This is a genomic window from Pyxidicoccus sp. M15 (genome assembly GCF_056858435.1).
This window is the reverse complement of record NZ_CM166495.1, coordinates 7,221,219-7,277,932: the sequence shown is the minus strand read 5'-3', so window position 1 is coordinate 7,277,932 and position 56,714 is coordinate 7,221,219. Positions and strand designations below refer to the sequence as shown.

At 71.0% G+C, this 56,714-nt stretch carries 47 protein-coding genes (2 of these 47 cut by a window edge); 20 read left to right on the top strand and 27 right to left on the bottom strand.

What is annotated here, in order from left to right:
* The 3 genes from ACX9TP_RS26915 to ACX9TP_RS26905 all read left to right on the top strand — a co-directional run.
* Positions 1 to 33, top strand: partial view of a DNA polymerase III subunit gamma/tau domain-containing protein gene (locus tag ACX9TP_RS26915; RefSeq protein WP_482973482.1) — the 3' end only. It extends 1,860 nt beyond the left edge of the window; 33 of the gene's 1,893 nt are visible here — the last part of the coding sequence; its start codon lies beyond the left edge, outside the window; its stop codon occupies positions 31 to 33.
* Between the two features lie 442 nt (positions 34 to 475).
* Complete coding sequence (locus ACX9TP_RS26910; protein ID WP_482973481.1) at positions 476 to 1,198, top strand: hypothetical protein; 723 nt, start codon at positions 476 to 478, stop codon at positions 1,196 to 1,198.
* A gap of 34 nt (positions 1,199 to 1,232) precedes the next feature.
* A complete protein-coding gene (locus ACX9TP_RS26905) occupies positions 1,233 to 1,727 on the top strand; it encodes a hypothetical protein (protein WP_482973480.1) in 495 nt (164 codons plus the stop codon).
* A 15-nt stretch (positions 1,728 to 1,742) separates the two neighbouring features.
* Here ACX9TP_RS26905 and ACX9TP_RS26900 read toward each other — a convergent pair whose 3' ends face one another.
* Both ACX9TP_RS26900 and ACX9TP_RS26895 read right to left on the bottom strand, forming a co-directional pair.
* Positions 1,743 to 7,136 carry a Tc toxin subunit A-related protein gene (locus ACX9TP_RS26900; protein WP_482973479.1) on the bottom strand — a complete coding sequence of 1,798 codons (5,394 nt, stop codon included), beginning with the start codon at positions 7,134 to 7,136 and terminating at the stop codon, positions 1,743 to 1,745.
* 165 nt (positions 7,137 to 7,301) lie between these two features.
* Positions 7,302 to 14,570: a SpvB/TcaC N-terminal domain-containing protein gene (locus tag ACX9TP_RS26895; protein ID WP_482973478.1), complete on the bottom strand. Its 7,269-nt coding sequence runs from the start codon at positions 14,568 to 14,570 to the stop codon at positions 7,302 to 7,304.
* 153 nt (positions 14,571 to 14,723) lie between these two features.
* Here ACX9TP_RS26895 and ACX9TP_RS26890 point away from each other — a divergent pair, with 153 nt between their 5' ends.
* Positions 14,724 to 15,161 carry a hypothetical protein gene (locus ACX9TP_RS26890; protein ID WP_482973477.1) on the top strand — a complete coding sequence of 146 codons (438 nt, stop codon included), beginning with the start codon at positions 14,724 to 14,726 and terminating at the stop codon, positions 15,159 to 15,161.
* 10 nt (positions 15,162 to 15,171) lie between these two features.
* Here ACX9TP_RS26890 and ACX9TP_RS26885 read toward each other — a convergent pair whose 3' ends face one another.
* The 4 genes from ACX9TP_RS26885 to gcvA all read right to left on the bottom strand — a co-directional run bounded on the left by ACX9TP_RS26885 (position 15,172) and on the right by gcvA (position 20,244).
* The gene (locus tag ACX9TP_RS26885; RefSeq protein ID WP_482973476.1) at positions 15,172 to 15,963 is read right to left on the bottom strand and encodes a hypothetical protein; all 792 of its coding nucleotides are present in this window, start codon (positions 15,961 to 15,963) and stop codon (positions 15,172 to 15,174) included.
* 345 nt (positions 15,964 to 16,308) lie between these two features.
* Positions 16,309 to 18,969, bottom strand: a complete 2,661-nt coding sequence (locus ACX9TP_RS26880; protein ID WP_482973475.1) for an ADOP family duplicated permease — start codon at positions 18,967 to 18,969, stop codon at positions 16,309 to 16,311.
* An 8-nt stretch (positions 18,970 to 18,977) separates the two neighbouring features.
* Entirely contained in the window at positions 18,978 to 19,310 is a 333-nt protein-coding gene (locus ACX9TP_RS26875; protein ID WP_163992570.1) for a PadR family transcriptional regulator, read from the bottom strand.
* 49 nt (positions 19,311 to 19,359) lie between these two features.
* Positions 19,360 to 20,244 (bottom strand): transcriptional regulator GcvA, encoded by an 885-nt coding sequence (gene gcvA / locus ACX9TP_RS26870; RefSeq protein WP_482973474.1) that lies wholly within the window; start codon positions 20,242 to 20,244, stop codon positions 19,360 to 19,362.
* Positions 20,245 to 20,359: 115 nt separating this feature from the next.
* Here gcvA and ACX9TP_RS26865 point away from each other — a divergent pair, with 115 nt between their 5' ends.
* On the top strand, positions 20,360 to 20,974 hold the full coding sequence (locus tag ACX9TP_RS26865; protein WP_482973473.1) for a LysE family translocator: 615 nt from the start codon (positions 20,360 to 20,362) through the stop codon (positions 20,972 to 20,974).
* Here ACX9TP_RS26865 and ACX9TP_RS26860 read toward each other — a convergent pair.
* From ACX9TP_RS26860 to ACX9TP_RS26840, 5 genes are all read right to left on the bottom strand, one after another.
* On the bottom strand, positions 20,958 to 24,140 hold the full coding sequence (locus tag ACX9TP_RS26860; protein WP_482973472.1) for a serine/threonine-protein kinase: 3,183 nt from the start codon (positions 24,138 to 24,140) through the stop codon (positions 20,958 to 20,960). The two genes, ACX9TP_RS26865 and ACX9TP_RS26860, sit on opposite strands and share 17 nt — an antisense overlap.
* Positions 24,141 to 24,147: 7 nt before the next feature.
* Positions 24,148 to 24,831: a sigma-70 family RNA polymerase sigma factor gene (locus ACX9TP_RS26855; RefSeq protein ID WP_482973471.1), complete on the bottom strand. Its 684-nt coding sequence runs from the start codon at positions 24,829 to 24,831 to the stop codon at positions 24,148 to 24,150.
* Between the two features lie 106 nt (positions 24,832 to 24,937).
* On the bottom strand, positions 24,938 to 25,741 hold the full coding sequence (locus ACX9TP_RS26850) for a nucleotidyl transferase AbiEii/AbiGii toxin family protein (RefSeq protein WP_482973470.1): 804 nt from the start codon (positions 25,739 to 25,741) through the stop codon (positions 24,938 to 24,940).
* Positions 25,738 to 26,919 carry a non-canonical purine NTP pyrophosphatase gene (locus ACX9TP_RS26845; protein ID WP_482973469.1) on the bottom strand — a complete coding sequence of 394 codons (1,182 nt, stop codon included), beginning with the start codon at positions 26,917 to 26,919 and terminating at the stop codon, positions 25,738 to 25,740. The genes ACX9TP_RS26850 and ACX9TP_RS26845 overlap by 4 nt, the downstream gene beginning before the upstream one ends.
* Positions 26,920 to 26,930: 11 nt before the next feature.
* Positions 26,931 to 27,683, bottom strand: a complete 753-nt coding sequence (locus ACX9TP_RS26840; protein WP_482973468.1) for an RNA ligase family protein — start codon at positions 27,681 to 27,683, stop codon at positions 26,931 to 26,933.
* A gap of 181 nt (positions 27,684 to 27,864) precedes the next feature.
* Between ACX9TP_RS26840 and ACX9TP_RS26835 the strand changes: the two genes are divergently transcribed.
* The gene (locus ACX9TP_RS26835) at positions 27,865 to 29,586 is read left to right on the top strand and encodes a lamin tail domain-containing protein (protein ID WP_482973467.1); all 1,722 of its coding nucleotides are present in this window, start codon (positions 27,865 to 27,867) and stop codon (positions 29,584 to 29,586) included.
* Between the two features lie 226 nt (positions 29,587 to 29,812).
* Positions 29,813 to 30,358 (top strand): DUF2378 family protein, encoded by a 546-nt coding sequence (locus ACX9TP_RS26830; RefSeq protein ID WP_482973466.1) that lies wholly within the window; start codon positions 29,813 to 29,815, stop codon positions 30,356 to 30,358.
* 18 nt (positions 30,359 to 30,376) lie between these two features.
* Here ACX9TP_RS26830 and ACX9TP_RS26825 read toward each other — a convergent pair whose 3' ends face one another.
* Positions 30,377 to 31,567: an MXAN_6577-like cysteine-rich protein gene (locus ACX9TP_RS26825; RefSeq protein ID WP_482973465.1), complete on the bottom strand. Its 1,191-nt coding sequence runs from the start codon at positions 31,565 to 31,567 to the stop codon at positions 30,377 to 30,379.
* A 227-nt stretch (positions 31,568 to 31,794) separates the two neighbouring features.
* Complete coding sequence (locus ACX9TP_RS26820) at positions 31,795 to 32,859, bottom strand: hypothetical protein (protein WP_482973464.1); 1,065 nt, start codon at positions 32,857 to 32,859, stop codon at positions 31,795 to 31,797.
* Between the two features lie 383 nt (positions 32,860 to 33,242).
* Between ACX9TP_RS26820 and ACX9TP_RS26815 the strand changes: the two genes are divergently transcribed.
* Positions 33,243 to 33,944 (top strand): endonuclease/exonuclease/phosphatase family protein, encoded by a 702-nt coding sequence (locus ACX9TP_RS26815; protein WP_482973463.1) that lies wholly within the window; start codon positions 33,243 to 33,245, stop codon positions 33,942 to 33,944.
* 242 nt (positions 33,945 to 34,186) lie between these two features.
* Positions 34,187 to 34,750, top strand: coding sequence for a DUF4136 domain-containing protein (locus ACX9TP_RS26810; RefSeq protein WP_482973462.1), 564 nt, complete (start codon positions 34,187 to 34,189; stop codon positions 34,748 to 34,750).
* A gap of 225 nt (positions 34,751 to 34,975) precedes the next feature.
* On the opposite strand, the gene ACX9TP_RS26805 is transcribed toward ACX9TP_RS26810, so the two are convergent.
* The 7 genes from ACX9TP_RS26805 to ACX9TP_RS26775 form a co-directional block, all read right to left on the bottom strand.
* The gene (locus ACX9TP_RS26805; protein WP_482973461.1) at positions 34,976 to 35,614 is read right to left on the bottom strand and encodes a hypothetical protein; all 639 of its coding nucleotides are present in this window, start codon (positions 35,612 to 35,614) and stop codon (positions 34,976 to 34,978) included.
* Between the two features lie 105 nt (positions 35,615 to 35,719).
* Positions 35,720 to 38,659, bottom strand: a complete 2,940-nt coding sequence (locus ACX9TP_RS26800; protein ID WP_482973460.1) for a serine/threonine-protein kinase — start codon at positions 38,657 to 38,659, stop codon at positions 35,720 to 35,722.
* An 83-nt stretch (positions 38,660 to 38,742) separates the two neighbouring features.
* Positions 38,743 to 39,192, bottom strand: a complete 450-nt coding sequence (locus ACX9TP_RS26795) for a hypothetical protein (protein ID WP_482973459.1) — start codon at positions 39,190 to 39,192, stop codon at positions 38,743 to 38,745.
* 77 nt (positions 39,193 to 39,269) lie between these two features.
* The gene (locus ACX9TP_RS26790; RefSeq protein ID WP_482973458.1) at positions 39,270 to 39,605 is read right to left on the bottom strand and encodes a Carotenogenesis protein CarS; all 336 of its coding nucleotides are present in this window, start codon (positions 39,603 to 39,605) and stop codon (positions 39,270 to 39,272) included.
* Complete coding sequence (locus tag ACX9TP_RS26785; RefSeq protein WP_482973457.1) at positions 39,602 to 40,267, bottom strand: DUF1109 domain-containing protein; 666 nt, start codon at positions 40,265 to 40,267, stop codon at positions 39,602 to 39,604. The genes ACX9TP_RS26790 and ACX9TP_RS26785 overlap by 4 nt, the downstream gene beginning before the upstream one ends.
* Positions 40,264 to 40,809: an RNA polymerase sigma factor gene (locus ACX9TP_RS26780; RefSeq protein WP_482973456.1), complete on the bottom strand. Its 546-nt coding sequence runs from the start codon at positions 40,807 to 40,809 to the stop codon at positions 40,264 to 40,266. Before ACX9TP_RS26780 ends, ACX9TP_RS26785 begins: the two co-directional genes overlap by 4 nt.
* 153 nt (positions 40,810 to 40,962) lie before the next feature.
* Entirely contained in the window at positions 40,963 to 42,156 is a 1,194-nt protein-coding gene (locus tag ACX9TP_RS26775; RefSeq protein WP_482973455.1) for a metallophosphoesterase, read from the bottom strand.
* A gap of 155 nt (positions 42,157 to 42,311) precedes the next feature.
* Here ACX9TP_RS26775 and ACX9TP_RS26770 point away from each other — a divergent pair, with 155 nt between their 5' ends.
* The 6 genes from ACX9TP_RS26770 (at position 42,312) to ACX9TP_RS26745 (ending at position 48,395) form a co-directional block, all read left to right on the top strand.
* Positions 42,312 to 42,782, top strand: coding sequence for an FKBP-type peptidyl-prolyl cis-trans isomerase (locus tag ACX9TP_RS26770; RefSeq protein ID WP_482973454.1), 471 nt, complete (start codon positions 42,312 to 42,314; stop codon positions 42,780 to 42,782).
* 178 nt (positions 42,783 to 42,960) lie between these two features.
* A complete protein-coding gene (locus ACX9TP_RS26765; protein WP_482973453.1) occupies positions 42,961 to 44,163 on the top strand; it encodes a cyclic nucleotide-binding domain-containing protein in 1,203 nt (400 codons plus the stop codon).
* 419 nt (positions 44,164 to 44,582) lie between these two features.
* Entirely contained in the window at positions 44,583 to 46,685 is a 2,103-nt protein-coding gene (fusA, locus tag ACX9TP_RS26760; protein ID WP_482973452.1) for an elongation factor G, read from the top strand.
* A 177-nt stretch (positions 46,686 to 46,862) separates the two neighbouring features.
* Positions 46,863 to 47,264, top strand: a complete 402-nt coding sequence (locus tag ACX9TP_RS26755; RefSeq protein ID WP_482973451.1) for a hypothetical protein — start codon at positions 46,863 to 46,865, stop codon at positions 47,262 to 47,264.
* A gap of 66 nt (positions 47,265 to 47,330) precedes the next feature.
* Positions 47,331 to 47,846 carry a hypothetical protein gene (locus ACX9TP_RS26750; protein ID WP_482973450.1) on the top strand — a complete coding sequence of 172 codons (516 nt, stop codon included), beginning with the start codon at positions 47,331 to 47,333 and terminating at the stop codon, positions 47,844 to 47,846.
* 141 nt (positions 47,847 to 47,987) lie between these two features.
* A complete protein-coding gene (locus ACX9TP_RS26745) occupies positions 47,988 to 48,395 on the top strand; it encodes a hypothetical protein (RefSeq protein ID WP_482973449.1) in 408 nt (135 codons plus the stop codon).
* Between the two features lie 74 nt (positions 48,396 to 48,469).
* Here ACX9TP_RS26745 and ACX9TP_RS26740 read toward each other — a convergent pair whose 3' ends face one another.
* Positions 48,470 to 49,189 (bottom strand): DUF2652 domain-containing protein, encoded by a 720-nt coding sequence (locus ACX9TP_RS26740; protein WP_482973448.1) that lies wholly within the window; start codon positions 49,187 to 49,189, stop codon positions 48,470 to 48,472.
* Positions 49,190 to 49,416: 227 nt separating this feature from the next.
* On the opposite strand from ACX9TP_RS26740, the gene ACX9TP_RS26735 reads away from it, so the two are divergent.
* The 3 genes from ACX9TP_RS26735 to ACX9TP_RS26725 all read left to right on the top strand — a co-directional run bounded on the left by ACX9TP_RS26735 (position 49,417) and on the right by ACX9TP_RS26725 (position 50,711).
* A complete protein-coding gene (locus ACX9TP_RS26735) occupies positions 49,417 to 49,761 on the top strand; it encodes an ArsR/SmtB family transcription factor (protein ID WP_482973447.1) in 345 nt (114 codons plus the stop codon).
* The gene (locus tag ACX9TP_RS26730; RefSeq protein ID WP_482973446.1) at positions 49,758 to 50,240 is read left to right on the top strand and encodes an SRPBCC domain-containing protein; all 483 of its coding nucleotides are present in this window, start codon (positions 49,758 to 49,760) and stop codon (positions 50,238 to 50,240) included. The genes ACX9TP_RS26735 and ACX9TP_RS26730 overlap by 4 nt, the downstream gene beginning before the upstream one ends.
* Positions 50,241 to 50,387: 147 nt before the next feature.
* Complete coding sequence (locus ACX9TP_RS26725; RefSeq protein ID WP_482973445.1) at positions 50,388 to 50,711, top strand: hypothetical protein; 324 nt, start codon at positions 50,388 to 50,390, stop codon at positions 50,709 to 50,711.
* 41 nt (positions 50,712 to 50,752) lie between these two features.
* Here the strand turns inward: ACX9TP_RS26725 and ACX9TP_RS26720 are convergent, their stop codons facing one another.
* Entirely contained in the window at positions 50,753 to 51,529 is a 777-nt protein-coding gene (locus tag ACX9TP_RS26720) for a spermidine synthase (RefSeq protein WP_482973444.1), read from the bottom strand.
* A 344-nt stretch (positions 51,530 to 51,873) separates the two neighbouring features.
* On the opposite strand from ACX9TP_RS26720, the gene ACX9TP_RS26715 reads away from it, so the two are divergent.
* Entirely contained in the window at positions 51,874 to 53,394 is a 1,521-nt protein-coding gene (locus ACX9TP_RS26715) for a DEAD/DEAH box helicase (RefSeq protein WP_482973443.1), read from the top strand.
* A 139-nt stretch (positions 53,395 to 53,533) separates the two neighbouring features.
* Here ACX9TP_RS26715 and ACX9TP_RS26710 read toward each other — a convergent pair whose 3' ends face one another.
* The gene (locus ACX9TP_RS26710; RefSeq protein ID WP_482973442.1) at positions 53,534 to 53,719 is read right to left on the bottom strand and encodes a hypothetical protein; all 186 of its coding nucleotides are present in this window, start codon (positions 53,717 to 53,719) and stop codon (positions 53,534 to 53,536) included.
* On the opposite strand from ACX9TP_RS26710, the gene ACX9TP_RS26705 reads away from it, so the two are divergent.
* On the top strand, positions 53,718 to 55,091 hold the full coding sequence (locus tag ACX9TP_RS26705) for a hydroxysqualene dehydroxylase (RefSeq protein ID WP_482973441.1): 1,374 nt from the start codon (positions 53,718 to 53,720) through the stop codon (positions 55,089 to 55,091). The two genes, ACX9TP_RS26710 and ACX9TP_RS26705, sit on opposite strands and share 2 nt — an antisense overlap.
* Before the next feature lie 49 nt (positions 55,092 to 55,140).
* Here the strand turns inward: ACX9TP_RS26705 and ACX9TP_RS26700 are convergent, their stop codons facing one another.
* The 4 genes from ACX9TP_RS26700 to ACX9TP_RS26685 all read right to left on the bottom strand — a co-directional run.
* Positions 55,141 to 55,323, bottom strand: a complete 183-nt coding sequence (locus ACX9TP_RS26700; RefSeq protein ID WP_482973440.1) for a hypothetical protein — start codon at positions 55,321 to 55,323, stop codon at positions 55,141 to 55,143.
* Positions 55,324 to 55,524: 201 nt separating this feature from the next.
* A complete protein-coding gene (locus ACX9TP_RS26695) occupies positions 55,525 to 55,845 on the bottom strand; it encodes a hypothetical protein (protein ID WP_482973439.1) in 321 nt (106 codons plus the stop codon).
* Positions 55,846 to 56,056: 211 nt separating this feature from the next.
* On the bottom strand, positions 56,057 to 56,665 hold the full coding sequence (locus tag ACX9TP_RS26690) for an iron-containing redox enzyme family protein (protein ID WP_482973438.1): 609 nt from the start codon (positions 56,663 to 56,665) through the stop codon (positions 56,057 to 56,059).
* 1 nt (position 56,666) lies between these two features.
* Positions 56,667 to 56,714 carry the end of a CapA family protein gene (locus tag ACX9TP_RS26685; protein ID WP_482973437.1) on the bottom strand. The gene runs 1,182 nt beyond the window's last position, so the window shows 48 of its 1,230 coding nt (coding positions 1,183–1,230); its start codon lies off the right edge, out of view; the stop codon is at positions 56,667 to 56,669.

Below are 56,714 nucleotides of genomic sequence, written 5' to 3'. Positions count from 1 at the left end.
AGTCTGCACTGGGGACTCACCGCGTCGTACTGAGCCCGCCGCTGAACGTATAAAGCGCGTAAACTGTTAAATCGTCTTACCCCGTCAATCAGGAAATCATGTAGGAGTCCGCCTGAAAGGGAGGACCCTCATGGTCTCCATTGGTCGTCACGTTCGTGGTGCCCTCGCGCGCGCTGTCGTCCCCGCCGCGCTGATGTTGCTCACCGCCTGCGGTCCGGAGTCGCTGGACGAGGACTTCCTCGGTGAGGCCGGGCTGGGGCTCGCGGGCGGCCCCACGTCCACCGCGTTCCGGGCCGCGCTGGCGAAGCGCTGGGCGCCCATCCACTACCAGGACGTGGACGTGACGGGCTCGCACTCGCTTAGCGGCAAGGCGGACTACATCACCCGCGTCGACTTCGACGGGGACTGGAGCGGGACGAACAACTGGGACAACACCGGCTCCCGGGCGCTGACGGCGCACGCGTACCACTCGCTGGTGGAGACGAGCTCGCACTGGTACCTCGTCTACACGTTCTTCCACCCGCGCGACTGGGCCGACAACATCTTCGACACGGAGCACGAGAACGACGCCGAGGGCGTGATGCTCATCGTGGAGCGCAACGGCACCGAGTACGGGGCGCTCATCGGCGCGGTGACGGTGGCGCACAAGGACTTCTTCTCCTTCGTGCCCGACGGCAGCCCCATCGGCTCGGGGGTGGAGTCCGTGGACGGCAAGCTGTCGTCCCTGTCCTTCGAGGGCGTGCTCCATCCCATCACCGCGCAGGAGGCCAAGGGCCACGGGCTCAAGGCCTGGCCGGCGTATGACATCGTCGGAGACGGCGTGAAGTACTTCCCCTCGCTGACCACGGCGGAGGAGCCCTCGTCGGCCTCGGACTCGGATGTGCGCTACAAGCTCGTGGACATCTACGGCTCGGAAGGGCTGTGGCAACGCAGGAGCCTCAGCACGCTCTTCTCGTCCGAGGGCACGTTCCGGGGCGACACGGGCGGCGGCTGCGGCTCGGTGGCGGGGCAGTGCACGTCGAACTCGGCGAACGCGCCGTGGGGCTGGGACGACCAGAACGACGGCTCCATCCTGCGCGGGGAGCTGGCCAGCGACCCGGCGAAGCTGGCGGCGTACTACTTCAGCCCGTCGTCGCGCTTCTCGACGACGTACACGTTCAATCCGTTCAAGGGCATCGGCGACCCGAACCAGCCCTGAGCACGGCGCGCGGCTGGGGCCTAGAGTGCGGGGCATGAGCACGCACCCGAGTCCCCAGGAGTTGCGAAGGAAGTGGAAGGCGGCGAACGCGGAGCCGGTGGAGGGCGCTCGCCGGCTCGACGCGTACCGTGCACTGGCGGAGGGCTGTCCCGCCTTCGTACCCAACCTGCTCGCGTTGAGCCGCACCTGCCTGCTCCAGCGCGACGAGGCCCACCTCGACGAGGCCGAGCGGGCCCTGCGCACCGCGGCGGATGTCTCGGCCGGGGCGCCGGAGCCGCTCATCGAGCTGGGGCGCTTTCTCGCCACCGCCCGGAATGCGCCCGAGCACGCGGAGGCCGCCTTCGCCTCCGCCGCCAGCGCGGCGCTGTCCCTGCTGGAAGAGGCGTGGGCCGGGTGGATTCACGCGCTGGGACAGCAGGACAAGCTGGACGCGGCCATGGAAGTGGCGGAGCAGGCGAAGCGCATCGTCCCGGACTCCGCCGCCATCGCCCGGGCCGTGGAAGAGGTCCAGCGCCGCGCCTCGCGCTGAGCGGCGGCCCCCCGCTCAGGTCGATGCGACGTCGTATTCCATGGAAAGGACGACGTCGTCGAAGACCTCCACCATGAGCCGGGCGACGTCATCCTCGGTGACGCCGCGCAGGAACGTGTTGTCCGCGATGGGGACGGCCACGGTCCACCGGTCAAGCGGTGAGATGGGTCCCTTGCCGAAGAGGTGCAGTGCCAGGGCATTGCGACCCGCCACGTTGGTCTCCGTGCCGTTGGCGTCGAAGGTCCGGTTCGTGGAGATCATCCCGCTGTCCACCGTGAGCCGGGTGTTGGGCAGCCAGCGCTGGGCTCCGTAGAACCCCACCTTCAGCGTCCGCATGGCGGTGAAGACGAGCGTGTAGCGCCCCGGAGCAAGGTCCGGGGTTGCGGCCGTGCCGCGCCACGTCTGTGACGTCCCGACCAGCCTCCACAGGTACGTCACCGCCGGCATGCCCGCGGGCAGCCAGGCCGTCGCCGAAAGCTGGGCGCGTCCGTTCGCCGTGCCCGTCACCGTCAGCGGCATCGGCGCGGCCGTCACCGGCGCGGTGAGGGTCTGCGTCCGCGACACGGTGATGGCGTAGCGGTAGGCGGAGAGCCGCTCACCCACCACCACGCGGAGCTCGGCGGTATACGTCCCGGGACGGGGATACGCATGCGCCACGGCGACGTCCGTGGTGACCGACTGCCACGTGGCTCCATCCCCCCAGTTCCACTGCAGCGACGTCGCGCCCGCCATGCTGGCCGTCACGTTCGCCGTCAGGCCGCTGAGCGTCACGGTGATGCGCGGCACGGCGCCACGCGTCTCGAGCGTCAGGGCGCTCGTCACCGTGAAGTCCATGGCGTAGCTGGCAATCAGCGGCCCCGCGTGCACGCCGCTCGCCGAGGGCAGGAAGTAGAGCGCCGCATTGCGCAGCGCCTGGACCGGCGCATCGGCCGTCAGCACCTCCGCGGGAACGGGCATCTCCAGCACGCCCGACTCGCCGAACCGGTAGAACGCGTCGGGGAACAGCTGGCGCGAGGAGAGGTTCTGCGTCAGCACGGGCTGCGAGGAAGGTGCCGAGGTCTCCACGGCGGACCTCAAGCCCGCATCGTGGTAGCCGCCGAGGGTGAGCGTGATGAGCACGTCGGCGATGGACCGGGGCACCACGTGGTTCTCCCGCATCGACATGTCCAGATACCACGAGGCGGCGGCTCCCACGCCTTCGAAGGCATTGCGCTGGGTGGCCGTGGTGAAGGGGAAGGCTTCCTGGACCTCCGCCCGGCTGAGTCCGCTGAAGACGAACGACTCGGGGTTGCCCATGCGCGTCCGCACCGGCCAGCGCGCGTCCACGGCGGGCAGCCAGCTGGAAGCGGGCCGGCCCGGAAGCGTCGACGACGGAGCCGCCATGCGCACCTGGCTCATTCCCGCGTACGTCAGCTCCACGCTGAAGCGCGTGGGGTCCATCAGCGCCACGGGCAACACGTCCACCGACGCGATGCGCAGGTTGAACAACCCCGGGAAGCGCTGCTCCAGCTGCTTCAGCGTCACCGAGAACGCCGTCGCGCCGGTCTCCTGGAGCTGCTGGAGCGCCATCGGGTACTCGCGGGCCAGGGAGATGACGTACTTCACCCGCTGCTGCCGCTGCTGCTGCGCGGTGATGAGGTCGTGCTCGATGGTGTTCAGGTCGTTCAGCAGCAGGTCCCCGCCCATGAACTCGCCCTGCTCCCGGATGTCGTAGTCGAAGCGGATGACGTTGATCTGCCGGTCCGCCTCGAACTCGTACGCCTGCTCCGCCAGGAAGGCGATCTCCGTTGCGTACCGCAGATAGGTGCGGCTCACGCCTCGCACCAGCTGCGCCAGCCGGTACCACAACTCCGAGTTCAGCGTCCGGTCCCGCAGGAAGGTGAGGTTCTGGACGGCGAAGTCATGACGCATGAGCGCCGCGGCCTCCTGCAGCGTCGCTACCTGCAGCGCCGCCTTGGCGACGTCCTGCTGCGCGCGTGCGACCTCCGCGGACTTGTTGGCCTCATCCAGTGCGAGCCCCAGGTTGTCGAACTCGTACGTGCGCTGCGCGGCCGCGAGCGCGTACTGGTTGGACTTCTCCTTCTCGGCATCTTGACTCCCGAAGAACGAGCTGAGCCCTCCGAGGAGCGCGCCCGCCGCGGCGCCAATCAGGACGCCCGGGGGACCGAAGAGCGCGCCCGCCGCCGCCCCACCCATGACGCCCGTGACGGCTTTGTTCAGCGGGTCGGACCCCACGATGGACAGACCCGTGGACGCACCTCCGAGCGTCCCCATGACTGTCGCGGACGCAATGCGCAGGCCCGAACCCGCCAGCACTTCGTTGGCGAGCGTGTCCGCCCTCGCGGAGAAGTTCTTGTAGTTCGTCCGCCGCTGCGACGCGTTGCGCGCGACCAGGTCCGCGAGCCCCTTGGCCTTGTTGGAGACCTCGGCCTCGCTCTTCGACTGCTCGACGCGCGCACTCTCGACGCGCATGTTGCTCCGCTCGACGACGACGGCCTGACTGGCCCCCAGCTCGCGGAACTCCTCGTTCTCGGCGCTGTTGAGGAAGGACAGGTAGTCACGCTGTGCAACGCGGGCGTGCTCGGCGAAGTAGCGGGCCCGCTCCAGCAGGTACGAGAAGCGCCAGGGCGGCGCGTAGTCATTGCGGTAGCCGAGGAAGTTGAGCCCTCGCTCGATCTGGACCTGCCGCGCGCGCGCCTCGCAGAGCAGGGCCCAGATGGCGGGGTTGGTCTCCTTGCCCGTCGGTGACGTGAAGCTCAGCAGGCAGTCATTGGGCGCGAACCGGTCCTCCTCGCCCACCAGGCCTCCGTTCCTCAGTGACACGTAGGGCAGGGGAATCCGCCGTCCCAGCTCCGCGAGCGCCACCCGGTCCGCCAGGGTGGGCAGGGGCGCCACCGTGGCACCCGAGGCCTCGCGGACGGCCAGGGGATGGAGCGACAGTCCCTGGAGGACGAGCTTCCCCGAGGTGTCGGGGACGATCTTCCCCAGCAGGCGGTCCGTCTCCGCCCCGAGCGAGGCCATGCCCGTGTCGAGCTGCTGGACATAGCCGATGTGCTGCGCGTCGCGGAAGACGTCGATGACCGCCGCGTAGGTGAGCGCGGCCTTCAGGTTCTGCGCCGCCGTCTGCCCCGCGGGCGCGGGGACGGCGGCCTTGAACTCGGCGTCCGCGCGCTCCATCCGCGCCCGGCCGAGCATCATCCTGACGTAGGGCACCTCGATGACGTTGCTGAGCAGCTGCAGCTCGGTGTGACGGTTCAGCAGCGCCTCCAGGCTGCTCTCCGCGAGCGCGTAGTCCCCCCGGAGCCGGTAGGTGTCCGCGAGCGCCATCGGGATGAACACGAAGGCAAGGGCCAGCAGGGGGGCGTCCACCTTCTCCGAAATCTTGTCGCGCGTCGTGGTGGCGAACGCGTCCACGAAGTTGCCTCCGGAGCTGTAGACCCGGAGGTTGGCGGACGCGACGGTGGGGCTCACCCAGTCGTAGTCTCGCAGGGAGCTCAGCGCGATCTGCGCCACGCGCGTGTTGAAGTGCGTGCGGATGATGGCGTTGTTGGTGAGCAGGGTCCGCGCCAGCTCGACCAGCCGGCTGTAGACGCCCTCCTGCGTGGTGGGCGACGCACGGCCGTTGGCAATCGTGGGGTAGCGCCCGACGAAGTAGGTGAGGGCCGCCATCTGGCACTCGATGAGGTTGCCCGTGGCGCGCTGGAAGCGGCCCAGCCGGATGTCCGCGAGCGACTGGTCCCACAGCAGCAACGCGTCGATGGCGCTGCGCCCGACGGTGGCGTAGTCCCTCAGTGCCGCGAAGCCCCGCTGCGCGGCCACGCGCGCCGTGGCGGCCTGGGCCTCGGCCTCGATACGGCGCTGCTCCGCCGCCGCCACACCGCCCGCGCGCTGTCCCGAGGCGCGGGCACGCCGCACGGCGCGGTGGTTCTTGCGGACCCGGGGTTTTCCGTACTCGTCCTCGAACTTGTACGAGCCCCGGCGGTCTTCGATGAGCTCGCGCTGCGTGTCGGCGATGTCGGCCTCGTACTCGGCCGCGGCGATGGCCGCCGCCGCCGCCGCCGCCGCTTCCGCCGCGGCGTCCTTCGCGGCCTGGTCCAGCCGGGCCGCCGTCGCGCTCCCGGCCATGGCGCCGTTGGCGATGGCATCCAGCTCGTCGCCCACCTGCTCCAGCTGCGCCGCGCCCACGAAGACGTTGCCATAGGAGTAGAAGTTGGCGGGGTGGACCTGCTGGGGCGGCGCGTCCACCACCGTCGTCAGCGCCAGGCTCGTCAGGGCGGCCTCGCTCGTGATCGCCGGCTCCGACGTGACGGGTGCTCCCGCGCGGCGGGCCGTGGGCCGGCGGGGCACGCGGAGCCCGACGAGGGGGGCAATCTCGTTGGCGATCTTCGGGTCATGGAGCATCCCCGCGATGGCCTGCCGGGCGCCCTCGAAGTCACCGGCCATCACGTGGTAGCGCGCCGACCAGTAGCTGAGCCCGGGCGACTCGGGCGCCTCGCGCCGCGCGTTCTCCAGCTCCGCCCGGAGCACGGGCGTATTGCCCCCCAGCATGAACCGCGCGTACGCGCGCTGGAGGTGGAGCCGGGGCTCCATCAGCAGCCGCTCCCCGAGCAGCCGCGGGGCCGTCTCGTCGCGAATCACCAGCGCCTCGTGGGCCGCGTCGCTCGCCGCCTGCCAGTTGCGGCGGTTGGCCTCCAGCATGCCCAGCTCGCCCAGGTTGTTGGACATCGCCTCCAGGACCCGTGAGACGGAGAGCCGGTGCCGGCGCGCCGCGGTGTCCTCCCCGGCGGAAGGGGGCTTTCCCCGCATGGCGGCACCCTGCGGCGTGTCGTCCAGCGTCTTCAGCATCGCCGCCGCCTCGGCCTGCCAGGCGTGCATCTCGGCGATGCGCCGCTCGCGCAGCTGCTGCTGGATGTAGGGACGGACGCGCTCCGCCTCGCGCCGGGTCCGCTCCTCCCCGGTGAGTTCACCCTCCAGGAGCTCCACCGCCGTCAGGCCGTCCGTGGCCCGCTTCTCGGCGGGCGCGCTGAAGTCCGTCTCTCCCCGTGCGGCCGCGTCCAGCACCGCGAGTACCCGCGCGTCCAGGGGCGATGGGCCCGTCTCGGTGACGATGGTGCCCGGCCAGCGGGGGGCTTCGTCTCCCCGCGCGGCCCGGGCGTTCCGGGCGTTCCGGGTGGCCTGCGCATTCCGGCCGGGGGGCGACGGCGCCTCCATGCCATGCTGCTCGCGCGCTTGGCCATGCAGCCGCTGCGCCTCGGCCACCAGCGCCGCCGGGCCCTCGCCCTTCAGCACGAGCGCGGCCACTCCCGGCAGCCGGCTCAGGCGGTCCGCGTCGCGGGCCACGCGCATGCTGGGACGCCGGTGGAGGAGGTCCTCCAGCGCCGCACCCGTTCTGGAATCATCATTCGTCATGTCTGGTGTCTCCTGAGGACGCTTCCCTTGACGCTGAGTGCTGGGAGTGGTTACTTTTCACCTGGACGAAAGATTGAGGGTCTCCACTCAAGGCGTAACCGCTCAATCCTCAAAATCCCGCCGCGGGCTTCTTTGGCCCGCGGCGATTTTTTTTGCCCGATGGGCTCATTGGGGTCCGGGCGTGTCCGTCTTGGGCGTGTAGATGGGAACGATGTCCGGGCCGTTCGCGTTCGGGTGCTTGCGGACGAACTGCTGCCCCGTCGCCTGCTCCATCATCCGCAGGATGGGCTCTTCCATGGCTCTGCCGAAGGCGAACGAACCGGGGCGCGCGGTGGGCAGATCCTTCACGCGTCCCAGGTATGCGTCGTGGACGATGACGGGACCGAGCGGGCCCTGCATATGGAAGGACCGCGCCCAGACGTTGCCCTTGTAGTCGTAGGTGGCGAGGACGGTCAGCCAACCGGCGTTGCCGCGGCCCTTGAGTTGGTAGACGCCGCGGACGTAGCTCCTGATCGACTTGATTTCCCCCAGCGCTGTCGGGGGCACGGGGTTCACGATGCTCTTCGTCGTCGGGTTCCGGGGGGTGGACGCCAGCGACTGGCCCACGCTCTGGTAGTACTGCCGCGCCTGGACGCCGGAACCCAGGACGTGGGTGAACTGGTCGAGGTTCGCGCCCAGCATCGCGCCCCGGTCCCCGGCCGCCAGGTAGCCGATGGCGCCGAGCGGACCGCCCCGAATCGAATCGAGTACCGCGAGCTGCCGTTCGAACTCCTGACGCCGCAACATGTCGATGCGGGTGGTCCACCGGCCGTTCTCGTCACGGAGGATTTCCGACAGGTACGCATCCATGGGGTGGCGCGGCGGCGCCACGCTCAGCTCCGGCCCCCGGTAGTTCGGGTCCAGCCCCGGCCGGGTGCGGACCGCTCCTTCCCCCGGAGGCGGTGACAGGGCCCCGCCGGGCTCCAGCGGGGGACCGGGAATCGTCTGGGTCCCCTCCGGGTCCACGTAGCTGGCGGGGTTGCCGCGCACGTAGACGTAGAGGTTGAGCCCGTCGGCGATGCCAATCGGGTCGCAGCTCGTCCACCGCGCCAGCCACGGCGCGTAGTACCGCGCGCCGTGGTGGTACAGCCCGCTCTCCTCGTCGCGCTCCTGCCCCGTGAAGCGGTGGTGCTTGTCCGCGAAGGAGCCGAAGAGCGTGTCGCCATAGGGGCCGTACTCCTCGCGGTTCACCCACGCGCCGGTGTCGTCGACGACGAGCGCGATGCTGCCCAGGTGGTCACCCAGGTGGTACTGGATGGCGGGGCCCGTTCCTCCGGCTGGGGCCGGCCCCACGCGCACGGAGGCGATGCGGCCCAGGTCGTCCAGGACGTGCAGCGTGTCGCTCGCGGTGGGGGTGCCGCCGGCGGGCGTGACGCGCAGGTGCTCGGACAGCCCGTCAATCCACACCGTGACGGCAACGGTGCCCCCGCGCCTGCGCACCACGCGCGCCACCCGCCTCCCCTCGGCGTCGGTGAGGTACTGGGCGTGGACCTCCGGCTCCGTCCCCGCGTCCTGCTTTCGGTGGAGGACCAGTCGGCTGGCGAAGCTCCACTGGAAGTGCCGGGAGGCGCCCTCACGCAGCAGGTTGCCCGCGGCGTCGAAGGTGTGCGTCGCGGCGGCATTCGCGTCCCCCTCGCCCACGTGGGTGAGGCGATTGGACGGCGCGTCCGCCCACGCAGTGGCGCCCAGGTGCTCCCGCCACGCGACGTCCCACTGCGCCGGGGTGCTGCCCCCCACGCCGTAGTGGCGCGTCCAGGTCGTGGTGCCGCGGACGTGGCGCAACCGCAGCACATTGCCGGCCGCGTCGTAGTCGTACTCCTCGCGGTAGAGCGCGGTGGCCTGCGGCGCGCCGTCCTGCGCCGGGCCGCCGTGCGTGCCCTGGCCGAAGCCGGCGCGGGGCGTGTCCGTCCAGGGCCGGGGCGAGGGGATGGCCACGTCCTCGCGCCCGGTGGCGGCACGCAGGCGGTAGAGCGTGTCGTACTCGAAGCGCCGGAGCAGCGCGTCGCCCGCCGTGAGCAGGGCCGCGAGCGTGGGGTCCGTCGTCCCGGCCGCCTCCGGGTTGGAGGCGACGCCACCGCCGGGGGTGCGGTCCTCGATGCGCAGCAGGTTCCCCGCGAGGTCGTACTCGTAGCGGGAGTCCTGCAGCGGGGCCCCGGGCGCGGCGGGCGTGTACGTCTGCGGCGCCGTGGGGGCCACCGTGTAGCGCTCGCTGCGCAGGCGCACCAGCCGCGCGCTCTTCGCGTCGTACGCGTGCCGCGTCATGACGCCGTTGCCGTAGGCCACCAGCACGCGCCGCCGGGTCGCGGTGTAGGCGATGTGCCGCACGGCGGCCATGCCATCCAGCTCCACGCGCTCCAGGAGCCCGAATGGATTGAAGAGGGAGACCAGCTCCCGCCTCACGCCGTCCACGGCCGCCGGGTAGCGCACGCGCATCGGCCGCCCGAGCGCATCGTAGCGGCAGGAGGTGCGGTACTCCTCCGGGGCGAGCAGCCCCTGGGCATGCGCGTCCAGGGTCGTCCCCGCCGGAGGCTCCCAGTCGACGAGGTAGCGGCGCGCGGGCCAGCCGTCCGCCGGGGCGCCGCTGAAGACGGAGAGCACCACCTGCGGCTGGAGCACCCGGCGCACCCGCTCCTGCGCATCCCCCGCGAGGTCATAGCGCTCCACCCGCAGGGTGCCCGCGTCGTCGTAGTCGACCCACGCACGTCCCAGCAGGTTGGCCGCCCGTGCCGCGACCGGGTCTCCCGCCTCGCCATGGAGCCGGCGCCAGCGCAGGGTGACTGGGAGCGTGCCTTCATCCCGCGCCCAGCGGCGCTCGGGCCGCCCCGCGCCGTCCGTGCGCTCCAGCACCAGCGCGCCGCGCGCATCACGGGCCTCCAGCTGGTGGCCGGTCGCGTCGACCACCCTCCGCGAAATCCCACCATCCAGGCTCTCAGAGCGCAGGGGCGCACCGCTCAAGTCGTAGACGGTCCGCGCCACCACGCGGCCGAGCGCATCCGTCGCCTCCAGCGGCCGCCCGTCCAGGTCATGGGTGGCGCGCGTGACGTGGGACTCCAGCCGCGCAACCCCCGCGCTGTCGGTGACGCGCAGCCGGCGCGTCTCGACGAGCACGCGTCCCAGGGCATCCACCACGACGTGGGAGGGTGTGTCCCGGTCCGGCGAGACGGGCCGCGTCGGGTGCGTGCGCCCCTCGTTGTCGTTGGCGTCATACGCGTAGCGCTCCCAGGGCGTCGGCGTGAAGGTGTCCGGGGTGGCCAGGCTGCCGGGAATCCCGTGGACCGTCCGCGTCTCGCTCCCGTCCGGGTGGATGGCGCGCACCACCCGCCCGCGGGCGTCGTACCGGGTGCGCGCCACGCGCCAGGTGCTCGCGGGGGGCGGTGAGGGTTTGTACGCCCAGCCGGTGTCGAAGAAGGGCTCATACTCGGCGACGACGCGGCCCTTGTTGTCGTACTGCTGTGCGCCGGAGACGAGCACCCGGACGGAGCCCGCGGCGACGGTGCTACCCGTGGCGGGCGACACCGGCGCGCTGAAGTCTGGCGCCAGCCCCGCGTCGCCGAACTGCGCGTCGCCGAACGTCACGTCCTCCGCGCGCGCGCGGACCTGGATGAGCCGCCCGAAGCCGTCGGAGTACTCCATCCGCTCGACGAGCGCGTCGCGGCTCGCGGCCGGCGCCTCGGTGTCGAGCGCGTGGTAGACGCGCGCGATGGTGCGCACCGACACCGGCGTCTTCGCGCGGACGTAGGCCAGCCAGTCGTAGACGTACCGGATGCCCGGCTCGGCGGTGGAGTCGCCGACGCTCTCCTCCGGCTTGCCCTGGCGCCACCTCGCGGCGAGATGGCCGAGCGGCGTGTACGTGAAGCTCTGCCGGTTGCCGTTCGGGTCCGTCGTCAGGCGGACGCGCAGCACGCGGTAGTCGTACTCCGCGGTGGTCGTCAGCCCGGTGGGGTCCTTCACCTCCGTGGCGAGCATCGCGAAGGCGTCGTAGGTGAGCGTCGTCTCGCGCTGGAGCGCGTCGCGCGTGGCCCGGACGAGCCCGCGGGGCACGGCGCCCTCCTGGAAGTCGAACCGGCGCCGCTCCACCACGGCGTAGTAGCCGCCCGTGCTCGTGGCGTCCGCGGCGCGGTACGTGTAGCCGGCCAGCGCGGCGAGCCCGGTCCGGAAGGCGGCGGGGTACTCGGCCGTCCAGGGCACCGTCGTGGTACCGGGCACGAGGTACGGCGGAAGCTCCGGCGGGGTGGAGACCGTCGCCCCGCTCCGGTACGCGTTCGCCAGGATGGCGTCCGTGAGGACCAGCCGCTCCGTCCGCACGGGGGCGCCATACTCTCCCAGCGTGCCCAGGGCGGCGCCCACGAAGGCATCGCCGTCGTACCAGGTCAGCTCCTCCGCGAGGACGCGGCGCGGCACCGTCCCGTCCAGCGCGCCCGCGTGGAGCGCGGCGAGCGTCATCGAGCCGTCGTTGGTCAGCTCCCACGACGTCTCACGCCACTCCCGGTCCAGGAGGTAGCGGGTGGCATCGTCCCGCGTCGCCCGGTGGGTCGCCGTGAGGCGGGCGAGGTAGGGCGTGCCCGCGGCCGCGGTGGCCTTCGGGTCCCTCCCGCGCGGTACGGCCACCATCAGGTGGGTCGCCGGGCGGCCATACGCATCATGGCCGTCTTCGAGCGTCACCCGCGTCATGGGCTCGTCGCCCCGGTCGTGCTCCGTCACCCGCTGGGTGAGGAGGAAGGCGAAGAAGGCGCGGGCCTCCCGGGCCGCGTCCGCGGGTCCTGGCTCCTCGCGCAGGCCGAAGGTGTTCTCGGAGACGGTGTAGGGGCGCGAGGCGCGGGTGCTGCCGTCGTTCGCGTACAGCTCCGTGCGCAGGTTGCGGCCGCGCAGGGCGCGGAGCGCATCCCGCCGCACCCGGCGGGGCAGGGCCTTGAGGAGGGTGTCCACCGAGGCCGGCCGCGTCAGCCGGTAGGTGTCGCCCGGCCAGTACTCGCCCTGGAAGTCCAGCTCCTCCCAGTCGAGGTTCTCACCTCCGACGGCGCCCAGGTGGAACCAGCTGCGCAGCTCCAGGGGCGGCGAGAAGGACTCGTTGGGGACGGCTGCGCCCGGAGCGTTGGCCCCGCTGGCGTGGTACTGGTCGAAGCTCTCGGTGTCGCGACGGTCCACCCGGCCGAAGCCGCAGAACTCCCGCTCCGTGCCGTCCCAGTGGCCGTGGTGGTAGGCGAACTCGCTCACCAGCTTTCCACCGGAGTGCACGTCGCGGACGAGAGTCCGCGCGACGACCTGCACGGGGAAGGGCAGGGTGGTCCGCCACCGCGTCTCGGGGCGCCGCTCGTCTTCCAGGTAGAAGCGGGTGGAGGGCGCGTACTCGATGGTGGTCTGCGCGCCGGCGTTGTTGTCCACCTGGTTCAGCAGGTACGGCTTCGTGCCGCCCGTCAGGTCCAGGAACTTGTACGTGCTGTCGAGCTGGCTGCGGGCGTCATGGCTCCAGAGGATGCCCTGCGTCCCGGTGCCCAGCATGTCGGCGAGCCGCAGGCCCTCGACGCTCCCCGTGAGGGGCGTGCCGGTGAGCACGACGGGCGGGCTCCAGCCATTGCCGGACCGGTTGAACCAGACGGTGACGCGGTCCGGCCCGATGTAGGCCAGGTCGTCGCAGCCGTCGCCGTCCAGGTCTCCGAGGAGCACCCGCCTCGGGTCGAACCCGAGCCCTCCGGCGCGGGGGTCGTCGAAGCGGGGGCTGTCGCTCATGGTGACGCGCCGGCCCCAGCGGCCGTAGCCGAGCGAGGGCCAGTAGTCGATGCGGCCGTTGGTCACCACCACGAGACAGGAGAGGCCGCTGCCGGTCAGGTCGGCGAGCTTGACGCGCGGGTCCTCGAGGCGGACGTCGGGAAGCTGCCCGGTGCCGCTCCGGGGGCGTCGCTCCACGTGCGTCCAGCCTTCGGCCGCGTCGTTGTAGAACAGCTCGACGTCGCCGCTGGCCCGCATCGCGTCGATGACGCCGTCGCCGTCCAGGTCCATCAACCGGACGCCGGGCGCCTCCAGGTCGACGGACGGGGCGCTGCGGTAGGAGACGAAGCCGCTCGAATCCCACTCACCGCGCCGGGACAGCGGGAAGTAGCCCGCCATGCCCGCGCGGGTGACGAGCAGGTCGGTGCGGCCGTCTCCATCCATGTCGGCCAATTGCACGCCCGGGTCGGCGAGCCGGACGCCGACGGGGGCCGAGCGCATGGTGCGCGGCGCGTCGAAGCGCCCATTCCCGAGGTTGCGCCAGTACCGCACCTCCCCATCCACCTGGACGACGCAGGGCAGCCCGTTGCCGAAGAGGTCGACCAGCTCGTGGCTCGCCGCGGCGAGCGACTGGTCCGGCAGCGGGGACCGGTCCCCGGAGAGGGGGATGTAGCGGCGCCTGGAGGGCGCGAAGCCGGTGTAGGAGAAGTCCAGCGGAGGCTGCTGCTCCGTGACGCCACCGTCGGTCGCCGACAGCGTGATGCGGCTCAGCAGGGAGACGCCGTTGGGCGGCAGCTCTTCCGGGCGGGGCGCGGGCGTGCGCGCGTCCAGGTAGGTCAGCGCATAGCGCCGCGAGACGACGGGCGTCGCCGTCGCGTGCGTGCGCACCTCGATGGAGGTGCAGCGCAGCGTCGTGCGCACCTCGAAGCCGCCGCGGAACTCGGAGAACGGGTCGGGGCGCGACTCGTAGTCGAAGCGGACCGACACGAGGAAGGAGCGATTGGCGCGGTCCCCATGGTCGGCGTAGCGAATCTCCCTCAGGTAGAGCTGGTCCCAGCCCGTGGGCTCCGGCTGCCCTGCCGGTGCGCGCAGGTACTCGTAGACGATGACGTTGCCGAACGAGTCGGTCGTCTCGCTGGGAAGCCAGGCGAGTGTGCGCCGGGGGTCTTCCGGGTCGGCGATGGCGGCGGGGTCCTTCCATCCGCTGGCGGCCCCCGAGGGGCGGGGCGTCCCGAAGCGGGTGACGGTGCCGTCCCCCGTCCAGACCTTCCAGTAGCTGTAGCCCCCGGCGTCCTCGTGCTGCTCGATGCGGGCGAAGAGCCCCTCGGTGCGGGGCCGGTAGCGCCGTACGGAGGCGCTGCCTCCGGCCACCGGCGCGAGCTCTCCCACGCTGCCGAACATGAAGACGTCGCGGCCGTCGTACCGGGGAATGCGCTTCGACGTCCTCCGGGAGATGCGCGGCAGATGCATCTGCCAGCCGAGCCCGAAGGGGCCGTTGCCCTGCCCGGAGCTGTACGCGAGCGACAGCCGGGGCGACAGTCCGGCCCGGCCCGAGGGCAGGGCGAGGGGAACGGTGAGGTTGCCGGTTCCGGTGAAGGGGTCGGGGGCGAAGGCTTCGCCAATGCCACTGAGCGCGCCGCCACCGCTGGGAAGACTGAGCCGCTGATCACCCGACGCCGTCTTGGTCATCTCGCCGGTGCCCCCTCGATGAGCCGGCCTGTTCCGCACCGGAAGTCTTTACGCAGCTTGAATGGTTCGCAATCCCAGTCAAGACCGATATGGGCGTCTGTCCAGGCGGGAAATGACATGGCTCCCCACTCATGGAATGGGCAGACTTCTCGCATGCGCACGCAGACTCAGGACCTGACCGAAGGGTTCGGCACGGCCAGGTGGGGAGATGATGAGGACACGCTTTGTCGGCTCCATCCCGGGTGGATGTGGCTGGACGGCTACGAGGGCCGCAACCCGGTGACGCGCGAGCCTGTCTCCATCCCACCGATGCTCCAGGTCCCCGGGTTCCTCCAGCTGGGAGCAGGGGCGGTCCTGGACGCGAACTTCGAACTGGGGCCGCGAGGGCTGCGGACCATCCGGCTGACGCCCGCTCAGTCCGATGACACCATGGACCCTGGCGAAGGCCTGACGCGGATGGCGCGCACGTTACAACTGGAGGTCCAGGAGGAGGTCGAGGCGCAGTCGTGGGTGGTCCGGGGCGCACGCGTCGAGCTGCAACGGGAGGGCGCCTGGTTCATGTGGGTCATCCACTCGCCAGCGGAAGGATGACCTCCAGGGCTCACTTCATGCCCACGAGCGTGTAACCCGGTGAGTCCTCGCTGCTGAACATGGACGTCACCACGTAGCCCCCGCTGGCGAGATCCGACAGCGTCGCACCGAGCTGTGCGCCGCTCACCTGGCGCGTCGTTGCCTGGTAGGTCTTCGTGGCGCCCGCTTCCTTCACGCCGATGAGTGTCCAACCAGCGGTGTTGTAGACGAGCGCGGTGACGACGTAGCCCTCACCGGCCAGGGTCGAGGCCGTGGCTCCGAGCTGGGCGCCGCTCGTCTGGCGCACGTCCGCCGTGAAGGTCTTCGCGGACCCGTTCTCCTTGATGCCCACCAGCGAGTAGCCGGCGGTGTTGGTGGTCATCGCCGTGACGACGTATCCCGTCGAGGCCAGGGCCTCCGCGGTGGAGTCCAGGCCGGAGCCGCTCGTCTGGCGCACGTCCGCCGTGTAGGTCTTCGTGGAGCCCTCTTCCTTCATGCCGGCAAGGGTGTAGCCGGCCGTGTTCGTCACCATGGCCGTCACGGCATACCCGGCCGCCCCCAGCGCCTCCGTGGTGGAGTCCAGTCCCGAGCCGCTCGTCTGGCGCACATCCGTGGAGAACGTCTTCGCGGAGCCCGTCTCCTTCACGCCGACCAGGGTGTAGCCGGCGGCGTTGGTCGTCATCGCCGTCACGGAATGTCCGGTGGTGCCCAGGGCCGCCGCCGCCGAGTTCAGCCCGGAGCCGCTCGTCTGGCGGAAGTCGGTCGTATAGGCCTTGCCCGGCAGAACCAGCTTGAAGCGCAGCTCGCGTTTCTCCGCGGGCACGACACCGCCATCCGAGCCACCGTCGCCCGCATCGGGGGGAGCACCCGCATCCTGCCGGGTGCCCGCATCCTGCCGGGTGCCCCCATCCTGCTGGGGGGGCGTGGTCGTGGGCGGGTCTGCGTCATCTCCACCGCAGCCACCGGAGGCCGTGGCGAGGAAGGTCCCCATGGCCAGCGAGAGGAGAGCGGTACGTAGAAGGGAAGGGATGCGGGACATGGCGGCGCTCCGAGCCTTCGACAGCAGCCGCCATGTTATCCACGGCTCCTGACTTCCGGACCAGCAGCTTCGCCGCCGCCCGTCATCGTCGTGGGCAAGTGTTCAATGTATGCGCGAGCCTCGCCGGGCCTACTCACCACGCAGCGTCACCGCCGGGTCCACGCGCATGGCGCGCCGGGCGGGGATGAGGCACGCCAGCAGCGCCACGCCGAGCAGCAGCGCCATGACGCCGCCGAAGGTGAGCGGGTCATGCGGAGCGATGCCGTAGAGGATGCTGCCCATCACCCGGGCCAGGACGAGCGCCCCGGCCGCACCCAGCGCGATGCCCGTGCCCGCCAGGCCCATGCCGCTCTTCAGCACCAGCCGCAGCACGTCCGCCGGCTTCGCCCCGAGCGCCAGCCGCACACCCAGCTCCCGCTGCCGCTGGCTCACCGTGTAGGCCAGCACGCCGTAGATGCCCACCGCCGCCAGCGCGAGCCCCAGCACCGCGAACAGGCCCAGCATCACCGACAGCAGGCGAGGGCGCGTCACGGCCTCGCTCACCACCTCGTCCAGCGTGGTGATGCGGCTGATGGTCTGGTTCGGCTCGATGGCCCAGATGGCCTGGCGCGCGGCGATGGCCATGGGCAGCAACGCCCCCTGTCCGCGCAGCACCAGGTTGGTGGCGGAGCGGGAGAACTGCTGCACATGGAAGTAGACGAGCGGAGGGGCTGGCTCGGCGAGCCCCGCCTGCCGCACGTCGCCGACCACGCCGATGATGCCCACCTCGGTCGTGCCGACCTTCACCGACTTGCCCACCGCGTCCTCGCCGGGGAAGTAGCGCCGGGCGAAGGTCTGGTTCACCACCGCGACAATGGGCGCCTGCTGCGTGTCCGTGGCCTCATGGGCGCGGCCCCCGAGCAGGGGGATGCCCATGGTGCTGAAGTAGCCGGTGCTCACGTGCATCACCGACGCGTGCGGCGGGTTCGCGGTGTCGTCCGGATGGCCGGGTCGGTTGAAGGCCATGTCTTCGCCCGTGCTCTCCAGTGGCAGGTACTTCACCATCGCCGCGGACTGGATGCCCGGGAGTGCGCGCACCCGCTCCAGCACCTCGGCGAGATAGGCGCGGCCCTGGCCCCTGCGAGAGTCCGGCACGGAGAAGCTGACCACGGCGGCGCCGTCCGCGCGGAAGCCCGGGTCCTCCGCCAGCATCCTCGCGAGGCTGCGCGTGGCGAGCCCCGCGCCCGTGGCCAGCACCACCGCGATGGCCACCTCCGCGACGACGAGCATGCCGCGAAGCCGCGCTCCGCCCGCGCCCACCGTGCCGCGCGAGCCCGCCTTCAGCACCGGCTCCAGCCGCGTGGTGCTGGCGCGCAGCGCGGGCAACAGTCCGAACAGCAGGCCCGTGAGCAGCGTGGCGCCGGCGGCGAAGGCCAGCACCTCGCCGTCCACGCGCACGTCACGCAGCCGGGGAAGCTGATGCACGGACACACCGACCAGCACCTCGGTACCCCACACCGCCAGGAGGATGCCGAGCGCCCCGCCCAGCCCCGCGAGCACCACGCTCTCCGTGAGGAGCTGGCGCACCAGCCGCCCCGGTCCCGCGCCCAGGGCCGCGCGCACCGCCAGCTCCCGCTCGCGCAGGGTGGCGCGGGCGAGCTGCAGGTTGGCCACGTTGGCGCAGGCGATGAGCAGCAGCAGCCCCACCGCGCCCAGCACCACCAGCAGGCCCGTGCGCACGTCGCCCGTCATCGCCTCGTGCAGGGGGATGGCGGTGATGCCGGGGTACTGCGCATTGCTGTCCGGATGGGCCTCCGCGAGCTGCCGGGTGATGCCGCCCAGCTCCGCGCGCGCCGTCTCCAGCGTCACGCCCGGCTTCAGGCGGCCCACCACGTTGAGGAAGCGGTTGAAGCGCGTGCGGGGGATGCCGCTCTCCGGGATGTTGGACAGGGGCACCCACACGTCCATCTGCTCACCGGGAAAGGTGAAGGAGGGGGGCATGATGCCCACCACCGTGTGCGGCACGCCGTCCAGGGTGAGGCTGCGGCCGAGCATCGCCGGGTCCGCGCCGAACTTCCGCGTCCAGAGTCCGTGGCTGAGCACCACCACCGCGTCCTGGCCCGCCTGGTTCTCCTCCGGAAGGAAGGGGCGGCCCAGCTGCGGCGCCATGCCGAGCGTGGAGAAGAACCCGTCCGTCACGTACGTGGCCTGGAGCAGCTCCGGGTCTCCGAGCCCGCTCAGGTCCACGCCGGACATGTTCTGCACGTGCCACCATGCGCCCAGGTCGGTGAACGACTTCTGCCGGGCCTTCCAGTCCTCGAGGTCGGGGAGGGAGAGGACGGTGCGCGGCGAGTCCAGCGCGGGGCTCGCCTCCCACAGGCGCACGAGCCGCTCGGAGGTGGGGAAGGGGAGCGGCTTGAGCAGCACGCCCCGCACCACGCTGAACAGCGCGGTGGTGGCGCCGATGCCCAGCGCCAGCGTGAGCACGGCCACCAGTGCGAAGGCGGGGGCCTTGCGCAGCGTGCGCAGCGCGTACCGCGCGTCCTGCACGAGCGCGTCCAGGAACAGGCTTCGCTTCATCTCGCGCTCCCTCTCGTGGCCCAGGCGCACGCACTCGGCGCGCACGTGCTCCAGGTTCCCGAACTCACGCCGGGCGGTGTCGTGTGCCTCGGTGGGGGGCAGGCCCTCGCGCCGGAGCTTCTCGGCGCGCATCTCCAGGTGGAACCGCAGCTCGTCATCCACGTCCTGCTCCACCGCGCGCGGACGCACGGCGAGCTTGAGCAGGCGCTTGAAGCCAGGGGGCAGTTGCATGGCGGGCCTCAGGCGGCTTCGAGGACGCGCGACACGGCCGCGGCGTAGCGCGTCCACGTCTGCGACTGGGCGCGCAGGTGGGCCCGGCCGGCGGAGGTGAGCTTGTAGAACTTCGCGCGGCGGTTGTTCTCCGACAGGCCCCACTCCGCCTCGAGCAGGCCGCGCTTCTCCAGCCGGTGCAGCGCGGGGTACAGCGCGCCTTCCTCCACCTTGAGCACCTGGCCGCTGCGCTCGTTGATGGACTCCGCCACCGCGTAGCCGTGCCGCGCGCCCCACGACAGGCTCTTCAGGATGAGCACGTCCAGCGTGCCCTGCACCAGCTCCAGCGACGTGTCCGACATTCGCCCGGCTCTCCCCTCAACGTTTTAGGGGAGAGTGCCCGTGTCTCCCCTAAGGTGTCAAGGGGAGGGCCTTCGCCGCGGAGAGCAGCCAGGCCTTGAAGGCGGCCACGTCCCGTCGTCCCGAGAGGGGGCGGGGATGGACGAGCCAGTAGCTGAAGTCGTTGGGAAGGGCCGGCGCGAAGGGCTGGACGAGGCGCCCGGCCTTCAAGTCGTCCGAGGCGAGCAGGAGCCGCCCCAGGGCCACGCCCTGTCCCTGGCGCGCTGCCTGGAGCACGAGACTGGCATCGTTGAACGCGGGGCCCGCCTCGGCGTCCACGCCTTCGACTCGGGCGAAGTCCAGCCAGCGCCGCCAGCCGTCCTTCGGGGTGTCGTGGAGGAGCCGGACCTTCTTCAAGTCGGAGGGTGCGCGGAGCTTCTTCGCGAGCGCGGGCGTGCACACGGGGCTGAGCGCCTCCTGCGCAATCTGCTCCGCCTTGAGGCCCGTCCAGCGGCCCAGGCCGGAGCGGATGCCGATGTCGAAGCGGTCGTCGAGGAAGTCCCACAGCTCGGCCGAGCTGTGGAGGTGGAGCTCGATGTCCGGGTGTTGCTGGCGGAAGCCCTCCAGGCGGGGGAGCAGCCAGCACGAGGCGAACGCGGGCAGCACGGTGATGCGCAGCGGGCCCTGCTCGCGCTCGTAGAGGCGCGCGGTGGCCTCGGACATGCGGTCGAAGACGGGCGTCAGCTCGCGGAGGTAGGCCGCTCCCTTCGCGGTGAGCCGCAGCTCGTGGCCGCGGCGCTCGAACAGGGAGACGCCGAGCCAGTCCTCGAGCTGGCGCACCTGATGGCTGATGGCGGCCTGGGTGACGCCCAGCTCGGTGGCGGCGCGGGTGAAGCTCAGGTGTCTCGCTCCGGCTTCGAAGGCGCGGAGGGCGCCGAGCGGTGGAATGCGGCGCATGCTCGATGAGCTCCCTTTATCGAGCGCGCGAGGATAGCTCGCTGGGGACTCGCCTCGAAACGGTGTTTGTCGTGCGCAAGCAGGCGCGCGACGGAACGCGCGAGGAGGCACGGCGATGATTTCGGCGGAAGTCTGGTGGTTGTTCGTGGGCTACACGGTGCCCATGGTGTTCAGTCCCGGGCCGGGCAACACGGTGCTGGCCACGGCGGGCGGGCGCTTCGGCGTCCGGGGCTCGCTGCCCTTCTGGCTGGGCTTCGAGGTGGCCAACGTCGCGCTCTGTGCCCTGTACGGGTTCGGCCTGGGGCGCGTGCTGCACGGCATCCCCTGGCTGCACCCGGCGCTGAAGTGGGGTGGCGTCGTCTACCTGCTCTATCTCGCGTGGGGCTTCTTCCGCTCGTCCGCTGGGCCCGGTGCGGCACGCGAGGAGCCGGCGCGGCTCGGGTTCGGGGAAGGGTTCCTGGTCGTCGCCCTCAACCCGAAGATCCACTCGATGATCGTGGTGATGTTCTCCCAGTTCCTCGACCCGGCCCGAGCGATGGTGGCGCAGACGGCGCAGCTCACGCTGGCCTTCCTCGTCGTCTGCGTGGCGTGCCACTTCCCGTGGATCTACGGAGGGAAGCTCATCCTGGGGCGGTTCCGCTCCGAGCGTGCCATGCGCATCCAGGGCTGGACGTTCGGCCTGTGCATGCTCGCCGTCGCCGGCTACGTCGCATTCATGGCTCCGGCTTGACCGTGTCGCTGGCGAGGGACTGTCTCATCGTGAGGGCCACCTCCGCCTCGGCACGCAGTGCCTGGTGGCTCACCGAATTCCCCTGGGTCCCGGTGGCGTGCGCTGCCTCCGCCAGCGTCCGGGCCCGCTCCGGCTCGCGGCCCGCTGCCCGGAGCACCCGCGCCAGCGTCAGTCGCACCCGGCCCAACTCCAGCACGTAGCCGGGGAAGCGCTCGCGGACGGTGAGCGCCTGCTGCGCCGCCGTCACGGCCGCCTCGTGCTCGCCTCGCGCGGAGAGCACCTCCGCGGACAGCCTCCGCGCATCGGCGAACGTGGGGTGCCCTTCGCTGGTGTTCGCCCTGGCTTCCTTCTCCGCGCGCTTCGCCAGCTCCAGCGCCTGGTCCAACCGCCCCAGCCGCCAGTGCGCCTCCGCCGCCACGCGCGCGGCGGGCTCGGCCACCACGCGGCCGTCCTTCACCGCGTCCGCCAGCTCCAGCGCCTCCGACGCCGTGCGCGCCGCCTCGTCATGGCGCCCCCGCGCGGCCTGCACCCGGGCCAGCGCCACCAGCGAGGCGGCCACCGAGCGGTCCTTCTCCCCATTCGCCTTGCGCTGCTCGGCCAGGAGCGTCTGCTGCGTGCGTAGGGCCTCTTCGAAGCGCCCCAGCTCGCGCAGGCTGCCCACGAGGAACTCCGTCGCCTCGGCCACCTCCCATAGCGCCGGAGGCTTCGCCGTGCGCGACAGGGAGATGGCCCGCTGGAGCTGCTCGACGGCGCGCGTGTGCTCGCCCTGGAAGTGGAGCGCCTCGCCCATGTTCATCAGCGGCAGCGCGGTGCGAGGGTGGCCCGGGCCGTACACCTCTTCGCGGATGCGCAGCACGCGCGCGAAGAGCGTCAGCGCCTCCTCGAAGCGCCCCGCGTTCATCAGGCTGGCGCCATGGTTGTTCAACGAGACGCCGAGGAACGGATGCCCCGGCCCGAGCACCCGCTCGAAGATGGCATCCGCGCGCGCATGGGTCGCCAGCGCCTCGTCCACCCGGCCGAGGCTGAACAGCACGGACGCCATGCTGGCCAGGTCCTTGGCGCACTCGGTGCCATCCCTTCCATACGCCTGCTCGTTGAGGGCGAGCGCCTTCTGGAGGTTCGCCAGCGCTCCCTCGGCGTCTCCCAGCTCGCGGAGCAGGACGCCCCGCGTATGCGCCAGCGGCGCCTGCACACGGGGCTGGAGCCGTGAGCGGGCGAAGGCCGCGTCCGCCAGGTCCATCCAATGGAGTCCCTCCTCCAGCTTGCGCGCCCCGACGCCCGTCATCAGCGCAAGGCCGTGGAACGCGCGCGCCGTGTGGAGGTCCGAGCCCCCGCGCAGTCCCGCCGCCGCGGCCCGGTGGAAGGACTCCGCGGGGGACAGGCTGTGGATCTGCTCGAGCAGGCCCTGCGCGGCCAGGGCCTCCGCCTCCGTGGGCGCGTGGCCCGCTTCCGAGGCGGCCTTCGCCGCGCGGCGGGCCTCCTCGAGCGCGGCCTTGTACTGCCCCAGGCTGTGCATGGCCCACACCCGCGCGAGCTGCTGGTCCACCGCCTCCAGCTTGCGGAGCGCCTCCGCGTCCCGGGGCCGCGCCTGCTCGCGCCCGGGCACGAGGCCCGCGTCACACTCGGACACCGGAGGCAGCCCTCCCGCGGCGGAGGAGGCGAGCAGGGGCACGGGCCCCTCGGGCTGGAGGAAGCGCTCCACCAGCGCGTCCAGCTCCCGCCGCCGCTGCGCCAGGCACGCCATGCGGACGTCCAGCACCGCCTCCGACTGCTCGCCCCGCACGCGCGTGGCCTCACACGCGTCCCGGTGGTGCTCGGCCCACGCGGCGGCGTACCGGTCCAGGATGGGCACCACGCGCTGCCACGCGTCCTCGGCGTACTTCTGGCCGGTGGCGGCGAAGGCACGCCCTGCCTGCTCGCGGCGCTCCGGGTTCCACACCTCGGCCACCTGGTCCGCGCCCCCCGTGCACCAGGACTGGCGGGCCTGCACATGCATGGCGAGCGCGACGGACGCCGCGAGCACCGGTGCGACGACAGCGGCCACCAGCCACGGGCCCCGGCGCTTCCAGCCGCGCTCGCGGCCCAGCTCGGCCAGCAGCGCCCTCATGGACGGGAAGCGCTGCGCGGGGTCCACCTGCAGTCCGCGCAGCAGCGCGCGGCGGAGCCACTCGGGGACGTCCGTGCCCCGGGGCGGAGGACGCACCTCGCCCGCGAGCACCGAGGCCCGCAGCGCGGCCAGCGTGGCCCCGGAGAAGGGCGTCTCTCCGTAGAGGGCCTCGTGGAGCGCGACACAGAAGCTGAACTGGTCCGAGCGCGCATCCACCGACTGCCCCAGCAGCTGCTCGGGAGACATGTACGCGGGCGTGCCCACCAGGGCGCCCGTGCGGGTGACGTCCCGCAGCGTCAGCGTCTCCTGCCCTGTTTCGGAAGCGGTGCCCTCCTGTGTCGCGGGCACCTCCGCCGGCAGCGCGGGTGTCGACGGGGAGGGCGGTGCGACGGGCCGGGCCAGCCCGAAGTCCGTCACGCGCACGCGCCCCGTGCGGTCGACGAGGACGTTGTCGGGCTTGAAATCCCGGTGGACGAGCCCGGCCTCGTGCGCTGCTATCAATCCCTCGCCCGCGTGCAGATAGGCCGACAGGATGTGCCGCCAGGAGCGCGGCGGGCGCTGCCAGTGCCGCAGCGTCATACCGTCGACGCGCTCCATGGTGATGAAGACCTGGTCGTTCCATGCGCCGACGTCGTGGACGGCCACCACGTGCGGATGGGTGAGCCGGGCCGCCGCCCGCGCCTCCCGGACCAGCCGCTGCTTCGCCTGCTCCGTGACGGCCTCCGGGCGCAGCAGCTTGAGCGCCACCTTCCGCTCCAGCTCGGGGTCGAAGGCCGCGTACACCGTACCCATGGCCCCCATCCCGAGCAGCTCGAGCACGAGGTAGCGGCCGATGGACGTCCCCCGCCCGATGCGCGGCTCGTCGGCGGGAGGCTCCCCGGAGGCGGGGAGGGCGCTGGGTCGGCCGGTGCCCTCCAGTCGGGCCAGCGCCGCGGCCAGCTCGCGGCACGCGCGGCAGCCGTCGAGGTGCGCGTTCACCGCGCCCACCTCCGCGCTCGCGAGCGCGCCCTCCATCAGCTCCAGCAGGCGGGCTTCGGTGAGACAGGGGCCTGGGGACATGGAGGCTTCAGTCCTCGCGGAGGAGGCGGTTCAGGCTGACGTCGAGCTGGCTGCGGATGACGCGGATGAGGCTGTCCAGCTCCGGCGCTTCCAGCCGCAGCCGCTCGGCCGCGAGGTCCCGGGTGCGCTCCGCCAGCGTCTCCTTCGCCCGGGTGAGCCAGCGCGCGGCCGTGGCCCGGTGGACGCCGAAGAGGGTGCCAATCTGGTCGATGCTCAGGCCATCCAGCACGGACAGGCGGAGGACATTCCTCGCCTCGGCGCTGAGCGAGGCGAACGCCTCGGCGAAGGCCGCCTTGAACACGGCCCCGTCGCGGGCCTTGATGAGGTCCAGCTCCAGGTTCCCGGGCGCGGCGCGCTGTTCGAGTGTCTCCACCTCGTCCACGCCCTGCGCGCGGGGCTCGCCGCGGCGCAGGTTGAGCGCCGTGCCGACGCACACCGCGCGCAGCCACTTCACCAGCGGTCCCTGGCCCGTGTACTCGGCGAGCTTCGCGGGACGGTCCCCGGAAGGCACGAGGAGCCGCTCGCGCAGGGTCTGCTTCACCTCCTCGATGAAGTCGGTGGACGGGTTGACGCGAGTGACGACCCGCGCTGCCTCGTCCAGCAGCTCCAGGGTGATTCGGCGTATGGCTTCGGGCTCACCGCGCCGTGCGGCTTCCGCCAGCGCGAGGTCTTCGGTGTGGAGATGCGACATGGCGAGGAATCCGCCATGAATCATAGCCGCACCGGCCACGGTGAACCCAGGGCCCACCCTCAGGAGAGAGACACCGTGGTTGAGCACGCCTTTCGACTTGCGAGGGCTACGGGGTGGAAGGGGACACCACCTGTCGTGCCTCCTCCCAGGTGGGCCGCAGCGCCGTGACGACCGAGGCCACCACGTCCGCCAGTGCCTCGGGCCGCCCTTCCGGCTGGCTGGCCCGGTAGCGGGCCCACTTCTCATTGCTCCAGGGGCTCCGGCCGAACTCGCCCGCCATCAGCCGCTCCATCAACTCCACCGAGTCTCCACGCGACGCGAAGGCGAGCCGCAGCGCGTGTGGCAGCAACGCCGTTTCCAGCGGTGCGTACCGGGTGAGCAGGTACACGTCGAACAAGTCCTTCGGACGGAAGCGGCCCTTTCCGCGCTCGAACAGGCCGTGCATCTTCCAGGCGAGCAGGGTCTCCGGCCGGCACGCCAGCACTCGCGCCGCGCCGCCCTCGCCAACCGCGTACTCCGTCCACGCGGGCCCGGGCTCCATCGGGTCGCCGAAGCCCGTGTCGATGCGCAGCTCGAACGCGCCGGCGACGCCGGGCAGCCGCGCCTCCACGAAGACGCGCACGCCGGGGAACTTCGTCTCCGCCCAGATGACCTCGGACCGCAGCGCGCCGAAGGCGTACCCGTCCCCTGCATCGACACGGAGCACGGACTCCAGCCGCCGCACCGTGTCCTCCGCGTCGAAGGGGAATTGCGCGAGGAAGTCCAGGTCCTCCACCGGCCGGGGCACCGGCCCGCTCCACAGGCGCATCATCAGCCCGCCCCGCAGGACGAGCGCCTCCACCTCGGAGGAGCGCGCGAGGCGGCGCAACACCGCCGCCCCCGCGCGCATGGGCAACTCATGGGCGCTCACTTCGCCTCCTCCAGCCAGCCACGGTCCAGCCCGTGGTTCGAGTCGTACACCGTCCACTCACGCAGCCGCTGCGTCAGCGTCAGCCCCGTCCCCGCCAGGTCCTCCAGCAGCGCCGTGAAGCGCGCGTCCGCATTCGTCCGGCCCAGGCCGTAGACGCGGAGCGTGACGAAGCGCTCGGACGCGCCGTCCTCACGCACCTTGCGCGCGTTGCGAGACAGGTGCGCGCCATGTTTCTCGCACCGTGCCCGCAGCGCCTCCACGCCCGAGTCCCCCGAGGGCACCAGCGCCTTCACGTGGAACTCGAAGTAGTTCGCCGGCTGCGCCTTCGCTGTCGCGTTGTCCTCGGGGATGTCCTTGTTCTTCCCCAGCGCCTCCAGCTTCAGGCGCGTGATGTCGAAGCCCTCCGCCGCGAGCGCGTGGGCCATGGCCCGCACCTCCTCGCGCGCCTGGCGGAGCGTGCCGTGGTGGTACGAGGCCGTCATCGGCTGGAAGATTTCCGCGCCCCGGCCCAGCTCGATGAAGATGCACTTCACCGACGCCGCGTCGCAGAACGCGCGGAAGCGCTGGAGGTCCTCCTCCGAGCGCGCGGAGACGGTGATGTGCGCCTCGTAGGCGCCACCCTGGGACTGTGCCCGCAGCCGGTCCGCCAGCTCCAGGTAGGGCCGGTGCCGCATGTTGAGGAAGAACTTGTTCCTCGGCATCTCTCCGAGCGTGCGCTGGAACCCCTCCGGCACCCATGCGCGGTCCCACCCGTAGCCACCCTCGCCCCGAGGCTCCGCCAGCAGCGTGCCCTCGATGGCGTCCTCGAAGAGGGCCACGCGCTCCGGATTGCCGTCCTCCGTGTAGGCCACGGCCACGCGCGTGCGCCCCCGGCGCCCACCGTGGGCCGCGAGGAAGGCGCGCTCGCCCATCGCGAGCACCTGCTTCTTGAACCGCGCGCCCGTCAGCGTCGGGCCGCCGTCCAGCTCCAGTGCCGTCGTCTCCACGAAGCACGGCGCGCCGAGCTCGCGGTACGCCGCCAGCGCCTTGCGCTTCGCCAGCGCCGCCAGGTCGAGGGTCTCCGCCTCGTCGAGCCCCGGCAGCGCGAGCTTCCGCCACGTGACGTCGAGGCCCGCGAGCAGCCGGGCCACCTCGTCGGCCTTGTATTGGTTCCCGGTGACGAAGAACGCACGTGTCACGGCTGGCACTCCTACGGCGAGGGCACCCCGGGCTCGGGGCGCCAGTTCCACACGGCGGACCGGCCTGTGTTCTCAGGTAGGAGGCTGCCGTCCACCTTGTCCGGCCGTACATACTTGGCGAGGAACTCCACCCTGACACCCGCGCCCTCTCGGCGCTCCACCCGCCAGACGGCCCCCTCGACCGGGTCCGCCGCCCCGTGGGAGCCGCCCGCCTGCAGCCGTGCCATCGCCGCGTCGATGCCCAGCGGCCCGCCCTCATGGAGCAGGCCCGGAGTCATGAAGCCGCCGGCCCCGATGCGCGCGGTGAGCTCGTGCCACGGCAGGCGCTCGCCGTCGCGCATCAGGTCGAAGGCGACGAAGGGCTCGTGCGTCAGCGTGTAGCGGGTGCCGTGGGCCAGGGCCAGCCACTCGCCGACGAGTCGCTCTCCCGGCTGGAGCACGGCCAGGAAGCGCGCCGTGTGCGCGGAGACCCAGGCGGCCCAGAGCCGGCGTGACTCGTTGGGAGAATGCGCCGCCAGGCGTCCCTCACGGCCCAGAGCCAGCACGGAATCGCCCACGCGCGCCGCGGCCACGCACGAGCCGTCGAGCTTCTCCAGCACCACGATGTGGTCTCTCGCGTCCCGGGTGCGCTCGGTGCACACGCGCGCCAGGGCGGGCGAGAGGTGGCGATCCGCCGGCCCGGTGCGTGAACCCGGGAGGTGGGGAATGGAGCCATAGGCCTTGCGGCCGAGGGGGCGGAAGTCCGGGGCGGGGTGCGGTTGCACCCGAAGAAGGGTATCACCGGACCGCGTGTCTCCGGCTCGATGTGTCACCTGTGTGATTCAGGCGCTCGCGACATCCAGGTGACACCTTCAGGAAGCCGTGACCGTCTCGTTTGCAACGGGGTCCTTGCGGCGCGGCACGTGAATCGTCAGATCCGCCGCTCCCCCCAACGAGGACCCACTCATGCCACGGTTGCGCTCCCTGCTGCTGTTCCTCTCGCTGGCCACCGCCTGCGGAGGCGACCCGTCCGCCTTCGTCTCCGAGGTTCCGCTCGGCGAGCGCGAGGACGCCGTCACGATTCCGTCCAGGGGTTTCGCCAGCACGCTCGATGTCGGCTGCTGGAACCTGGAGTACTTCGGCTCCACGTCCCACGGCCCCAGCAATGAGACACTCCAGGTCCAGAACGCGCGGGACGTCATCCTCGGCGCGGACCTGGACCTCTGGGGTGTGGAGGAAATCGTCAGCGCGGCGCAGTTCAATACCCTGGTCTCCCAGCTGCCCGGCTACGCGGGGTTGCTCGGCAGTGACTCCAGCGTGGTGGGCGGCAGCACGTACTACACGCCGGGCGAGCAGAAGGTGGGGCTCCTCTACAAGCCGTCGGTCGCCTCCGTGCTGGGGGCGCGCGTCATCCTCACCGCGAATGTCACGTCCTTCGGTGGCCGGCCGCCGCTCGAGGTGCGGATGCGGGTGGGCCTCAACGGGCACACCGAGGACATCGTGGTCATCATCCTGCACGCCAAGGCGCTGAGCGACCTGGACAGCTGGCAGCGGCGGGTGGAGGGCTCGGCGGCGCTCAAGGCGTACCTGGACAGCACGTGGCCCACGGCGAAGGTGCTGGTCATCGGCGACTTCAACGACGACGTGGACGTGTCCATCTCCTCCGGCCGCACGTCCCCGTACGAGAACTTCGTGGTCGACGCGGCGGACTACTCCTTCCCGACGAAGGTGCTCTCGGATGCGGGTCTCACGACCACCGTGGGCTACAAGGCCGTCATCGACCACCACCTCGCCACCAATGAGCTGCGAGCACTCCATGTCGCGGGTTCGGCCGAGGTGTACCGCGTGGATGCATACATCCCGAGCTATGACACGACCACCACGGACCACTACCCGGTTCTCACGCGCTACACCTGGGGCAACGAGAACGCGGCGCTGCGCGTCACCTCGCCCAACGGTGGAGAGAGCTGGGCGGGTGGCGTCGTGCGCACCGTCACCTGGAGCGCGACCCAGGTCCCGACGGTGAAGCTCGAGTACTCGCTCGATGACGGTGGCGCGTGGGCGCTGATTGGCACTGCTTCGGGGGCCACGGGCAGCTACACGTGGACGGTGCCTGACATCGCGGCCTCGCTGGCTCGCGTCCGGGTGAGTGACGCGGCGAACGCGGCAGTCTCTGACAGCAGCGATGGGGCGTTCACCATCACCTCCACCAACACGCCGGGCAACGTGGTGCTGCACGAGATTCTCGCCAACGAAATCGGCTCGGATGCCAGCACGGAGTTCATCGAGCTGCTCAACACCGGAGGCTCGCTGGTGGACCTCGGCGGGTGGACGCTGTGGGACGCGACGGGCCTGCGGCACACCTTCGCCAGCGGCACCATCCTGGGGGCGGGCAGGGCGCTCGTGGTGTTCGGCAAGGCGGCGTCCATTCCAGCGGGCGTGGGCAACGCGGTGGGCGCCACCACGGGAGGCCTCAGCCTCAACAACGGCGGGGACACCGTGACGCTCCAGAAGGCCAGTGGCGCGGTGGTGGATGCGTATACCTATGCCGCGTCACTCGCGGGCCAGGACAGCGTGTCCATGAACCGCAATCCGGATGGCAGCGCGACGGGGAGCTTCGTGCTCCACACGAGCCTGTCCACGCGCGGCGCCTCTCCGGGAACGCGCGCGAACGGCTCGGCGTTCTGAGCACCTCGCGGGTGCGCGGCCCTCATTCCCCACGGGACTGTCGGCCGCGCACCGCGACGGCGGCGTCGTGCTGATGCACGTGGGCAAGGCCTCGGGCACGGCTCCACGGAGGCTGCTGCGTCCGCCGACAACGCCGTACGTCCTCGCGGTCCCTTGAAATGTCTTCCACTGGAAGCGAGATCACGCGCTCATGCCGGTGGAGATTCCGGGCGCCTACGCTGCCGGAATGGCTGACCGCATCGTCTTCGAGCACACGGTGGAGGCGCTGTTCTTCCGGGGCCTCGGCGAGAGGGTGACGCCGCTGCTGAAGGCCCAGCTCCGGGAGGAGGGGCTGGACCTGGACCGCAAGCTGCTGCCGGGCTACCCGCAAGTGGACTTCACCCGGTGGTTGCAGCGCTCCGCCTGGGCGCTGTGCCCGGACGCCTCCGAGGAAGAAGGTTTGTGCTGGCTGGGGGAGCGCCTCGTGGACGGGTACAAGGAAACGGTGGTGGGCAGCGCGCTGTTCGGTGTGCTGCGGCTGCTCGGGCCCCGGCGGATGCTGGAGCGGACGCAGAAGAACTTCCGCTCGGGCAACAGCTACACGGAGGTGCGCACCACCCTGCTGGGGGAGCGGGAGATGGAGCTGTGGATGAACGAGCTGGACGTCGCCCGCCACTTCACGAAGGGCACCATGCTTGCGGGCATGCGTGCCTGCGGAGCGAACGAACCCCTCGTGGACGTGCTTCGCTTCGACGCCACGGGCACCACGTACCGCGTGAGGTGGAGCCCATAGCGCGAATTGCCGCGCCGCTCACTTCGGCTGCACACCCGCGGCGCACAGCTTCACGCACGTCGTGTTGAGGATGCACGTGCCCGTGCATGGGCACAGCACCTGCCCGACGGCACACGGCGTGGTGACGCCGGTGACGCACGTGCCGTTCTTGCAAGTCCTGCCCGTGGCGCACGTGGCGCCACAGCGGCCGCAGTTGTTCTTGTCGATCTGCACGTTGACGCAGCTGCTTCCGCACAGCGTCAGCCCCGAGTTGCACTGACACCGGCCTCCCACGCATTGCTGCGCCGGCGCGCAGCGGGTGCCACAGGTGCGGCAGTTCTGCTCGTCCGTGTCCGTTTCCACGCACTGGCCTCCGCAGAGCGTGAGGCTCCCGGTGCAGGCGCAGCGGCCGTCGGTGCACACCTGGCCCGCTCCGCAGCGCGTGTTGCACGCACCGCAGTTCTGCGTGTCCTTGCGTGTGTCCACGCAGCGCTCGCCGCACAGTCCCAGGCCCGACGGGCACTGGCAGCGGCCGTCGCGGCAGAACTGCCCCGCGCCGCACGTCACACCACAGGCCCCGCAGTTCCGGTCATTCTGGCGCGTGTCGATGCAGACGTTCCCGCAGCGCTCCCGTCCCTCCGAGCACTCGCAGGCGCCTCCCTCGCAGACCTCCTCCGGGCCACAGGCCGTCCCACATGCGCCGCAGTTCTTCGCGTCCGACTGCACGTCGATGCACCGGTCTCCACACGTCACCTGTCCGGCCGGACACGTGCCGGGCTCGGCCTCTTCGCCGCGCAACCCGAGGAACAGCGCCACGGCGCCGCCCGCGATGACGAGCCCGCCCACCACGAGCCACCACCAGGGGAAGGGCTTCGCGGGCAGCGGCGCGGGGCGCACCTCCACGGCGATGGTGGGGCCCTCCGCGAATCGCTCGTCGGGAAGGTCCAGGTCCGCCACCACCATGCGGAACGTGTATGGACCCGGCGGCGCCCCCGGGGGCACCTGGAGGCCCACCGTGAAGACCTCCGTCGCTCCCGGTGGCATGTCGCGGTGCTCCGCGCCGCGTACGCTCAGCCACTCCGGATTCAACGGAGGCTCGGGCAAGAGCCTCGCCGCCGCCCGCATCGCGAGCCCGGTGACGTTGGTGACGGTGAAGGCCACCTCGCCACGCCCGTCCGAGCCCAGCGAGAGGGTGGGGGACGGGGCGGTGATGGCGAACTCGCGCGTCATGGCGTGCGGCGCCCTCCGTCCGGGATTCGAGGTCCCGCAAGGGTAGAGAGCCGCCCCGCCGACGGAAGGGACACCCGAGGGCATGTGGGTGCCGCCTTCTTCACAGCTCAGCGCGGGACTCCGCGCGGGCCGTGCGTCGTCAGGCCCGTCAGGGGCTCGGGACGGTACGGCCGTGGTCCGTGTTGCCCACCTTGATGGAGGGCCCGACGGGCCGTGGCCTGGGGCCCTCAGGCCCGGCTTCGGACACCGACGACTGTCGCACGTCCTGTCGTCTTCGCGGCCCGCCCATCGGTCTTCACAGGCCTTGCAGCGACCTTCTTGGCCTGGCCCGCTGTGTTCGCAGGCGCCGGTGCCACCTTCTTGGCCCGGCCCGCTGTCTTCGCGGGCGCCGGTCCCACCTTCGTGGGCTGGCCCAGGGTTTTCCCAGGCCCCGACCCGGTCTTCGTGGCTCGCCCCGGCGGCTTCGTTCCCCTCTCCACCGTCTTCGCGGCCCGCCGCGCATTGGCGGCGCGGACCTCCGCCATCACGGCGGCCCTTCGCCTGCTGCGCTCGGCGCGTTCCGCGTCCGCGGCGGAAGCCTTGGGCGCGCCCATCGCGGTCAGGGCCTCACGCGTGGGCGCGTGCTTGTGGGTGAGCACCGCCAGGTTGGCTGCGCGCAGCACGCGCGGGGTGAAGATGGAAGGCATCCCCAGCCTGGACAGCAGGCCGAGCAGCACCGGTACGTCATCGAGCTTCGACTGCCAGGACTGGGCATGCACGCTCTTCGCGATGCGCCACACCTCACGGCCGATATATGCCGCGACCAGCTCGGCGAACCACGGCGAGACAGGCTTCTTCACGAGCGCTGTGACTGCCGTGGCAAGGCGGCGGCACTTTCTGAGCACGTTCCAGTCCTTCAGCTCCGCGGGCGTGATGTCGCACGAATGCACCACCGCCACCAGCGACGCCTCGAGGTCGTCGGTGAGCAGCACATCCTCCGCGTCGTCCTCCACCTTCTTTTCCCAGGTGGAGATGGCACGCTTCACGAACGACGCCTCACCAGCGTACTCGCTGTGCCGGCCATGCTCCTCGATGTCGCCCCGCAGGCCCCGCAGCGTGCGCAGCACCACGCGCGCGACAGTGGCGTCCTCTTCCTGCTTCAGGAGCGCCGTGCCCTCGTTGACGAGGCTGCGCGGGTCGAGCGTGCGGGCACGCTCCGCGAAGTCCCGAACGGCCGGCGAAGGCTCCGCGGACGTGGAGCCCTTGCGCAGCGAGACGACGAACCTTCGGAGTGCATCCTCGGTGACGAGCATGCCCCCATCCTGCCCTGGAACCAGCGCCCGTTGGGTACTGGCTCATGGCCATCTGCCGACAGCCTGGCTTGTACGTCCAGGGCGAAAGGCGCACGCCACCGCGGGTTCAGGCTCCTCCTCCACGAACTCAAATTCCGTCTTGGACATGGCAAGCAGGTAGAGTCGCGGTCGCCATGACGACTCACGGTCATCGATTCCTCCAGTTCGTTCTTTCCCTGTCGCTGATTGCGCCGGTGGCTTTCTGGGCCGGCTGCGGCGATTCCAAGCCCCCCCACGACTCTCCGGACGCGGGCGCCCCTCCCACGGAACCGGCGAAGGCAACCCTCCACCTCGCCACGTGGAACCTGAAGCAGTTTCCCGCGACGCCGGAGGCTCCCGCGCGCGTGGCCGCGGCGATGCAAGCGTTGGATGCGGATGTCATCGCGGTGCAGGAGGTGGCGGACTCCGCGGCATTCCAGACGCTGGTGGGGGCGATGCCCGGGTACCAGGGCCTGCTCGGGACGCCGCAGGCGGCCACCCCGCCGATCCGCGTCGGCCTGCTGTGGCGGACCTCGACCGTCTCGCTCGGAACGAGCGAGGTGCTCTTCACCTCGTCCCCGCTGTTCCCCCGCCCCGCGCTGAGGGCGGACTTCGGTGTGGTCGGCGTGGACGCACACTTCTCGGTGATGACCGTCCACCTCAAGGCGGGCACGACCGTGACCGACGAACAGCAGCGAATTGATTCGGCCCACGCGCTCGTGGAGCAACTGGCCAGAATCGAGAGCGCTGGCGAGGACGAGGTGCTGCTGCTCGGAGACTTCAACGAGGCGTTCGGAGATCGGCGCGCCGCGGAGTTCTTCGGAACCTTCGAGGGCGACGCCGGGAACACCGTCCTCTCCCGTGCGCTGGAGCAGTCGGGCCAGGTGACGTTCATCCCCGCCAGGCTCGTGCTCGACCACATGGTGTCGACGCCAGGCCTGAAGGAGGAGCTTGGCACCGCGACTCCGTCCGTCGTCACCGGGCTTGCGGTGCCGGCCGACGGAGGGACCGCCTTGAGCGATCACCACCCGGTGCGACTCGAGCTCATCTTCTCCGAGCAGCAGTGACCCGGGCGCGTGGGCCCGGATGGCTCACGCGCCTCCAGGCCCTCGCCGGCCCGCCGACCCGCGCTCACCGTCCCCATGAACGCAGGACGTTCCACCCCGGATGCGGTGAATCGGAGGATGCATCGGCCCGGAGACAGACCCGGTGCCAGCGAAGGACCTCTCCTCGAGAAGCGTGCGATGCTGGCGCTCAACCTCGCCCCTCTGCCCTCTCTCGAATGGGGATGACCCAGATGTCCATGTGGATGCCGACCCGAAGCCTTGTCCCGCTGCTGGCCCTCGTCTTCACCGCCTGCGTGGGCATCGACGTGAGCACCCAGCACGACGGTAACGCCATGAAGGCCGCGAGCGGCTACCGCACCTATGCCTGGCTGCCCGCTGCGAAGAAAGCGGGGGAGGGCGCCGCGGACACGAGCGTCGAGAAGTCGGTGGACGCCTATCTCGCGTCTCGCGGCTACCATCGCGTGGAGGCGGGCGCGACGCCGGACCTCCTCATCCGGTGGGCCAGCTCCATCAATTTCCAGGGCGCCGTCATGCCGGGCCTGGACCCGAACCCTCCGCAGACGCCCAACCAGGGCCCATACCAGAACCCCTACCCGAGCATGCAGTCCAGGCCCATCAAGCAGGAGTTCTCCAAGGGCGTGCTCGACATCGACATCATGGATGCCCGCGCGCAGAAGCTCATGTGGCGGGGCACGGCCCAGGGGGAGCTGTCGCCCGGGGCCAGCAACCAGGAGATACAGGAGTGGCTGGGCAAGGCCGTCCCCAAGCTCCTCGCGGAGTTCCCTCCCAAGACTTCGAAGGACTGACGGCCCGCTTCAGCGCGCGGCGGCCAGGCGCCACGGGGTCTTCAAGCCCCGCTCAGCCGGATGACGCCGCGGCTACATCCGCAGGTACAGGCCGAGCAGGTCCCGGCAGCGGCCCTCCTCGGCCCCTCTGCACCCTCCCTCCCCTCAACAGGGCCCCCATCCCTCTTATGCGCTGACGTAGGTGTACGCGAAGCAATCCATGTCACTGTTCCTTCTTCAGTGCACTCATGGGCAGCCATTCGTCAGGAGCATCCAGCCGGATGCGCCCCGGTGCATCACAAGGCACCCATCGGCCTTGCTTCCATCGAAGTACGCCAGCGCCTCTTCGGGGGCTTCCCGTCGGCCGCTGTCGAAGTAGCCGGACGAATAGAGAAAGCTCGGAGCCAATTGCGCGAAGCTCCAACCTCGCGGAATCGAGTGCGCGAGGGCCTCCACGGAGAGAAGGGAGTCATCCGCTTCTACTTGGGCCCCCAGCAGGTCGACGACAAGCCTCTGCACCAGGGGTAGCGCATCCGCGACAGGCATGTGTTTCCGGTACCAGCTGCATTCCTCCGTCGTCAGCATCCACAACAGGCGGGACACCAGCGCGACACCGGAGACGGACCGGACTGCCAGTTCGAGAGGCTCGACCACCAGGCGACGGGACGCAGTGCTTGCCTCATCGGTCCAGGCGCTCTGGTCCACCATCTGCCGGAAGACTTCGCTACGAAACGCGTCGCTTTGAATGAAGTGCGCCAGGGCTCTTGGAAGTGCGTCCGGCGCGACGGCCGTCTTCCACGACAGCCTGAGAAGCAGCGTGTTGCTGTTGAGCACCGTGTCGACTGTGTCGAGGAAGCGACCGATATTCGCAGGGAACTCGGTCACGATTCCCCTTCCGTAGCGCCTCGTCATGAGCTGACAAACTAGCAGACCCCCTGCATGCCCGAACTGCGTCGCGGGCGTCATCGTCTTCACAGCTCCGCGCGCCGCTCAGTGCAGGCCGTGCGCCGCCAGCCACTTCGAGGCCTCGGCGGCCTTCGGGTGGTGCTTGCGCAGCCACGCATCCCGGGCCTCCTGGGCCAGTTCCACCGCGCGTGAGCGGTCCTTCCCGCCGAGCTCCCAGTACGTTCGGGCCAGGATGAAGCGCACCCCGGCATGGGCGTCCGGCGGCGCGAGCGTGAGGGCGCGATGAAGGAACGGAAGCGCCTGGGCCGGCTTGCCCCGCTCGAGCCACACCTGACCGAGCCCCATCAGCGGATACGCCAGGCTCGGGTGCTCCTTGCCAAACGCCTTCTCCATGACGCTCAGCGCGCGCCGCAGCCGTGCCTCCGCCTCCGGGTATCGCTTCAGCTTGACGAGCGTCTCCCCCAGCCCCACGAGCGCGGTGGTCACCATCGCATGGTCGGGGCCCAGCGACTTCTCCCACAGCGCCAGGGCGCGCTCGTGCAAGCCGCGGGACTCCTCGGAGCGCCCCAGCGCCAGCAGCGCGCTGCCCGTGGTGAGGAGCACGTTGGCCAGGCCCGGACCGTCCGCGCCCAGCACCTTCTGACGGAGCGCCAGCGCGCGCTCGGACGTCCTGAGCGCGTCTTCGTACCGCCCCACGTCGAGCAGCGCGATGCTCAGGTTGCTCAGCGCGGTGGCGAAGGCGGGGTGCTCGGGGCCGAGCAGCTCCTCGTTGAGCGCCGCGATGCGCTCGAACTTCTCCAGGGCCTCTTCGTTGCGTCCCAGCTCCTTGAGGGCAGCGCCCACGCCCATCATCGACTTGAGGGTGTCCGGGTGCTTGGGACCGAGCACCCTCTGGCGGAACGCCAGCGCGCGCTCGGCCTTGTCCAGGGCGTCCTCGTTCTGCCCCAGCCACCACGACACCGTGCCCAGGTTTGCGATGGCCTCGGCCACGGAAGGGTGCTCGGGCCCGAACGCCTTCATCCGCAGGGCAAGCGACTTCTCGTGTCTCGACTTCGCCTCCTCGTAGCGCCCCAGCTCCATCAGCACGCCCCCAAAGATTCCGTGGGCGTAGGCGCGCACCCCGTCGTCCTCCGAGGCCTCCGCCAGCGCGTCGATGGCCGGCTGCAGGGCAATGGCTTCCTGGGGCCGCGACAGCCGCTTGCTCACCACATGGGCCAGGTGGCTCATCGCGCGCGACATGAGCACGGTGTCATGCCCGCGCGCGGCCACGGCCAGCGCTTCTCGCGCCTGGGCCTCCGCGCCGGGGTAGTCACCCGCGCCTTCGCGCAGGCGCGCCACCAGGTGGAGGACCTGCGCGTGCAACGGTGCATGGCCCACCGCCGCCACCTCCGCGAGCAGCGGCTCTCCCGAGGCCAGGCCCTGCTTGTACTGGCCCGCACCGAGCTGCGCGTCCACCCGGTCCACCCGCTCCAGCAGGGCGTCCACCTTCGCGCGCGTCGCCGGGTCCTCCGGTGGAGGCACCGCCGCCGTAAGCGCCCGGACGTCCGCGCAGTCCTCCACGGGAGGCAGGGCCTGGACCGCCTGCACGGACCTGTCCAGCAGCTCCCGGTCGGCGCCCTGGGCCAGCAGCTCCGTGGTGGCGCGGAGGCGGACGCGGCGGCGCTCCAGGCAGGACTCGCGCAGCTGCATCAACCGCAGGGGGCCCGCGGTGTCGCCGCGCGCGGCCTCGCAGACCTCGGTGCTCTGCTTCACCCACCGGTCCGCGTACCCGTCCAGGGCCGCGCCGACGCGCTCGGCGGTGTCCTTCGCGTGGGGCGCTGCGGTGCTCAAGAGCGACTTCAGGACGCGCTCCTTCAGCGCCGCGTCCCAGATGCCCGTGAGCCGCACCTCCTGTCCGCCGCACCCCGGCTCCCGCGCGCGCTGGAGCCAGACTCCGCCTGCGGCAAGGCCCACGAGCAGCACGCCCAGCGCCCCATTCCGGAGCAGGGTGCGCCTTCGCGCCGCGGGGTCCTTCTCCAGCGCGGCCAGCAGCTCCGCCATGGAGGCGGGGCGGGCCTCCGGTGCCGCGCTCAGTCCGCGCAGCACGGCGCGCGCCACCCAGGCCGGTACCTCCGAGCGGGCCGGAGGCGCCGCCGGCCCCGCGCGCCGCGAGCCCAGCAGCTCCGACAGGCTCTGGCCCGCGAAGGGCGGCTGTCCATACAGCGCGTGATAGAGCGCCACGCAGAAGGCATACAGGTCACTGCGGACGTCAGCGGGCTGGCCCTCCAGCAGCTCGGGGGCCATGTAGAAGGGCGTGCCCATCAGCGCGCCCGGCAGGGTGAGCGAGCCGCTCAGCGAGGACTCCGCGGAGAGGGCGAGGGAAGGGGAGACCTCGACGTGCGTGGCCGTCCCCGTGCCAGTGCGCGCGAGGCCGAAGTCCGTCACGCGCACGCGGCCGTCGCTTCCTACCAGCACGTTGTCGGGCTTGAAGTCGCGGTGGATGAGCCCCGCCGCATGCGCCGCCGCGAGGCCCCGTCCCGCCGCGATGAAGGCGGCCAGCAGCTCGCGCCAGGGGCGGGGCCGGGACTCCTGCCAGCCTCGCAGCGTCTGTCCCTCCACGAACTCCATGGCGAGGAACACCGAGCCGTCGTCGAGCGAGCCCGCGTCGTACACCGCCACCACGTTCGGGTGGGACAGGCGGGCCATGGCCTGGGCTTCGCGCACCAGCCGGGCCTCGCCGGCCGTGGCGCTCGGCAGGGTGCTCCGGTAGCGCAGCAGCTTGAGGGCCACGCGCCGGTCCAACCGCGAGTCATACGCGGCCAGCACCAGGCCCATGCCCCCCTGGCCCACCTGCTCCAGCACCGTGTAGCGCCCGGCCAGCACATGCCCGGGCTCCGGCATGACGTGGCCGGCCTGCTTCGCGGCGGAGGAAGACCAGGTGGCCGTGTCGGCCTCGCCGGAAGCGGCCGAGGGGACGAAGGTGGGCGCCGCCGGGTCCTCCTCCGGTGGAGGTCGTCCCCGTCCGCCCCGCGCCTCGTCGCTCATCCGCGTGCCTCCCCACGTCCCGGGCGCATGCGCCCGGCCCGCACGCTACCGGGGGAGTCACCGCGACTTCCAGACCCCCTCCGTCAGCGCGGCACCCCCCGGATGCGCTTCCCGTGCTCCGCAATCCATTGCAGGGCCTGCTCCTGGCTGTCGACGAACTCGACGTCGAAGCGCTTCCGGCCCGACAGCAGCATGGCCACGGTGAGCCCCTTGGCGGTGATCTTCTGGAGGAGGCCTCCGCCGACGTAGACGATGGCCTTGAACCAGTCGGAGTTGCTGTTCTTCGCGAGGTACTGGCGGGCCTCCTGGGACAGCCGGGGTTGGGGGAACTCCGGCAGCATCGGCGTCATCTGCACCACGCAGTACACGGGCCGGGCGACGTGGGGATGGCCGGCCAGCTCGCGCATGATCTCCACCCACTTCACGCCATCCTCGTACGTAATCCACCCTCGAACGATGGCCCGGAGGGTGTGCGACGGCGCCTCGAAGATGAGCTCGTGGTTGCCGACAATCCATGTCCTCGACTGGTCCATCGCAGCCTCCGTCCCATCTGGACGTCGGAGGCGCGAAGCTGTGACACCGGAGGTCGTCAGGACGCGGCGGCTTCACCTCACGGCATGCGGTCCGCGCCGGGCCTGCCCACCTCGCGCGTGGCCTGCCGGTGCTGGGCAATGCGGTTGCGGGCCCACTCGGGCGCCAGGTCCAGCTCCTCGGGGAAGAAGAGGTCCTCGCCGAGCCCCTCCACGCGCACCTGGATGAGCGGGTCCTCGGGGTACTGACTCGCCGGGTCGTCGTAGACGAGCCCCACCACCACGCCCGTGCGCCCGAGGAAGCGCTGGCTGATGGTGCCGTCGTCAGAGCGGCTCACCACCTTCACGGTCTCGCCAATCCGCGCCGGCGCGCCGGCCACGTCACTGCAGACGATGAGAGAGGGGTCCTGGATCATGGCGCGTAGGAGCGGGGTTTGAGCGACTTGGAGATGACCAGTGCCGCGACGACGACGAGCCCCCACGCCAGCAGGTGGTAGCCGGCGACATGCCGCCAGTCCCGCTCGCACGCGAGCTCACCCAGGAAGGCCCCCGTCGTCCCCACCGCCAGGCCCGCCACCAGGGCCCGCATCGGCTGGAACACGGCGGTGCGCAGCGCGAGCAGCGCCACCACCAGCGGCACCGCGCCCACCGCGACGTGGCTGGCCGTGCACACCCACTCGGGCACGGTGGAGACCGCATGCGGGGTGGCCCGCGCCAGCACCAGCACGGCCGCGCTGACCATGGCCAGGGCCACGCCCAGCCGCTGCACCCCGCGCCCGCGCGGAGACAGCGCGCCCCAGGCGCACACGGCGCTCGTGCCCAGCAGCAGCACCAGCAGGTGCGCGCGGCCCAGCAGCAAGGCGCCGGAGGTGACTCCCAGCGCCAGGAGCACCCCCGCCACCGCGAGCGACAGTCCACCCGAGGCCGCCATCAGCCACAGCGCCTGCGTGCGCCAGCCGCGCACCGGGCGCCGCTGCGACAGCTCCCCCTGCGCCGCCGCGAGGACGCGCGCGGCCGCGGAGGCGTCCCGGGGCGGCTCCTCGGACAGGAGCGAGTCGAGGTCGACGGGCGGGCTCATCGTGCCTCCTCCAGCGAGCCCAGCAGCGCCCGCAGCCGCTCATAGCCCCGGTGCGCCCGGATGCGCGCCGCGCCCGCGCTGATGCCTCGCAGCGTGGCAATCTCTTCGAAGGACCACCCCTCCACCTTGCTGAGGACCACCGCCTCGCGTTGGTCCGGAGGGAGCTGCTGGAGCGCGTCCAGCAGGTGCCGGCGCATGCTCGGGTCACCGGCCGGCGGCTGCACCGACGTGGGCGCGGACGTGTCCTCCTGGGAGGCATACGCGTCCACGTGGCGCTGGTGCCGCAGCGCGTCCCGTGCGGCATTCGCGGCGATGGTCATCAGCCACGGCAGGAAGCGGGTGCCGGACTCGTACCGGCCCCGGGAGCGGATGACGGACAGGAAGGTGGCCTGCAAGAGGTCCTCCGCGAGTGGGCCGCTGCGCACCATGCGCGCGAGGAAGCCCTGCACCCGGCCGGAGTGGCGGGTGAAGAGCGCCTCGAAGGCATCCTGCGCGCCGTCGCGAAACCGTTCCATCAGCTCTTCGTCCGTTGGACTCCCCATCTCCCGTCTCCCCGTACGGCCCACTCCGAAGAATGTTTCCGGAAGTCCGCTCCGCCCCGCCGCTTCCGCCAAGCCGCCGGAAACACAGGGGGATACAGGGAACGCTGGCCCTCCGGGCAGGAGGGCGGACGAGCGGCCTCACCGGGGTGGAGCCTACCCGGGGAGCAGCACCAGCCGTGCGATTTCCGGCGGAGCCCCCACCCGCATGGGCGGGCCGACGAAGCCGCAACCCCGGCTGACATAGAGCAGCGACTGCGCCGTCTGGCTCAGCCCGGCGTTGCGGTCGCCCCAGATGAGGTCGCCCACAATCGTGCCGGGGAACATCTGCCCGCCGTGGGTGTGCCCCGAAATCTGGAGCCCCACACCGCGCCGGGCGACCTCGTCGAAGTTGGAGGGCTGGTGCGCCATCAGCACCGACGCGCGGTCTGCCCGCACGTCGCGCAGCGCCGCGTCCAGGTCATACCCGGGCTCGCCCATCCGGTCCGCGCTCCAGTCGTCCACGCCCGCGAGCTGGAAGGACGCCGCGCTGTCGCCAATCGTCACCGAGCGGTTGCGCAGCACCTGGATGCCCAGGCCCGTCAAGAAGGCGACCCACGCGTCCGCGTCCGAGTAGTAGTCGTGGTTGCCGGTGACGAAGAAGGCCCCGTGGCGGGCGCGCAGGGCGCCGAAGCCCGCGACGAAGGGGCCCAGCGCGCCGACGGAGCCGTCCACCAGGTCGCCCGTAATCGCGATGAGGTCCGGCTTCAGCGCGTTGGTGCGCGACACCAGCTCGTCCACGAACCGGCGCTGCAACACGCCGCCGATGTGGATGTCCGTGAGCTGCACCAGCGTGAAGCCCTCCAGCGCCTTGGGCAGGCCGGGCAGGCGCACGGGGATGTCCCGCACGTCGGGTGGGTGGAACGCGCGCCAGGTGCCGAAGCCGGAGACCGCCGCGCCCGCCACCCCCGCGCCGAGCGCCAGGCCCCGGCCCAGCAGCGCCCGGCGCTCCGGGGACTCGGGCTGGGAGGGCGCCGCACCGGAAGCAGCCTGGCGGCGGGCCCGCCACCTCGCCACCGTGCGCACCACGTCCACCGCGAGGGTGAACATGAGCAGGTACAGGACGAGGCCCATCCACACGAGGAAGACGATGCCCACCGCGCGCGACGCGTCCGAGGGCAGGACGGCGCCCAGGGCCCGGGCGCCGAACGCCCCGGCGAAGCCCACCGTGAAGAGCGCCCCGGCCGCGCGGCGCAGGCCGCGGCGCTCCGTCACGTCACGGACCAGCCGGCGGTAGAGATAGACGTGCCCGCCCAGCAGCAGCAGGAGCACCGGGATGAAGAACAGGAGGAGGCTGACCCAGCGTGGCATGGCGGCTCCTGCATAACGGAAGCCTGCTCGGAGCGCCCCTGTATTCCAGGGTGGCAGGCAGGCCGCGGGCACACGGCCCTTTCCCGCGGTGCCGGGGCGGGGCAGGCTCCCTCCATTCGTGTGGTCGACTTCCGGCCCCTGTTTCCGAGGACTCCATGCTCCGCTCGCTGCTGCTCTGTACCCTGTTCGTCCTGCTGCTCGGGTGTGGAGACGACACCTCGGGGTCGCCGGACTCCGGGGACCCCACCAAGGTGACGTACGCGGACGAGCTGATGGTGGACCTGTCCGCCATGACGCTGCTCCCCAGCGGCGTCTACATCCAGGACCTGGTGGTGGGCTCGGGCGCGGAGGCGGTGGCGCTGAAGCGGGTGCAGGTGCACTACACCGGCTGGCTGCCCGACGGCACGGAGTTCGACAGCAGCCGCGGGGGGCCGCCCATCTCCTTCGGCCTGGGACAGGGCGAGGTCATCGAGGGGTGGGACGAGGGCATCGCCGGCATGAAGGTCGGCGGCTCGCGCCGGCTCGTCATCCCCTCGGCGCTCGGCTACGGCGAGGACGGGGTGCCCGGCGTCATCCCCCCGTATTCAGTGCTCATCTTCGACACGGAGCTGGTGTTCGTGCGCTGAGCGGCAGGGCTCCGAAGGCGGGCGGGCGTCCACGCGCCGACACCTCCGCCCGGGTCGTCACGTCGAGCGGCGTGTCACGGTGATATAGCCTCGGCCTGTCTTCCGGGGCGTCAGGGCCGGGCACCTCCCGGCCCCTGCAACAGTGGGTCAAAACATCCCGGAATCGGGGGGACGAGAGATGTCACGGTCCGAGGTGGAGATGCTCGACGATGACGGCGCACGCGCCGGTGCGGTGGGAGAGGGCGCCTTCCAGGCGCTGCAGGCGCTGATGATGCTCGCCGAGCCGGACCGGGCGGCGCAGCTCTACGAGGACCTGGGCTCCTCGCAGCGCGAGCGACTCCAGAAGGAGGCCGCACAGGCTCCGGTGGCGGAGCGCCAGCGGCTGGCGGAGGTGATGCGGCAGGCGCGTGACTTCTCCGGCGCCGCACGGCTCCTGGCCGGCTGCGGCACGGACGCCCTGGTGGCGGACCTGCACGTCCAGGGCGGCAACTACGTGGACGCGGCGGAGGCGTACCTGCGCGCCGGTCAGGCGGAGCGCGCGGCGGCGGCCTTCGAGCGCGGCGGCGCGCTGGAGCGGGCGCTGGAGGTGTACCGCGGCCTGGGCGCGCGTGAGCCGATGGCGCAGTGCCTGGTCCGGCTGGGACGCCCCTACGAGGCGGCGGTGCTCTACCGCGAGCTGGGCCAGTCCCACGCGGAGGTGGAAGCGCTGGGCAGCGTGCCCGCGGGTGACCCGCGCCACCTCGAGTCCGTGCTGCGCATGTGCAAGCTGCTGGACGGCGAGGGCTTCACGCGGCGGGCGCTGGCGCTGCTGGCGGACACGATGCGCGGCTCGGAAGCCGCGCGCGCGGACCCGGCGCTGGCCGCCGAGAAGGCGCGGCTCTTGCGCCGCATGGGCATGGAGGCGGAGGCCGACGCCGTCATCGCGCGGCTGCCCGCGAGCGCCTCGGCGCCCGAGGCCAATGGCTACGGCTACCTCAAGGCCATCCCCATCTTCGGCGAGCTGTCCCTGGAGGACATGAAGGACCTGTACCGCGTGGCGCGGCAGGTGCTCATCCCCGCGGGCGCGGTGCTGCTGGAGAAGGGCGCGCAGGGCGTGGGCCTCTTCGTGCTGCTGGAGGGCACGGTGGAGGTCTACAGCGGCTCGGAGCCGGACGCGCGGCGCCTCAACACGCTGGGGCCCGGCGCGCACCTGGGCGAGATTTCGCTGGTGCAGGACGCCCCCGTGTCCGCGCAGGTGAAGGCGCGCACGTCGGTGCGGGCGCTGCGCATCACCCGCGCCGGCTTCCAGCACTACCTGGACACCCACGAGGCCGCGGCGCTGCGCATCTTCCGGCTCTTCACGCAGAACCTGGCCGCGCGCGTCCGGGCCCTGAGCAGCTGAGCGGCCGAAACACAGACACGGGCACCCGGGTTGACAAGCCTGCTCGGGTGCTTTATCTCATCTGCATCATGAGGCCCGTCTCCAACATCGCCCTGCTGATTGCGCGCAACATCGCGCCGGCGGCGGACGTGTGCCTCGCCCCCCGTCACGAGGTTCTGCTCGACATTTGAGCTGGCGGACCGGTGTCCTCCGGCCCGCGGGTTGACTGGTTCCCGCGTGTCCTGAGTCCCGGCTCCGCCTCCGCTCTGTCAGTGCCCTCGTGTGCCCTCACGCGTCCCGGAGTGGGCCTTCCGTGCCCCTCCGGCGTGTCTCGCGTGCGTGCCCGCCCGGCGCACTGACACCCGTCCGTCCCATTCCAACCGGTTGTCTGTCTTCAGCCACCCGCGGGCCTCGCTGCCCGACGGGAACGAGAGTCCTTTATGTCTCGCAACACGCGCATCGAGCGGTACCGCAACATCGGCATCATGGCCCACATCGACGCGGGCAAGACGACGCTCACCGAGCGCGTCCTGTTCTTCACCGGCCGCATCCACTCCACGGGAGAGGTGCACACCGGCTCCACGGAGATGGACTGGATGCCGGAGGAGAAGAAGCGCGGCATCACCATCACGTCTGCGGCCACCACCGCGTTCTGGAAGCCCACGCGAGGACTTGCGGCGGGACAGCCCCACCGCATCAACATCCTGGACACGCCGGGACACGTGGACTTCACCATCGAGGTGGAGCGCAGCTTGCGCGTGCTGGACGGCGCGGTGGCGGTGTTCGACGCCAGCCAGGGCGTGGAGCCCCAGTCGGAGGCGGTGTGGCGGCAGGCGGACCGGTACGGCGTGCCGCGCATCGCCTTCCTCAACAAGATGGACAAGGTGGGCGCGGACTTCGCCATGAGCGTCGCGTCCATCGAGGAGCGGCTCGGCGCGCGTCCGGTGGCGGTGCAATTGCCCATCGGCGAGGGCTCGGAGTTCCGCGGCCTGGTGGACCTGGTGCGGATGGTGGCCGTCGTCTTCGAGGGCGACGAGGGCGAGTACCGAGAGGAGCCCCTCACGGCGGAGCTGCGTGAGGTGGCGGAGGTGTACCGGCAGCGCCTCATCGAGGCGGCCGCGGACGTGGACGCGGGCGTGCTGGAGAAGTTCGTGGAAGGGCGGCTGGAAGAAGTCACCGCGGAGGACCTGGAGCGCGCGCTGCGCTCGGGCACCCTTGCGCGAACACTGGTGCCGGTGCTGGGCGGGTCGGCCTTCAAGAAGAAGGGAGTGCAGATGTTGCTGGATGCCGTCGTCAACTACCTGCCCGCGCCTTCGGACCTCGCCGCCGTCGAGGGCTGTGTCCCCGGCACGGATGAGCGTGTCCTGCGTCCCGCGTCGGACGCGGGTCCACCCACCGCCTTGGCGTTCAAGCTGATGAGCGACAAGTCCGTGGGCGGCATCGTCTTCCTGCGCGTGTACTCGGGCACGCTGCGCGCGGGCACCGTCCTGCTCAACCCCTCCACGGGGAAGCGGGAGCGGATTGGACGGCTCATGTTCATGCATGCCAACCGCCGCGAGGAGGTGGCGGAGGTGTACGCGGGAGACATCTGCGCGGCGCTCGGTCTGAAGGGCGTGCGCACGGGCGACACGCTGTGCGACGTGGAGGCTCCGGTGGTGCTGGAGTCGCTGGGCGTCATGGAGCCCGTGGTGCACCTCGCCGTGGAGGCGCGCTCGCCCGCGGAGCTGACGAAGCTGGAGGAAGGCCTGCACCGGCTGGCGGCGGAGGACCCGTCGCTGCGCGTGGGCGTGGACCCGGAGAGCGGCCAGGTGCTGCTGTCCGGCATGGGTGAGCTTCACCTGGAGGTGGTCGTGTCACGGTTGCTGACGGAGTACGGCGTGGAGGCGCGCGTGGGACAGCCGAAGGTGGCGTACCGCGACACGCTCCGGCGCCAGGTGCGCCAGGAGTACCGCCACGTCCGCCAGACGGGCGGGCCCGGGCAGTACGCCCGCGTGGTGCTGGACGTGGGTCCGGCGCCGCGAGGGGCGGGGCTCGTCTTCGTGGACGACACCCGCGGCGGCAGCATTCCGAGGGAGCTCGTGCCGGCCATCGAGAAGGGCGTGGCCGGCGCCATGGCGCGGGGCGTGCGGGACGGCGTTCCGCTGGTGGACGTGGAGGTGCGACTGGTGGACGGCGACACGCACGTGAAGGACTCCACGCCGCAGGCGTTCGCCATGGCCGGCTCGCTGGCGCTCCAGGAAGCGGCACGGAGCGCGGGCGTGCTCGGGCTGGAGCCGGTGATGGAGGTGGAGGTGACGACGCCCGAGGAGTACCTCGGTGAGGTGCTCGGGGACCTGTCCGCGCGGCGCGGGCGGGTGCTGGGGATGGCGGCCCGGGGCAACGCGCGGGTGGTCTCCGCGCGGGTGCCCATGGCCAGCCTCTTCGGCTACGTGACGGGCCTGCGCGGCCGCACGCAGGGACGGGCCCAGGCCAGCATGCGTCTGGGTTCATACGAGCCAGTGCCGGAGGCGCTCCAGACGGCGCAGGCCGAAGCGCGGGCGTGAGGTGAGGTGAGGGAAGGGCCCCGGGCGTGTGGCATTGGCGCCCGGGGCCCTTCTTCGAGAAGGGGCCTGGCTTCCAGAAATAGTTAGGATTCAACCGAAGGGATTCGTGCTCCCCCGTTGGTGTTTGTGTTCGGGATTTCCCCGGACATCTGAACTCCCATGAGGGGGGAGCATCATATGAAGCGAATCCTGAAGACGTTGACGCCGGTCGTGTCCCTGGCGGCGCTCGTCGCGGCGCCCGCGGCGCTGGCCGGGTCCAAGACGGAGTCGGCGTACTGCTACAAGAACGCCACGGATGGCTCGGGCTACTGCTACGGGAACATGCTCGGCTTCCGCAACCACTCCGGAAGCAACACGTACGCGTACTTCTCGCAGTACTACTCCGGCAGCAAGTACTTCTACGGGGCGTACACGTCTGGCACGACGACGACGTACGTCTCGTGCACGCCGGATGCCGTCACGGGCGCGCAGTGGACCAAGGCGATGAACCACCACGGGTACTTCACCATCTACTGGAACACCTCGGGTACCTGCTATTCGCTGTACCTGAACAACGGCAGCCAGTACGCCAACTTCTGAGCCGCCATGTCTGTCAATGCCCTGCGTGGATGGCTCCCGGGCCTCGTCCTGGCCCTGGGATGCGGAGTGGGTAGCTGGCTCGCGGTGAGCCAGGGACAGCAGGCCCAGGAGCTGCGGATGCAGCAACTGGCCGACGAGGTCGCGTCACTGCGCCGAGCCGTCCGGGCGCTGCCGGCGCCGGCTCCCGTCATGCCTGCTGGAGGCAACGCGGCGGGGATTCCTCCGTCCCTGGAGGCGGGCGCGGCACGGCCCACCGCCGAGGACCTGGATGCCATTGCCGCGCGGATGGTCACCCTCTTGAAGGAGTCCGGGACATTCGCCGCGGGTCCGCAAGCCGCGGAGCCCCCGGCGCCACCTCCGAACCTGACTCCGGAGCAGCACGCGGCCGCGGCACGGGCCGATGGGCTGGTGGAGCGGATGGTGTCCAGCGGGCGCATGACAGCCGAAGACGTACGCGAGATTCGCCGCGAGCTCGCCCTGCTCGGCGGCCGGGCCGAGGCAGAGGCGCTCCGCCGGAAAATCGTCGTCGCCATCAACCAGAACCGGCTCACCCCCTCGGAGGATGCCGACGGGCTGCCGTAGCGCCCGCGCGACACCCCGGGCGGAGAAGGTGTCTGCCTGACGGAAGCACCCCGGGAGGACGCGTCACGCGCTCCTGGAAGCAATCCACCTGAACCCCCATTCGGGGCCCGGCCATGTGCTGGCCCCTTGAAGGAGAAGACCATGAAGTCCCTGTCCCTGAAGTCGCTGACCCCGGTGGTGGCGCTGGCCACCCTTGGCTTCGCCTCCGTCGCGAGCGCGGGCCTCGAGTCGCAGAGTGCCAACTGCTACCAGTATGCGGATGGCTCGGGCTACTGCTCCGGCAACATGATTGGCTTCCGTGAGGATTCGACGACGACCTCGTACGCCTCCTTCCGGGAGTACGAGGACGGCACGCGCAGCTTCTACGCCCGGTTCACGGTGGGCGGCGCGACCACGCCCAGCACCTATACCTGCATCCCGGACGCCACGGTGTCCTCCATCTGGAACCTGGCCCTGAGCAACCGCGGCTACTTCTACGTGTCGTGGAACACCGCCGGCACGTGCACCTACCTCCGCCTGTACAACGGCTCGAACTACTCGAACTTCTAGCCGGACGTGAGGCCGCGCGCCCCTGCCCGCATGACCGCCTGTGGCGTGAAGGCCTCGTGCGCGGTGGGGGCCCTTCAGCCCTTCTCGACGTTGTGGAAGTCCCGGCAGGGCTCCTTCAGCCCGAGGTAGTAGGGAAGCACCTTCGCGTTCATCACGATGCGCTCCCACCAGCGCGCGGGCAGGCTCTTGAGCAGGGCGGGTGGCAGGTCGGCGGCCAGCTCCGCGAGGTCGAGGTAGTGCGTCTGCGTCGGGCCGATGCCCTCGAAGTCGTGAAGGAGGGAGCGCGCGGACCGGCCGAGGGTGGGCTCCAGGTTGTGCAGCAGCTCGTCGGTCATCAGCAGGTACTGCCGGACCGGCACCTCGTTCTTCAACATGCGGTGCACGAGGATGACGTCCACGCCCGCCAGCTCCGTGTGGCGCTTCACCTTCTGGAAGGCGACCTCTCCCACGTGGGCGACGAACTTGAGGTCGAGGCTGTCGACTTCCACGCACCCGTGGCAGGAGCACAGCCGGTTGGTTGAGATTTCCTGCTGCCGGGCCAGGAACGCACGGCGGATGTCCGCCACCGTCCGCCCGACGGAGGTGAGCTGCGCGTCGCTCTCGAGCGGGACGTAGAGGAACGCGGCATCCCCCTCCAGCTTCGCCAGCTTGAGCGGCCTGGACGCGTCGATGACGGCCTCGAGCAGTGACGCCACCATCTCCTGCGCATGTGCCAGCGACATGCGGTGGGTCCGCATGAAGCGGGTGTACCCGCCGATGTCCGCGATGAGCAGGATGGAGCGCTGAATGGCCATTGCCCCCAGGTTATCGCGCCCGCCCTGGGAGCGCTCCCTGCACGTCGAGGGATTCGCGGGCGACCCCTCCCGCATGGCCTTCTGCACGCCAGGCAGCGTGCATTGCAGCCCGAGCCGCAGCACTTCGACCGGGCGCTGGAGCTGATGGTCGCCCCTCCGGGGGAGTGGACCTACGGCGGGATACTTAGCCGTTGCGCTTACTGTTCGCGCTGGCTATGGTTATCCACATGGCTAACCATCAATCCGCGCTGGATGGCGTCTTCCACGCGCTGTCCGACTCGACCCGGCGGGCCGTCATCCACCGGCTCGGCAAGGGCCCGGCCACCGTGAGCGAGCTCAGCAAGCCTTTCGACATGGCGTTGCCGTCGTTCATGAAGCACCTGCGGGTGCTCGAGGAGCACCAGCTCATCCACACCACCAAGACGGGCCGTCTCCGCACCTGCCGGGTGAATCCGAAGCGACTCCAGGCCGCCGAGTCGTGGATGGCGGAGCAGCGAGCGCTGTGGGAGGCCCGCTCGGACCGGTTGGAGGCGCTGGTCACCACGCTTCACGAAGAGGAGAAATCACGATGACCCGTCCATTCAATCCAGAGCTCGACCTCACGGTCTCCCGCATCATCAAGGCGCCTCGCCTCACCACGTGGCGCGCGTTCGCCGAACCCGCGCTCTTCGAGCAGTGGTGGCTGCCGGCGCCGGCAAGGTTGAAGGTCCTCGAGATGTCACTGCGTCCGGGGGGCGCGCTCCGTACCGTCATGCTGACCGCGCCGGGAAGGGAGGAGCCGCACATGCGTGCCTGCTACCTCGACGTCACCGAGGGGCGCGAGCTCGTGTTCACCACCGCGCTGGAAGGGGGATGGCGACCGGTACCGGAGCCGTTCATCACCATCACCGCCATTCTCACGCTGGAAGATCATCCGCGGGGCACCCGGTACATGGCGCATGTGATGCACCAGGATGCGGCGGCGCGTCAGAAGCACCAGGACCTGGGCTTCGAGCAGGGGTGGGGAACGGTCGCCGATCAGCTCGTGTCGTTCGCGGAGAAGCTGGCGTGAGAGGAGGGCCTCCGGGAAGTCCGCCCGGGACGCTCACGGCGCCTCTCTTTGGCTGGTTTGCAATTATTTAACGGCTCAATCATTATCCAGCTTGCTACATCCCTGGCGGGAGCGAGCTTCGCTTCCGCCACACCCACGGGGAAGACGATGCGCAAGCTGTCTTTGATGGTGGTGTTCGCGGCGATTACCATGGCGGTCGGCTGTGGAGGTGACCTCCAGGAGCAGCACACCCTGCTGCGCTCGCCGGACGCGACGGTCGAGCAGGTGCAGGGCGAGTCGCGCGGCTTCACTGTCGACAGCCAGGGCATCTCCGTGGAGGGTCAGGTCCAGCAGAGCGCGGCCATGGAGACGGATGCCTCGCTCATGGACTCCTGCTCGGGCTCGTGCAACGCCTCGGTCTGCACCTGCTATGGCACCTATGAGTGCTGCCGTGCCGGCTGTTCGGCGTGTTTTGAAATCGTCACACTCTGACCGGCGGCGCGTCTGTCTTTCAATGACGTGAGCGGGGCGCGTCAGCGCAGCTCCGCGTCCGTCAGCACATGCCCGTGTTTCAATCGCCGGGGCACGGGCTGGTAGCCCCGGGCGATGAGCGGCGCCAGCTCGAACGGGAGGTGCCGCTCGCGCTGCACCTCCCGCGCGCTCGCCAATAGCGAGGCGCGCGAGCAGGGCTGGGCGCGTGGGAGCCCCACGAGGATGCGGTTCGTTGTCGCCTCCACGTCGAACCGGTGGAGCTGCTGGAAGCTCACCTGCCACGTGCGGAGCATGGAGTCAAAGAGCGGGTTGGACACGGACTCCCACACATTGCCCACCACCGCGCCGTCCGGCGTCAGCCGTGCCCGCGCGGCCCCGAAGAACTCCCGCGTCGCCAGGTGCCCGGGGATGCTGTCGGGGCCATAGGCGTCCAGGAAGATGAGCGAGTAGGGCGGCCCGGAGGACTCGAGGAGCTCGCGCCCGTCCGCCACGTGCACGCGCAGCGCATCGTCCTCCTCGAAGCCGCAGTAGCGCTTCGCCGCCTCCACCACGTCCGGCTCCACCTCCACCGCGTCGATGTGTGCCTCGGGGAGCACGGCGCGCAGGAACATGGGAATCGCGCCGCCGCCCAGGCCCACGACCAGGATTCGCTCCGGCCTCGGCACGAAGGCCAGGCCCACCATGGATACGCGGGTGTAGGCGGCCTCCAGCCGGAGCGGCTCACCGGGCCACACCACGCTCTGGCGCGCGCCGCCCTCCTCGAAGCGCAGGGTGCGCAGGCCCTCGGGGTCCTCGGTGACGACGACGCGGTGGCTCACAGGCCCCTCCTACCAGCCCTCGAAGCCAGCGAGCATTCGCGGTCTCCCGTGTTTAGACAGGAGGCAGGCGGGCAGCCGCTCGCCGTGCAAGCATGGGAAACCGTGAAAACGCGAGGCAAGGCGTTGATTTCACGGGACTTTGGAGCCGTTAGCGGGCAGGGTCCCGCGCCGCAGTTCCGGAATGGGTGGGGGGGCCCTCCTGTTCCACCACGTTCCCCAAGCGGTTCGGCCACATGGGTCTGACCGCGCACCGCCAGGCGCCCACGGCAAAAAGACCGGATGGGCGCGCTGCGCGGGCCTCCTCACTCTCTGAGGAGGCGGGCTCACCGCTTTACCAGGACGACATGACTTTCGACGAACTCCAGCTTCACGACACCCTCCTGCGCGCCGTCAAGGCGGAGGGGTACACGACGCCCACGCCCATCCAGGCGAAGGCCATTCCCCAGGCGCTGGCCGGCCGGGACGTGCTCGGCGTGGCGCAGACGGGCACTGGCAAGACGGCCGCCTTCGCGCTCCCCATCCTCCAGCGGCTGTCCGCCAAGGCGCCCGCGGGCGGCGCGCGGCCGGTGCGCTGCCTGGTGCTCACCCCCACCCGCGAGCTGGCGGGGCAGGTGGGCGAGAGCTTCGCCACGTACGGCAAGAACCTCCCCCTGCGCCATGCGGTCATCTTCGGCGGCGTGGGCCAGAATCCCCAGGTGCAGGCGCTGCGCAGCGGCGTGGACGTGCTGGTCGCCACGCCGGGCCGCCTGCTCGACTTGATGGACCAGGGCTTCGTGTCCCTGCGCTCGCTCGAGGTGTTCGTGCTCGACGAGGCGGACCGCATGCTCGACATGGGCTTCATCCATGACGTGCGCAAGGTCATCAAGGCGCTGCCCCAGAAGCGGCAGACGCTCTTCTTCAGCGCCACGATGCCGCCCGAAATCGTGGACCTGTCGCGCAACATCCTCACCGACCCCATCCGGGTGGAGGTGACGCCCGTCTCCAGCACCGCGGAGACCGTCAGCCAGCAGGTGTACTTCGTGGAGCGCGAGCAGAAGCGCGGCCTGCTGACGCACCTGTTGAAGGAGGGCCGCATCGCGCGCGCCCTGGTCTTCACGCGCACGAAGCACGGCGCCAACCGCGTGGCGAAGCAGCTGGAGGGCGCGGGCGTGCAGGCCGCGGCCATCCACGGCAACAAGAGCCAGAATGCCCGCGAGCGCGCGCTGGACGACTTCCGCGCCGGCTCGCTGCGCGTGCTGGTGGCCACGGACATCGCCGCGCGTGGCATCGACATCGACGGGCTGAGCCACGTCATCAACTACGACCTGCCCAACGTGCCCGAGCAGTACGTGCACCGCATCGGCCGCACGGGCCGCGCGGGCGCCACCGGCACGGCCGTGTCGTTCTGCGACGGCGAGGAGCGGGCGTACCTGCGCGACATCGAGCGCACCATCCGCCGCAGCGTGCCCGTGGTGGAGGACCATCCGTACCGCGCCGGCCGCTCCGGGCCGCGCCCGGCGGACTACTCGGCTCCGGCCGAGCCGGACCGCGCCCCGGCTGGCAACAGGGGTGGGGGCCGTGGCGGGGGACGGGGTCAGTCCCAGGCCCGCGCTTCCGGCAATGGCGGGGGCGGGGGTGGTGGGCATCCCTCCGGTCCGTCGCGGCGCAGCCGTGGCGGCCGGGGTGGCGGTGGCCGGGGTGAGGGCCGCTCCGAGGGTGGCCGCTCCGGGCAGGGCGGTGGCGGCGGCGGAGGCCGTGCCAACGTCGCCGCGTCGCGTGGCCCGTCCGAGCACCGTCGTCCGGCGGCTCCTGCCGCCGCGCAGGGGGCGGGGAAGCCTCCCGAGGCTGCTCCGCGTCCGGCCCGTCCGTCGCCGAAGTGGTTCTGAGTCGCGTGGGGCCGGGGCGCTCGTGCTCCGGTACCGCGAAGCCTCGGGTGCGCTGAGCCGGGGCTGACGGGCTCCAGCGCCGCGACAGTGCGGTCCTGATTCACCAGGAGCCGGGTCCTTGAATGGCCCGGCTCCTTTTTCATGTCCCGTGCTCGCCGTGCGGCGGCCGGCCGGCCAGCCGGGCCGTCCGCCGTCCTGCCCGCCCACCGGGCGCGATGACGTGCCAGTCGGCGGTGCCTGCCGCACCTTCGTCCTGCCCCATGCCGAGCGCACGGGGCGGAGCAGCCACCGCTTCGGGCTGGCCGGACAGGAGGGCAGGGGACATGGGCGGGCGGGCAGTCATCGCGGGAGGCGGACTGGCGGGCCTCACCTGCGCGAAGCTGCTGGTGGACGCAGGGTGGGGCGTGACGGTGGTGGAGGGGTTGCCCTATCTCGGCGGCCGGGCCTCCACGTACCGCGACGCCGACGGCGACTGGGTCGAGCAGGGACTCCACCTGTTCCTCGGCGCCTACTCGGAGTTCAAGGCGCTGCTGGCCAGCATCGGTGAGCCCCACGACCTGGTCCTCTTCTGGATGGAGCAGCTCCAGCTCCAGGACACCGAAGGCCCCGCCGAGGCCATCTTCAACATCAACCCGGTGCGCTCGCCGATGAAGACGCTGACCAGCGTGCTCGGCAACAACGACTACCTGGGCCCGCTGGACAAGCTGTCGTTGCTCCCCTTCGCCGCGCCGGGACTGCTGCCCTACGACATGCTCCGCGAGCAGTTCGACAACCAGACGGTGGTGGACTGGTGGGGCCGCGTCAATGGAGACACGCGCGTGCTGGAGCGCTTCGTGCGCCCCTTCTGCCGGGGCATCCAGTTCACCGAGCCCGAGCAGTTCTCCGCCTTCAACTTCCTCACGTGGATCCACCACCTCGTCACGCACCTGCCGGAGGCCCTGCTCGCCGGCTACCGGGGGCCGCGCGACACGCTCATCTTCCGTCCGCTCTCGCGCTACCTCACGGAGCGGGGCGCGGTCATCCGCACCGGCGTGAAGCTGGAGGAAATCCTCTACGCGCCTGCGGACTCGGGAGCGACGGCACCCGGGCGCATCCAGGGCTTCGGGTTGAAGGGCGGAGAGCGCCTGGAGGCGGACGTCTACGTGGCCGCGCTCCCGGTGTGGAACCTGGTGCCCCTGGTGCCCGAGCCACTCCGGGCGGAGCCGTTCTTCGCGAGCCTCGCCGACCTGCCCGTGGCCCCGGCCATCTCCGTTCAGCTATGGCTGGACCGCGAGGTGGTGACACACGAGCGCTTCGTCCTCGTGGGCCATAGCGAGGCCTGCGTGTACCAGGACCAGTCGCGCAATGCCTATCCGACGTCCGAGGGCAGCCGCCTGTCCGTCATTGTCTCGCCCGCGGACGGGCTGCTCTTCGCTTCGGATGAGTCGCTGGTGCAGCGGGTGCTCGACTCGCTGGCGAAGGTGGTGCCCGGGATTCGCGACGCCCAGGTGCGCAAGTCGGTGGTGCTCAAGCACCCGAAGCACCTGGTGCGGCCGTTGCCCGGTGCCATGTCACGCCGCCCGGTGCAGGCCACGCCCGTGCCCAACTTCTTCCTCGCGGGAGACTGGACGCAGCAGCCGTTCTTCGGCTCGCAGGAGGGCGCGGTGCGCGGCGGCAAGGCTTGCGCGGAGGCCATCCTCGGCCGCTACCCGGGCTGAAGCGGACGCGGCGCCGGGAGGGCACCGCGTCCACCTCATGGACCGCGCGTCAGTTGTGCGGAGGGAACGCCGCCGGCTCGCCGGTGGCACCGTTGCCGTCGGGCTGGGGGCCGGAGTGCTTCTCCTCCGACGTGGAGCGATCATCCCCCTTGTGGCGGAGCGGCTGCTCCTCGCCCGCATCGCGACGGGGCTCGTTGTTCTCGTCAGGCTGGTTCGGCTTTCGCTTGCTCATCACCGCCTCCATTCGTGGAAAGGTTTCCGCCCAACATGCGCACGCGGCGGACCGTCGGCAGGGGCGCTGCGTGACGCACCTTCCATGTGGAGGAGCCGTGCCGGAGTCAGCAACCCCTTCAGGCCACACCCCGAGGGCCCGCCTGGCTGCCTGCCACCGTTCGTCGCCACCGTGCAGACGGCGGTCGTCTACGACGCTCTGCTAGAAACAGGGCTCGCCAGGTACCGGGCATTCAAACCCGCTCCAGCTGCATGCGATCTTGTCTGTCACGATTGAATACGGAGTGACGGTTCCGTAGGTGAGCGGTGAGGGCCCGCTACAGGTGTGGTAGCTGGTGCCGACGACGTAGGCATTCTCAAAGTCTGGGCCGTCGTAGTAGTCAACTGTGTAGGAGTACGCGCGAGCAGCATCCGCACGGGTCTCGAGACTGGGCTGCACATCCGCTGGGACGTCGCCCCCGCCGCACCCATTCGCCAGCATGGCCACAGCCAGCAGCGCAAAAACTGTTGCTTTGGTGTTCATGTTCAATTCCTTGCCTTCCTCATCTGGAGTGGTCGCGTCGTGCTTCTCCGGAATGAGGCAGCGCAGAGGGAATTGATGCAGGAAATCCGCGAACTTTCGTAATTCGTTAGGAACTTCAGGCGCTTCCTTGGACCTGCTCGTGTCCAGCTCCCATCAGGCGCATCCCGGCTCGGGGAGGAGCTCGACCCTGGCTGGCCTGTGGGGGCCCGGCCTATGCCTCCGCGAGCGCCCGGCGATGGATGTCCACCCAGAAGTCCGCCGCCTGGCGCGCGCCGTCCAGCAGGGGCTCGGGGCCGTGCGCACCGAGCGACTCGCAGAGCGCCTGGGCCCGCGCGCCGTGCTCCACGTCCACGTCCAGGTGCACGAGCAGGAAGCGCGCCCGCGTCCTGTCCAGGCCGAGCCGCCCCAGCCCCTGGCGTGTGTCGCCCCCGAGGTGCCGCGCCACGCCCTCCAGCACGTACAGCGCGCCGAGGAACGAGAGCTGGCGCTCCGCCGGGATGCCTTCCCAGAAGGCGTGGAACGCGGAGACCTCGCGGGGCGGGGCGTCCGACGGCGTGCGCCCGAAGGCCGCGAGGTCCGCCTTCGCGAGCTGGTAGTGGGACTGCTCGTCCGCCGCGAGCTCCTCGAAGAAGGCCTTCAGCTCGGGGAGCGTGGCGCGCTCGGCCGCGAGCCGCAGCCGGTCTCCACTGCGCAGCGTGTAGTGGTACATCATGTCCAGGAAGGCCACGTACCGCTCGGGCGTCACGGCCGGCAGCCAGCCCGCGACCTGCCGGGCCATGCCCACGGTGAGTGCCTCCAGCTGCTCCCGCATCGACACCATCTCAGTCCCTCCGGTTTGAAATCAGTCCGCCCAGGGTGCGCCGCGCGTG

Coding starts and splice junctions, on each gene's coding strand:
- ACX9TP_RS26890 (WP_482973477.1), top strand. CDS start 14,724: ATGCGCACGCAGACTCAGGACCTGACCGAAGGGTTCGGCACGGCCAGG.
- ACX9TP_RS26775 (WP_482973455.1), bottom strand. CDS start 42,156: ATGCCACGCTGGGTCAGCCTCCTCCTGTTCTTCATCCCGGTGCTCCTG.
- fusA (WP_482973452.1), top strand. CDS start 44,583: ATGTCTCGCAACACGCGCATCGAGCGGTACCGCAACATCGGCATCATG.
- ACX9TP_RS26695 (WP_482973439.1), bottom strand. CDS start 55,845: ATGAACACCAAAGCAACAGTTTTTGCGCTGCTGGCTGTGGCCATGCTG.
- ACX9TP_RS26745 (WP_482973449.1), top strand. CDS start 47,988: ATGAAGTCCCTGTCCCTGAAGTCGCTGACCCCGGTGGTGGCGCTGGCC.
- ACX9TP_RS26860 (WP_482973472.1), bottom strand. CDS start 24,140: ATGTCCCCAGGCCCCTGTCTCACCGAAGCCCGCCTGCTGGAGCTGATG.
- ACX9TP_RS26830 (WP_482973466.1), top strand. CDS start 29,813: ATGGCTGACCGCATCGTCTTCGAGCACACGGTGGAGGCGCTGTTCTTC.
- ACX9TP_RS26765 (WP_482973453.1), top strand. CDS start 42,961: ATGTCACGGTCCGAGGTGGAGATGCTCGACGATGACGGCGCACGCGCC.
- ACX9TP_RS26880 (WP_482973475.1), bottom strand. CDS start 18,969: ATGCAACTGCCCCCTGGCTTCAAGCGCCTGCTCAAGCTCGCCGTGCGT.
- ACX9TP_RS26795 (WP_482973459.1), bottom strand. CDS start 39,192: ATGGACCAGTCGAGGACATGGATTGTCGGCAACCACGAGCTCATCTTC.
- ACX9TP_RS26875 (WP_163992570.1), bottom strand. CDS start 19,310: ATGTCGGACACGTCGCTGGAGCTGGTGCAGGGCACGCTGGACGTGCTC.
- ACX9TP_RS26690 (WP_482973438.1), bottom strand. CDS start 56,665: ATGGTGTCGATGCGGGAGCAGCTGGAGGCACTCACCGTGGGCATGGCC.
- ACX9TP_RS26705 (WP_482973441.1), top strand. CDS start 53,718: ATGGGCGGGCGGGCAGTCATCGCGGGAGGCGGACTGGCGGGCCTCACC.
- ACX9TP_RS26905 (WP_482973480.1), top strand. CDS start 1,233: ATGAGCACGCACCCGAGTCCCCAGGAGTTGCGAAGGAAGTGGAAGGCG.
- ACX9TP_RS26825 (WP_482973465.1), bottom strand. CDS start 31,567: ATGACGCGCGAGTTCGCCATCACCGCCCCGTCCCCCACCCTCTCGCTG.
- ACX9TP_RS26800 (WP_482973460.1), bottom strand. CDS start 38,659: ATGAGCGACGAGGCGCGGGGCGGACGGGGACGACCTCCACCGGAGGAG.
- ACX9TP_RS26770 (WP_482973454.1), top strand. CDS start 42,312: ATGCTCCGCTCGCTGCTGCTCTGTACCCTGTTCGTCCTGCTGCTCGGG.
- ACX9TP_RS26895 (WP_482973478.1), bottom strand. CDS start 14,570: ATGACCAAGACGGCGTCGGGTGATCAGCGGCTCAGTCTTCCCAGCGGT.
- ACX9TP_RS26740 (WP_482973448.1), bottom strand. CDS start 49,189: ATGGCCATTCAGCGCTCCATCCTGCTCATCGCGGACATCGGCGGGTAC.
- ACX9TP_RS26785 (WP_482973457.1), bottom strand. CDS start 40,267: ATGAGCCCGCCCGTCGACCTCGACTCGCTCCTGTCCGAGGAGCCGCCC.
- gcvA (WP_482973474.1), bottom strand. CDS start 20,244: ATGCGCCGCATTCCACCGCTCGGCGCCCTCCGCGCCTTCGAAGCCGGA.
- ACX9TP_RS26755 (WP_482973451.1), top strand. CDS start 46,863: ATGAAGCGAATCCTGAAGACGTTGACGCCGGTCGTGTCCCTGGCGGCG.
- ACX9TP_RS26715 (WP_482973443.1), top strand. CDS start 51,874: ATGACTTTCGACGAACTCCAGCTTCACGACACCCTCCTGCGCGCCGTC.
- ACX9TP_RS26900 (WP_482973479.1), bottom strand. CDS start 7,136: ATGACGAATGATGATTCCAGAACGGGTGCGGCGCTGGAGGACCTCCTC.
- ACX9TP_RS26730 (WP_482973446.1), top strand. CDS start 49,758: ATGACCCGTCCATTCAATCCAGAGCTCGACCTCACGGTCTCCCGCATC.
- ACX9TP_RS26865 (WP_482973473.1), top strand. CDS start 20,360: ATGATTTCGGCGGAAGTCTGGTGGTTGTTCGTGGGCTACACGGTGCCC.
- ACX9TP_RS26700 (WP_482973440.1), bottom strand. CDS start 55,323: ATGAGCAAGCGAAAGCCGAACCAGCCTGACGAGAACAACGAGCCCCGT.
- ACX9TP_RS26725 (WP_482973445.1), top strand. CDS start 50,388: ATGCGCAAGCTGTCTTTGATGGTGGTGTTCGCGGCGATTACCATGGCG.
- ACX9TP_RS26780 (WP_482973456.1), bottom strand. CDS start 40,809: ATGGGGAGTCCAACGGACGAAGAGCTGATGGAACGGTTTCGCGACGGC.
- ACX9TP_RS26735 (WP_482973447.1), top strand. CDS start 49,417: ATGGCTAACCATCAATCCGCGCTGGATGGCGTCTTCCACGCGCTGTCC.
- ACX9TP_RS26710 (WP_482973442.1), bottom strand. CDS start 53,719: ATGTCCCCTGCCCTCCTGTCCGGCCAGCCCGAAGCGGTGGCTGCTCCG.
- ACX9TP_RS26835 (WP_482973467.1), top strand. CDS start 27,865: ATGCCACGGTTGCGCTCCCTGCTGCTGTTCCTCTCGCTGGCCACCGCC.
- ACX9TP_RS26820 (WP_482973464.1), bottom strand. CDS start 32,859: ATGCTCGTCACCGAGGATGCACTCCGAAGGTTCGTCGTCTCGCTGCGC.
- ACX9TP_RS26855 (WP_482973471.1), bottom strand. CDS start 24,831: ATGTCGCATCTCCACACCGAAGACCTCGCGCTGGCGGAAGCCGCACGG.
- ACX9TP_RS26790 (WP_482973458.1), bottom strand. CDS start 39,605: ATGATCCAGGACCCCTCTCTCATCGTCTGCAGTGACGTGGCCGGCGCG.
- ACX9TP_RS26810 (WP_482973462.1), top strand. CDS start 34,187: ATGCCGACCCGAAGCCTTGTCCCGCTGCTGGCCCTCGTCTTCACCGCC.